The 45,390-nt window shown below is 43.6% G+C and carries 41 protein-coding genes (1 of these 41 cut by a window edge); 11 read left to right on the top strand and 30 right to left on the bottom strand.

The window, feature by feature from the left end:
* The 3 genes from ACTQ53_RS05600 to ACTQ53_RS05590 form a co-directional block, all read right to left on the bottom strand.
* Positions 1-603, bottom strand: a 603-nt coding sequence (locus ACTQ53_RS05600; RefSeq protein ID WP_441932376.1) for a helix-hairpin-helix domain-containing protein, incomplete at its 3' end; no start/stop codon positions are given.
* Positions 604-1,407: a YqiA/YcfP family alpha/beta fold hydrolase gene (locus ACTQ53_RS05595; protein WP_441932375.1), complete on the bottom strand. Its 804-nt coding sequence runs from the start codon at positions 1,405-1,407 to the stop codon at positions 604-606.
* Positions 1,408-1,429: 22 nt separating this feature from the next.
* Entirely contained in the window at positions 1,430-2,059 is a 630-nt protein-coding gene (locus ACTQ53_RS05590; RefSeq protein ID WP_117695437.1) for a recombinase family protein, read from the bottom strand.
* A gap of 546 nt (positions 2,060-2,605) precedes the next feature.
* On the opposite strand from ACTQ53_RS05590, the gene ACTQ53_RS05585 reads away from it, so the two are divergent.
* From ACTQ53_RS05585 to ACTQ53_RS05540, 10 genes are all read left to right on the top strand, one after another.
* Complete coding sequence (locus ACTQ53_RS05585) at positions 2,606-3,484, top strand: hypothetical protein (protein WP_441932374.1); 879 nt, start codon at positions 2,606-2,608, stop codon at positions 3,482-3,484.
* Positions 3,485-3,496: 12 nt separating this feature from the next.
* A complete protein-coding gene (locus ACTQ53_RS05580; protein ID WP_094880475.1) occupies positions 3,497-3,952 on the top strand; it encodes a hypothetical protein in 456 nt (151 codons plus the stop codon).
* Positions 3,953-4,315, top strand: a complete 363-nt coding sequence (locus ACTQ53_RS05575) for a hypothetical protein (protein ID WP_203040497.1) — start codon at positions 3,953-3,955, stop codon at positions 4,313-4,315. It abuts the gene before it with no gap.
* On the top strand, positions 4,305-4,715 hold the full coding sequence (locus tag ACTQ53_RS05570; protein WP_203040498.1) for a hypothetical protein: 411 nt from the start codon (positions 4,305-4,307) through the stop codon (positions 4,713-4,715). Before ACTQ53_RS05575 ends, ACTQ53_RS05570 begins: the two co-directional genes overlap by 11 nt.
* An 11-nt stretch (positions 4,716-4,726) precedes the next feature.
* Positions 4,727-5,224, top strand: a complete 498-nt coding sequence (locus ACTQ53_RS05565; protein ID WP_203040499.1) for a hypothetical protein — start codon at positions 4,727-4,729, stop codon at positions 5,222-5,224.
* A 58-nt stretch (positions 5,225-5,282) separates the two neighbouring features.
* Complete coding sequence (locus tag ACTQ53_RS05560) at positions 5,283-6,197, top strand: hypothetical protein (RefSeq protein ID WP_203040500.1); 915 nt, start codon at positions 5,283-5,285, stop codon at positions 6,195-6,197.
* 267 nt (positions 6,198-6,464) lie between these two features.
* A complete protein-coding gene (gene mobV, locus ACTQ53_RS05555; RefSeq protein ID WP_441932373.1) occupies positions 6,465-7,922 on the top strand; it encodes a MobV family relaxase in 1,458 nt (485 codons plus the stop codon).
* 49 nt (positions 7,923-7,971) lie between these two features.
* Complete coding sequence (locus ACTQ53_RS05550) at positions 7,972-9,312, top strand: OmpA family protein (RefSeq protein ID WP_441932372.1); 1,341 nt, start codon at positions 7,972-7,974, stop codon at positions 9,310-9,312.
* A 501-nt stretch (positions 9,313-9,813) separates the two neighbouring features.
* Positions 9,814-10,230, top strand: a complete 417-nt coding sequence (locus tag ACTQ53_RS05545; RefSeq protein ID WP_153113669.1) for a hypothetical protein — start codon at positions 9,814-9,816, stop codon at positions 10,228-10,230.
* A gap of 1 nt (position 10,231) precedes the next feature.
* Complete coding sequence (locus ACTQ53_RS05540) at positions 10,232-11,644, top strand: hypothetical protein (protein WP_441932371.1); 1,413 nt, start codon at positions 10,232-10,234, stop codon at positions 11,642-11,644.
* 240 nt (positions 11,645-11,884) lie between these two features.
* Here ACTQ53_RS05540 and ACTQ53_RS05535 read toward each other — a convergent pair whose 3' ends face one another.
* The 16 genes from ACTQ53_RS05535 to ACTQ53_RS05460 form a co-directional block, all read right to left on the bottom strand.
* Positions 11,885-13,393, bottom strand: a complete 1,509-nt coding sequence (locus ACTQ53_RS05535; protein WP_441932370.1) for a zincin-like metallopeptidase domain-containing protein — start codon at positions 13,391-13,393, stop codon at positions 11,885-11,887.
* A gap of 9 nt (positions 13,394-13,402) precedes the next feature.
* Positions 13,403-14,017, bottom strand: a complete 615-nt coding sequence (locus tag ACTQ53_RS05530; protein WP_441932369.1) for a hypothetical protein — start codon at positions 14,015-14,017, stop codon at positions 13,403-13,405.
* 28 nt (positions 14,018-14,045) lie between these two features.
* Positions 14,046-15,638 carry a glucosaminidase domain-containing protein gene (locus ACTQ53_RS05525; RefSeq protein ID WP_441932368.1) on the bottom strand — a complete coding sequence of 531 codons (1,593 nt, stop codon included), beginning with the start codon at positions 15,636-15,638 and terminating at the stop codon, positions 14,046-14,048.
* Between the two features lie 12 nt (positions 15,639-15,650).
* The gene (locus ACTQ53_RS05520; RefSeq protein WP_441932367.1) at positions 15,651-18,098 is read right to left on the bottom strand and encodes a zincin-like metallopeptidase domain-containing protein; all 2,448 of its coding nucleotides are present in this window, start codon (positions 18,096-18,098) and stop codon (positions 15,651-15,653) included.
* A 19-nt stretch (positions 18,099-18,117) separates the two neighbouring features.
* Positions 18,118-18,558, bottom strand: a complete 441-nt coding sequence (locus ACTQ53_RS05515; RefSeq protein WP_349201090.1) for a DUF4494 domain-containing protein — start codon at positions 18,556-18,558, stop codon at positions 18,118-18,120.
* 12 nt (positions 18,559-18,570) lie between these two features.
* The gene (locus ACTQ53_RS05510) at positions 18,571-19,911 is read right to left on the bottom strand and encodes a hypothetical protein (RefSeq protein WP_441932366.1); all 1,341 of its coding nucleotides are present in this window, start codon (positions 19,909-19,911) and stop codon (positions 18,571-18,573) included.
* A 61-nt stretch (positions 19,912-19,972) separates the two neighbouring features.
* Positions 19,973-20,254, bottom strand: coding sequence for a hypothetical protein (locus tag ACTQ53_RS05505; protein ID WP_094880505.1), 282 nt, complete (start codon positions 20,252-20,254; stop codon positions 19,973-19,975).
* Between the two features lie 23 nt (positions 20,255-20,277).
* Positions 20,278-21,108 carry a M23 family metallopeptidase gene (locus ACTQ53_RS05500; RefSeq protein ID WP_293513857.1) on the bottom strand — a complete coding sequence of 277 codons (831 nt, stop codon included), beginning with the start codon at positions 21,106-21,108 and terminating at the stop codon, positions 20,278-20,280.
* 26 nt (positions 21,109-21,134) lie between these two features.
* Positions 21,135-21,812, bottom strand: coding sequence for a hypothetical protein (locus tag ACTQ53_RS05495; RefSeq protein WP_441932365.1), 678 nt, complete (start codon positions 21,810-21,812; stop codon positions 21,135-21,137).
* A gap of 63 nt (positions 21,813-21,875) precedes the next feature.
* On the bottom strand, positions 21,876-22,574 hold the full coding sequence (locus ACTQ53_RS05490) for a hypothetical protein (RefSeq protein ID WP_441932364.1): 699 nt from the start codon (positions 22,572-22,574) through the stop codon (positions 21,876-21,878).
* 25 nt (positions 22,575-22,599) lie between these two features.
* Positions 22,600-23,313, bottom strand: coding sequence for a hypothetical protein (locus ACTQ53_RS05485; protein ID WP_264904347.1), 714 nt, complete (start codon positions 23,311-23,313; stop codon positions 22,600-22,602).
* Positions 23,294-23,785: a PH domain-containing protein gene (locus tag ACTQ53_RS05480; RefSeq protein ID WP_441932363.1), complete on the bottom strand. Its 492-nt coding sequence runs from the start codon at positions 23,783-23,785 to the stop codon at positions 23,294-23,296. Before ACTQ53_RS05480 ends, ACTQ53_RS05485 begins: the two co-directional genes overlap by 20 nt.
* Positions 23,786-23,790: 5 nt before the next feature.
* A complete protein-coding gene (locus ACTQ53_RS05475; protein WP_441932362.1) occupies positions 23,791-25,263 on the bottom strand; it encodes a toprim domain-containing protein in 1,473 nt (490 codons plus the stop codon).
* 21 nt (positions 25,264-25,284) lie between these two features.
* Positions 25,285-26,922 carry a hypothetical protein gene (locus ACTQ53_RS05470; RefSeq protein WP_441932361.1) on the bottom strand — a complete coding sequence of 546 codons (1,638 nt, stop codon included), beginning with the start codon at positions 26,920-26,922 and terminating at the stop codon, positions 25,285-25,287.
* A 35-nt stretch (positions 26,923-26,957) separates the two neighbouring features.
* Positions 26,958-27,167, bottom strand: coding sequence for a hypothetical protein (locus tag ACTQ53_RS05465; RefSeq protein WP_117695413.1), 210 nt, complete (start codon positions 27,165-27,167; stop codon positions 26,958-26,960).
* Positions 27,168-27,198: 31 nt separating this feature from the next.
* Positions 27,199-27,951 (bottom strand): DUF4099 domain-containing protein, encoded by a 753-nt coding sequence (locus ACTQ53_RS05460; protein WP_441932360.1) that lies wholly within the window; start codon positions 27,949-27,951, stop codon positions 27,199-27,201.
* 272 nt (positions 27,952-28,223) lie between these two features.
* Here ACTQ53_RS05460 and ACTQ53_RS05455 point away from each other — a divergent pair, with 272 nt between their 5' ends.
* Positions 28,224-28,835 carry a M23 family metallopeptidase gene (locus ACTQ53_RS05455; RefSeq protein WP_441932359.1) on the top strand — a complete coding sequence of 204 codons (612 nt, stop codon included), beginning with the start codon at positions 28,224-28,226 and terminating at the stop codon, positions 28,833-28,835.
* A 13-nt stretch (positions 28,836-28,848) separates the two neighbouring features.
* Here the strand turns inward: ACTQ53_RS05455 and ACTQ53_RS05450 are convergent, their stop codons facing one another.
* The 11 genes from ACTQ53_RS05450 to ACTQ53_RS05400 all read right to left on the bottom strand — a co-directional run.
* Complete coding sequence (locus tag ACTQ53_RS05450; protein ID WP_334668717.1) at positions 28,849-29,244, bottom strand: lipocalin-like domain-containing protein; 396 nt, start codon at positions 29,242-29,244, stop codon at positions 28,849-28,851.
* Positions 29,245-29,265: 21 nt separating this feature from the next.
* Positions 29,266-29,949 carry a DUF4468 domain-containing protein gene (locus ACTQ53_RS05445; protein ID WP_427879299.1) on the bottom strand — a complete coding sequence of 228 codons (684 nt, stop codon included), beginning with the start codon at positions 29,947-29,949 and terminating at the stop codon, positions 29,266-29,268.
* Positions 29,950-29,981: 32 nt separating this feature from the next.
* Entirely contained in the window at positions 29,982-30,557 is a 576-nt protein-coding gene (locus tag ACTQ53_RS05440; protein WP_427879300.1) for a hypothetical protein, read from the bottom strand.
* A gap of 45 nt (positions 30,558-30,602) precedes the next feature.
* Positions 30,603-30,848, bottom strand: coding sequence for a hypothetical protein (locus tag ACTQ53_RS05435; protein WP_441932356.1), 246 nt, complete (start codon positions 30,846-30,848; stop codon positions 30,603-30,605).
* Between the two features lie 146 nt (positions 30,849-30,994).
* The gene (locus ACTQ53_RS05430; RefSeq protein ID WP_153113648.1) at positions 30,995-32,323 is read right to left on the bottom strand and encodes an McrC family protein; all 1,329 of its coding nucleotides are present in this window, start codon (positions 32,321-32,323) and stop codon (positions 30,995-30,997) included.
* Positions 32,313-34,319: an McrB family protein gene (locus ACTQ53_RS05425; protein ID WP_441932354.1), complete on the bottom strand. Its 2,007-nt coding sequence runs from the start codon at positions 34,317-34,319 to the stop codon at positions 32,313-32,315. The genes ACTQ53_RS05430 and ACTQ53_RS05425 overlap by 11 nt, the downstream gene beginning before the upstream one ends.
* 115 nt (positions 34,320-34,434) lie before the next feature.
* Positions 34,435-36,513 (bottom strand): BREX system Lon protease-like protein BrxL, encoded by a 2,079-nt coding sequence (brxL, locus tag ACTQ53_RS05420; RefSeq protein WP_441932353.1) that lies wholly within the window; start codon positions 36,511-36,513, stop codon positions 34,435-34,437.
* A gap of 12 nt (positions 36,514-36,525) precedes the next feature.
* Positions 36,526-39,066 carry a BREX-1 system phosphatase PglZ type A gene (gene pglZ, locus ACTQ53_RS05415; protein WP_441932351.1) on the bottom strand — a complete coding sequence of 847 codons (2,541 nt, stop codon included), beginning with the start codon at positions 39,064-39,066 and terminating at the stop codon, positions 36,526-36,528.
* Between the two features lie 28 nt (positions 39,067-39,094).
* Complete coding sequence (locus tag ACTQ53_RS05410; RefSeq protein WP_441932349.1) at positions 39,095-40,993, bottom strand: DUF262 domain-containing protein; 1,899 nt, start codon at positions 40,991-40,993, stop codon at positions 39,095-39,097.
* A gap of 84 nt (positions 40,994-41,077) precedes the next feature.
* Positions 41,078-43,837 (bottom strand): DEAD/DEAH box helicase, encoded by a 2,760-nt coding sequence (locus tag ACTQ53_RS05405; RefSeq protein WP_441932347.1) that lies wholly within the window; start codon positions 43,835-43,837, stop codon positions 41,078-41,080.
* An 8-nt stretch (positions 43,838-43,845) separates the two neighbouring features.
* On the bottom strand, positions 43,846-45,390 hold the 3' portion of the coding sequence (locus ACTQ53_RS05400) for an EH signature domain-containing protein (protein ID WP_441932345.1). 396 nt of this gene lie beyond the right edge of the window; only the last 1,545 of its 1,941 coding nucleotides appear in the window; the start codon falls outside the window, past its right edge — the gene reads right to left on this strand; it ends in the stop codon at positions 43,846-43,848.

The raw sequence follows: 45,390 nt of genomic DNA, 5'->3' as shown, positions 1-45,390 counted from the left end.
CTTAGAGGCAATACCATCAGCGGTTTTAAATCCGATACCCCAAATATCATCTGCAAGGCGATAAGGATTCTCTTTCACGTTGTCGATGCTTTCCTTGCCGTACTGGCGATAAATTTTGGCGGCATAAGCGGTACTTACTCCGTATTGTTGCAGGAAGATCATTACATTCTTGATGTCCTTCTGTTTCTCCCAACTGTCTCGGATTTTCTCTACACGCTTCTTACCGATGCCAGCCACTTCATATAGTCGTTCGATGTCATCTTCAATTACCTCGATTGTATCAGTACCGAACCTCTCAACTATCAGATGAGCATACTTCGGACCAATGCCTTTCACCAGTCCGCTTCCCAAATATTTCTCTATGCCATATACAGTTGCAGGCATCACTTCTTCCCACGTCTCACATACGAATTGACGTCCGTATCGCTTATCGACTTTCCAGTCACCATTACACAATAGTACAGCACCCACTGGTACATCCAGCAGATTGCCCACCAAGGTAACAAGGTCTGAATAATCCTTGACCTTAACCCTCATCACGGAATATCCATTCTCCTGATTTTGGTAGGTAATGTGTTCTACTACGCAACGTATCTTTATCATTTATTTTATGTCTATCTCTGTGAAACGATTGAAAGTTCTGCCGTCCCTCGTAACTTTCCCGAAGAACATCTTTTCCGGTCTTACCCAATAGGCTTGGTCTCCATAGAGAGCCTGATAAACCACCATGCGCTCCTGAGTCTCGGAGTCGAAGGCAGAATGGATGAACTTGTATTTACCGCCTTTAAAGTGCTGGAAATATCTTTCTTCCTTTGCCGAAAACTCCATCAGCATTTTCTGGGCAAGGGGAGCGTACCAGGTCTTCACCTCCTGCTCAGTAGGCGTATGACCGCCAGGGAAATGGAAGGCTTGGTTGTAGTGCTTCAGGAAGAGAGGGGAGAAGTGAGCCAGGGTGTCCTGCTCACCAAAAAGTCCCCACACACGATCCTTATAATAGGGGTTGCAATGGTCGAACTGCACGGCTTCCAGTTCCGCAAACTCCCCAATCAGCGCCTCGTCAATCACAAGCCGCTGATTGCCGTCCCTTCTCGGTGCCTTGTATTCATGCTCGCCGATTCGTTCCTTCAGAAACTCCGTCATCATGAAATACGGATTGCCGAGCAGGGCAGGAATGCCCACCACCGGAGCCAGCATCTGGGCGAGGAAAGAGCCGCAGCTGTTGCCCAGAAGCAAGTCGGGCTGTTCCCGGTCGATGATGGAGCGAATCTCCTTCAGCGCCTCCTTTGGGTGCAAAGGCAGGTCGGGAGCCAGCACCACCGCCGTCCCCTCAAGCGCCTCTTTCAAGGCTCTCGCCATCGGACAGCTGCCCGTGGCGAAGAATCCGTGTAGGAATAATATCTTCTTCATGCTCAAATCTTCAATGTCTTGTTTACTTTGTGTCTCTTTTCTTGATTGGTCCGGAGTGGTTGCCTCTATTCAGCTTGATTCCGTTCTTGTTGAGAATGCGGAATACGGAACTTCTGCTTCTGAATCCGCTGGCTCTCCAGATTTCATCTATCGGATGACCGGCAACATAGAGGTTCACAACAGTCTTTTCTCTGTCGAGCTTCTGCATCTTGCTGGCAGAAACAGGAGGCAGGGACACAATCATCTTCTCCTGCAGTTTGATTACATGCTCTGCTGATTTCCTGAGAGCAAGTACTTCGTCGGGCAGGGAACCCATCATTACCAATACGTCAGATGGCTTGGTTTCCGGAAACAGGATGTTGCTGGAGTCAATCCGGTCGTGGATGCTGATGATGCGAATGACCTTGACCCGGCAGAATTCCAGGAATATTGCCAGTTCACGACTGCCACGCAAGGCGTTGGAAAATTTCGGAATCACCAGTTCATCGCCTCTTTGCAATGCTGCCATCAGTTGTTTCCACAGCGGTCTGTGGCGTTCGTTATCATCACTTTCTTCGATGATTCTTACACAACCGAACTCGTTCATCCATTTGCGGTCTTCTTCCAGTTTGTCATACTGGGATGTAGCCATGATGTAGCCTACTTTTGCCATATCAAAATGTTTTATTGACTGATAACTTGATAGTTATGCGCCTTTTGCGGCAGGATAACCCTGCATTAGGCACGATTCTTCTGCAAAGATACGAATTATATTCAGAAATGGATTCATACTGCCTGGTTTTGTTGGTTCAGCAGACTTGATTTAACCTAATTTATAAATTAGGAGCGCATCTTCAATAATCATACTGCAAAGAGTATGAAACATAAAATAACATAAAGTCTGATTGTAGTGTCGTTAATGTGGAATTTTATCTGTATCTTTGCACGCAAAATTTTCAATTACATGCCAATGGATAATAGGAATACAGTACAGTTGAACAGTTTTGTCGGTTGCCTCGGTAACTCTTCAGCAACAGGTCTCAAAAACCAAATGAAAGAAAGTAAAGCAAGTGAAAGAAAAACAACTCAGCAGAGTTTATTCTTTCACTTGCTTTTTTTATGTGCCTTACTCATGATTACCTCATGCAGTGGAAGTCGTCAATATGATTTCAAGTCTTCTGAAGATGCGTTGAAACAATACCAGGCTTTCTTTCAGACAATGAAAGGGCATTCAGACTCTGATGCAGAGCATCTTGCAGACTTCATCAACCAGTGGCACGAGTATGGAGACACCGTCTTGAACTACATCAGGAAGGATCCTTCGTTCAATGCGCACAGTGGGCTTTCCATGAAGTATAATCTGATTTCAGACTCCATCCGCACAGAACTGCTGGGGATGACTGGCAACTGTACTTTGAGCGATGTGGCTTATGTGAAGCTCCACACCTCTTTATATAAGGATAACAAGGAACTCGGCTCTCTGAAGGAAAATGCCATCAAGTTCTTCGCCACCTTGGATCAATCGCCTGCCTACGACTTGGAAGTTCACAGAGCCTTGGTCAACTATTCAAAGTTCCTGCTGAGCACTAAGTCGCATGGCATCAAGTCCAGAAAGGAACTCGTGGCGTTCCTGCATGAGGAAGACCGCCATTTCCGCACGTTCCTCGCTCATATCGACGAATGCTCATCCATCGGAATGACGGAAATCACCAACCAAACGGCAGACATCTGTTCTGCCATCTACAAATCCGCTTCCAGGAATAAGCTGCCTGCTTCTGAGACACTCGTCCTCATGTCGATGCGAACAGACCGCCGTCTGATTCTCAACGCCCAGGTTTGCCGTGACGTTTTGAAGCAAGGAAAAATCAAAGATGCCATGCAAGCCAACGCCTATCTCTGGATGATATTGCAGCCCTATCTCTCGATGGATGCGCTGGCCATTGCCATGCTCACCCCGGAACAGGCTCAGCTGATGACGGACATCGCCAAGGATTATCCTGCCATCATCACGAGACTTGAAGGCAAGCACCTTGTCAACAAGGAAGTGTCCAACAAGATTCCAGCCCAGCTGATGCGTCTTTACATATCAACCCTCTAATCTTTCATTATCATGTTACAGGAAGCTATCTACAAATTCAAGGCATCCGGCCCCATGCTGTTGCCAGAGCTGATTGACAATTATTGGATTGGCGAGATAAAGGCATACGAAGATTATGCCATTCTTCCCTACGAAGTGCATATCCCACAACCTATAGACAAGGTGATTGATATGTTCGAAATGAATGCAGACCTTGCCATTCTCTACCATCTGGAGCCATCAGTCCATACGGTGTTCGGACATGAATGCTGCGCCTACTGCTATCCGGTCACCGAAAGGATGTTCAAGATTAACTGCAAGACTTCCGCCGATGGACTCATCCACGAGTTGAATGTGACGATTTACAACTCCATCGAACTCATGTCGGCAGATCTTTTTGAAGACCTCCGTCTGCACGAGCGTCGCGGCACGTTCCGGGCTAAGCGAGAACACGTACAGATCATGAATGATTTCAACTGCGGTCTCTAGATGAACAAACAGACGTATTACCTGATTGCAGACATCATACAAAGATACAGAACATGGATAATAGTTAAAGATACGGAACAGCTGGTAGAGATGAGAATCCTGCAGGATGGGGTGTTGAAGCCCCTGTTTTACAAGGGACTTTCGCTCCAGAGTTACAGAGATCATTACGCTTTCAGAAAGAAGCGAACCTGGAAAATCAATGAATACGACTTGAACCAGGGTCTGGCAGCTCTTTGTAAAAAAGATCCAAGCGCCAAGGGTAGAGTAGAGAAGGGCACTCTCACCCGGCGTGATGTCGAATACATTATAGAGAAAGCATCCTTCGGAATCATCAAACTTGAATTAAGCGATTATGAGTACTAAACGAAAAGTATATACATTCTATATAATAGCCATCCTGATAATGGTGCTTGTTCTGATGCTCTTTGATTTAAACATCATGGCCAAGGCGATTGTCGGACTGATGATAGTCTTCTGCATCTTCGTGATGAGAAGCATACAGACGGCTTACCAACTGCCAGATGACATCGACCCTGATACGATGCTCCCGATAAAGCCTCATGGCAAATCGACTGCAGCCATGCCTACAGAGAAGTCAGACCACAATTCAAATGTGGATCTCTATCTCCGTCTTCTCATCGAAGCTGATGAAGAACTGGCGAAAGACCCTACCGTTGACCAGATGTCGCCCAGTTACAACTTCCAGTTAAACAACAAAATTGCCGAGCGACTCGAATCACTCGACAAAGGTAATAACAAGTAAAAAAGAAAATTATGATACAGATATTAACCCTCATCCGGTTTGCCTTTCCGTTCCTCCTGCTGACAGCGTTTTTCTGCCTTTACAGGAAAGAATATGGATTCATGAAGCGGTTTATGTGGAAGATGGCTATGTTTCAGAGCGCAAGAAATCTCTATGCTTACCTGGTTGTGCTGATGCTTATCTTCATCAACTGGTGTTGCCATGTCACGGCTCCCAATCTCTCTGTCGTAGTGTCAACACTCCTGACCCTGGTGCTTCTGAACAGGAAAATCGCAGAAAGCACCTTCCATCTTTTGCATGAGAGAAAAAGACTGTGGTTCGCCACCTTGCTGCTCTCGATGGTTTGCTTCGCCTTACCTTATATGAACAGCATGTACCTATTCCTTTTTACTGTCAGCGTGGCAGCTGTGTTCTATCCATCTGGAAAAGTGCTCAGCATGAAGAGCCATCCTGAGGCCATCAACAACCCGAAGGATCTGCTTGCGCTGATTATCAGAAATTACTATTAGTTGCCACCTGCAACTGGCACAGAATCATATCCACTTGCTCAACATTCCAATTTCAAAAATGACTCAAATGACTCATCACCCCAATCAACAAACACCCGAAGCAGACAGATGCAGAGGTGTTGACCGTTCGTTGCTGGAGTTTCTGAAGCCGAAAGCAGAGGAACGTTACAGCAAGCTGGAAGCCTACTGCGACCTGCTTTCGAAAGCATCCTCAGGAGCCTATCAGTCTCCGGGAACCGATGTAGCCCTACAGCTGTTGCCCGGTCAGTTTGTTGCCACCATTTCCGAACTTGCCCGTCAGTGGCAATGGCAGCGTGCCACGGTTCGCCAGTTTATCTCCGGACTCACCAAACTTGGTCAGCTTTCCGTAGAGCCATATTCCAAGAGCTTCATCTTCTCTGTCAACCTGGAGCAACGTCTGTCTCTTCTTATCGAGAGTCCGGACGACATCCTCGACTTCTGCGCCATGCAGTTCATCCGCTTCATCAAAGGCAGATCCACCGCCAAGGAAGTGGCCGAATCCTACAGCCGTTATTACGACTTGAAGATGAACATGGCCAAGCAGGAAGGATATGGCGGCATTCCTGCCAGACGTGTTGTCAATCAGCAAGCCCTGGTGTTCGATTCACTGGCAGTGTCCATCCTCCGTTATCTTAATCAGGAGAAAGAACTGCCTGAGGAACTTTCCGATTCCGTGAGCCTGCTCTTCGGAAAAGACTACGTATGGGACTGGCACAAAGTGATAGATTCTCTTGGCATTCTGGCTAAAGCCATCAGTGGCAACACCAAGCCGAGTTATATGGACGAAGTAGTCACCCGATATTCGAAAGCGGAGATAGTACTCCTGGATTGCATCTTCGAGCACTACATCTCCGACTACGCATCCCACTACTATGTGAATCCCCCTCGTCCTCTTACTGAGGCCAGGGAGCCATCCGAAAAGGTAGCACCTGCGGAATCTTCCGACGATTAAAAACAATAGTCATATCCCCCTTATTCCATGCGAGGCACGCTGATGGCGATCAGGACGCCCGTTAGCACATCGCTGAATGATTTCAAGCAACGTGAGGCAGCGTGCTTGCACCTGCCACTTTTTTTCAGTCTTGGGAAGCCTAATACCCCGACCTACAAAAGTAGTCGGGAGGGCTGACCAGATAAACAGCAAGCTGGGTCAGATTTCCTTGTGTTGCCAAGACCGAAAAAGGCTCCTGGAGTAAGGGCATTAGCAAAGAAATACGATATGGGAACATCATCAAAACAGGTCATGGACATCAAGGTCACCAAAGGTCTTGCTTCGGTAGGCAACGAAGAGTTGAGAGACTGGACGGAGAAGGGATGGAACCAGGCCATGCGTGAAGGCAACTACGACCGTAGCCGTGAGCATCTCAACTTCGAGATACGTCCAGGTGGCATTGTCGCCCCGATAGACAAGAGCCGTCCGCTTACCAGGCGCATGGCAGAAAATCTCGCCTCACGTGGCATCAAAGACCCCAACGAAGGACTGGCAGAGCCACGTTTCCGAACCGTGGTGAATTTCATCTTCGGCGGTTCAACGGAACGCATGCGAGAGCTTGCCTTTGGCAATCAGAAGGTGGATTTTGAAAGCAAGGGTGGTAACGAGCATATCCGTAGAATGCCAGAAATAGAGCAGTGGGCACAGGACATCTACCGCTTTGTGGCAGATAAATCTGGAGAGGAAAACATCGTCTCCTTCATCGTCCACTGCGATGAGAAGAATCCGCACGTCCACTGTGCGCTTTTGCCGATAGACAAGGATAAGAAGTTCGCCTTCAAGAAAATCTTCCATGGTCAGAACCGCATAGATTACAAGAACTATCTTCTTGCCCTGCACGACGAGCTTGCCAAGGTCAATGAGAAATGGGGACTCACGAGAGGGGTATCGATAGCAGAGACAGGAGCACGTCACCGTTCTACTGAAGAGTATCGACGATGGCTCGCCAACGAGTGCGTGACACTCGAAGCCCAGATGCTGAACACCCGGAAAGCCCTCGAAGATCTGAATGTGGAACTCTCCATCGCCCAGAAGAAGCAGAAATCCTTCACCTCCATGATAGAGAATCTGAAGGCTGAAATCGACCGTCTGGAAGCAGAACTCAAACCGCTGAGAGCCTTGCAAGCCAACAGCGACAGCATCAGTGCCGACATCGCCCGTAAGATTCAGAGCCTTGAACAGCAGAAGGCTTTGGTGGAAGATAAACTGGCAGACAAGGAGAAGAAACTTTCAGAAACCAACCAATTGCTTGACACCCTCCGCAAGGACAAGGAAGAGATTGAGAAGCAGGCCAGTGAACTGGAAGACAAAGCCAATCAGTCTGAACTTTCCTGGGCGCACAACATGAGCTATCATCTCAATGGCGTGATGCTCGACACCATGGCACATGAGTTTGCCATTCGCTTCCCGAATCTCCCTGACAGCGTGAAACTCGACTTCAACGGCACGCTTCTCTGCCAGTTGGCAGAAGACGGAAACCATGTTGTCAAGGTAGCCTTAAACCTCGTGTGCGGTTTCGTGGATGATGCAACGACCATCGCTCAGACGCATGGAGGTGGAGGCGGCAGCCCTGGCTCAGGATGGGGCAAACGACCGGATGAAGACGATAGGGAGTGGGCAAGAAGATGCCTGGCAATGGCACGAAAGATGTGCGCTCCGTCCGTCGGAAGAAGAAAGAAGATGTAACACCATGCTCATTTGTTTACGCAAGTAATCAATCATCAAAGACAACAACATGAGAAAGAAAATATTATCAATAGCAATGATGTGTCTGATTGCAATGACAGCTTCGGCACAAACTGCCAGACAGAGTTCTGACAGTCTTTATATCCAGAAATCATACAGTCAGGAGCAGATGCTCATGCCTGTAAATCCTACATATCTCAAGCATGTAAGCGAAGCAGCCAACTGGGGTAGAAATTGGTTTATAGAAGCAAAGGGCGGGGCTTCAGCTTTTCTTGGGACGCCCATTGGTTGCGGTGACGTGTTCGACCGTGTCACTCCTCTCTTGCAGATAGGAGTCGGCAAATGGTTCACGCCCGCAATCGGTGGACGAATAGGATTTCAGGGACTCAGCTTCAAGAATGCAGAGTTCCATACGATGAAGTATCAGTTTGTCCATGCAGACTTTCTGTACAACATCACGTCCGGAATCCGTCAGAACGAAAGCGGAATCCCTCTTTGGGATGTGATACCCTTCGTAGGTGTCGGCATGATTCATAATTCCGACTGGATCAACAGCTGTACCTGCCAGGGCGGTTCAAGTGGCAGTCATCCGTTTGCCTTCACCTATGGCGTGGAAGCCCGTTACCGCATCAGCGACCGAGTTCATCTCGTAGGAGAGGTGAGTGGAATGCTGACCGCCAGAAACTTTGACGGCATCGGAACTTCTACCAAGTTCGGCGACAACATGATTTCCGTTTCAGCCGGTCTGTCCTTCACAATAGGCAAGACGGGGTGGAAGAGAGTAGTGGATGCAACTCCTTACATCGAGCAGAATCTCGCCCTTCAGGACTACATAGCCTACATGAGGGATAGGAATGCTCATCTGGAAAAGCGACTTGCAGGAAATGATGATGGCAAGACCATCTATCCGAAAAACAGCTACAGCGGTCTCAACTCCCTCCGTGCCCGACTCTCGATGAATGGCAAAAGTAATCAGGGTGCAATGGGCAACGGTGATGGCAACATGGCAGGTCATGCTGATGGCTATTGCTCAGATTCCCTTTCATCTTCTGACCACTTGAAAGTAAGCATCGGTGTTCCGGTGTATTTCTTCTTCAAGCTCAACTCCGACAAACTGGTTGACAAGTCACAGCTCGTAAACCTCGACGACATTGCGAAGATGGTTAAGCAGGAAAACTTGAAGATTAAAATATCCGGTGCAGCCGATAGTGCTACTGGCACTCACTCCGGTAACCAGGATTTGGGTAAGCGCCGTGCCAAGTTTATAGCCAAAGCTCTCATCAAGCGAGGTGTAGATAAGAGCCAGATCAAAGCCTACAACTTAGGCGGTATAGACAAATATCCGGCGAATGAGGCAAATCGTTTCACAACCGTTGTCTTGCTGAAATAGGCTAAAGCGTGTATTCATGAATACGTGAATACATGAATACATGTACACATATATACATAATATATACTGAATGTAGCTTTTGAGTAAAAGCACTAAAATTCTTCTCTCATACACCATGGGGAGTTTGCTCGTGATGAGTAAACTCCCTAAATTATTTGCAGAAAGAAAAATGTGCTTATTAACAAAGAATTATCGATTGCTATATATTAGGTTAGTTTTGCAATACGGTTGGTATAAAATATTTACTTTATGTTTTTCCCTTCTAAATTTAGAGTAAAGATTGTAAAAGTCCATACAATATTATTAGTATGATTACGTTTCTAAAATATAATTGTGTAATACGCAAGTAGAATTTAGAAGTAGGTCTGAGTGGGTTAATTGTTTGTAACTACAACTCATTCCTAAGGAGATGTCGTAAAATGCAAAACTATTTTGTCGGATGTTTCCTATTCAATATTCTTTCAAAAAAGGTATAATTAATTCTTAAAAAGAAACATAAAAATGGCAGATTTTCAAGAACAAGTTAAAGATATTTGTAGATTAGCAGATGCGGTAATTCAGAATCCTATAACACCGATTACCTCTACTGCCAATTCTATTGGTGTATGCTCTACGGTTGCTGTCTTTGCTGCAGGAGGACAACTTATTCTCAGTCCTTTGTTGATGGGGCCAGTCGGTTTGGTCATTGCAGCTGGAAATTGGATATTTAAAAAAATAAAAGAAAAAGAAAAACAGCAACAAGAGAAAGAGAGAATGTTGCGTGAGGTTATTCGCAAACAACAAGCTGTAATTGAAAAACTTAACAAAGAACTTGCTAAGAGCAAAGAGCAGAATGCTAAGAATCACCAGGAGATTCTCAATCTCAAACAGATGCTCAGCATGCTTGAAGTAACAGAAGTTAAAATTAGTGCAGCATAAAATGGGTAAATATAAATATTCAACATCGGAGCAGGAAACTTTAAAAGTTCTCAAGATGCAAGAGGAACAACTTAAGCATCTTGAGAAAGATATTCATGAAGATTTCGTAAATGGAAATAAAGATGCCGGTGAATTAGCTGATATTCGCAGAAGAACAGAAGCGCTCTTAAAAAAGCGTGGGCTTACTCCACCAGACCCAAAGATGTTAGAACATATTGATACATCTATTAAGATTGATAAATCCGAAATACCAGATTGGAGCGAACTAGCTAATAAAGCAAACGATATCTATTCCGAAGAAGTTCCTTTTGAAGATTTGCTTTCAAAGGAAGAATTTCAGTTTTGTATTGATGAAGTTCAAAGAATAAACGATGAGTTTTCTGTCAAAACTGGTATCTTAAACAAAAAGGATATGGCGTTTCTTATGGTGGCAACAGCTTTACAGACTGCAAGATGGCTTATCATACAAGAATTGTGTGGTGATTTGGGACAAACTATTGACAAAGATAGTAGATTAGATCACAATGATAGATCAATAAAGGAATCCGTAAAAGAATCCAATAAGTCGTTTCAAGAACGTTTCAAAGATCATGGTCACAGAGAAAGTGAAAAAAAATACAAATCCTGGGAGCAAATCATCTTTAGTAGCGCTCCATATGATACTACCGTAGGATCGCCAAACTTTGGAGAGAATCTTGAAGGCAAATATCATAGGTATAAGACACTAGGTCATGATCCTGTATTAGGTTGGATATTTGGTACTGCTAATTTTGTTACAGATACATGCACGCTTTCTAACTTAAATTCCTATAGAATTTCAAGAAAAGGAACACCGCATTTCTCAGAACAAACAAATCTTGGTACGATTTTTTATGAAGTTTTTGACAGTACAAAGGAAGATTGGTTGCGACTGCCAGCAGGAGTATTTGCTGAATATATTCATCTCAAATCTGATGTTTTCACCAAGTTAGGACTTCCCGTCCCTATAATTGAGGTGTTTTCTGAGTCTCTTGCAGGCGATTTATATAAAAGTCAATACGACTCATTATGCTTGCTCAGAGATTTAAAAATTGTAGGCAAACAAGCTGGTTTTAGCATATTGATTAATATGATAATTGGTCTTGTTCATGGATTGCTTTATGATCCACAGAAAGATGGTGACAGAAAATTATATGAAGTGAGAACTAGAAAAATCTTAAGTATTTCAAACTCACTTGCTTCTGCAGGTAATATAGCTTATGCTATCGGAACTGAAGACTGGAGAAAATTAGATGTCGGAGGTATTTTAGTTACGCTATACCGTCTATTTACAGATGTCCGCTTTATTACAAAAGTAAAAAAAGATTTCATAGAGACGGAGATGGATAAATCTCTTGCAGATGAAATTAAAGAACTGGATTCATACTTTAAATAGCATTTCTATATATAGAATACTATTTCGAAAACCAACCTGCCAGATTTTAAAATCTTTTGGGGATCGATGAAGCAAAGCGGAAATGGTATAATGGCAGAAGCTACCAAAATATAGCACAAAATCCAGTGGCTTATTGTTATTCACAAATCGGGTAGGAGATAAAATACTGATAATTAGTATTTACCTCCTACCCGAAAAAGTGTAAGGTGATAGCGTCGCCCTATGCTGTAAAGGGATGAATTATCGTCCTCGATGGTAATGTTGCTCTTCTTCCTGAGCAACAACCTCTTCTTTTTCCATTTGCTTGGCAACTTCCTTCACGTCATCAGTTGCATCCTCTGGGAGACCGTAGCGGATGATGTTATCCTTGATTTCCTCTGCGCTTACCTTGCGCATCACATCGTATGTACCTCCAACAGTCGGATTATATACCACAGCATAATGCTCATCTTCAACAAGCAGGTCATCGCCACGGTATTTAGTTGGTGAGAGATTGATTTTGGAGAGGTCTGGAGCATCACCCTGGTCGTATTCCTTTGCCTCAGTGAGGAGTGCATTGTAGTCGCCGTCATTTTTGCACTTGTCGAAACGGTCAGTAGCATCGGTAGTCTGGAGATACGCCACTGATGCGTAATACATCGTTGGAGCTTTCTCTTGCTTCTGCTCAGCCTTTTGACTTTGCTCCTGCTCTATTTTCAGCTGCATAGCATCAATATGCTGGTTGATCATGTGCGAAGCCTTCTTCACATCGGTAAGCGTAGTCTTGATAAATTCAGGCGATTCCTTCAAACTGTCCAACCAGTTTTTCAGATAACTGGCACTGTCTTCCTTCAAGTGCTTGGTCATACCGAAACGCTGGGCTACCAGGGCGGCACTCAGTTCGGCAACCAGTTCCTCACGAGCGTATTCTGCGCTTCCGAAAGATGCAGGTTTCAATCTGCCCAAATGGTTCTCTGACCCCGTAGAGTGAGCCATCTCATGTCCGAGATTGGTGTAGAAGGACTCTCCATCCTTGAACTGGCGTTTCTCTGGAATGACAATCTCATTCTTCGAAATGCTGTAGTAGGCATTGTCCCCATAGACAGGCTTGATAGGACAGATCCATCCGTTTTCCTTGATCATCTTATCCATGGCAGGGAAAGAGAAGTCATCACCCTGATTCAAAGGTCGGTTTACTCCTGCAGCTGCCTCCAGCTTTTTGTAGAGTTCCGGACGAGCTTCCTGCAAGTTGGTCTGCGCCACATTAAACACATTGTAAACCTGCAATTTAGGATATACATTATACTCCTTGCGTCGCTCCTCGGACATCAGGCGGTAGTCATCGTATTTGATTTTCTCCCTTGTCTCTTTGTTCACAACGGTGAAAGTCGTGATGAAAACCGGGAAACTCTTCTCGCCTTTGAGGATTGTCACCTGAGGCAAAGCTTCACCATTGTTGTCCTTAACCTGCTGTCTTTTTCCTTGTTTGTCCTTATTGAAGTTCAGACCGGCAACTCTGTCGAAGGTGCAGAACACAGGCAACTTATATCCCTGTTTCTCACAGTGCATCATGAGCATCAGGGCATTCATGCCGTTATACTCACGCCCTGACAGGTTCTTAGGCCATGTCAGGGAACCTTCAGTGAACCAAGGCTTCTTCCAGTCGTTCTGCAAGGTGTTGATTTTCTCAATCATCATCTCGGCAAACTTGTCCAAAGCACGGTCTTCACTGCTACGGCCATCTGTATTATATTTCTTGTAATCAGCCATAATCATTCATTATTGGTTGGTGGATGCAGCTTTCTTCTCCCATGGAGTAAGCTCGGTGACACGGCAAGTGAGGTCGAGGCGGTCGTTGTAGGCTTCCACCTGCAAATCACCCTTGGCATTAATGCCAGCCTTAGCCTGTACCCAGTCTGCCTTTGTGGTGTCGAACTGGATGAAACGAATCCAGGTGTAGGCATAGTTGTCACCATCCTTCTCGCTGCTGTAGGCAGAGAATAGGGTATAAGGCTTGCCCTTCTTGTCGGTCTTCACCTCAACCTGCTTGCCGATGGTTCCTCTGAACTCGATGGTGCCGGTGATTGCGTCCTGGCTTCCTGCATTAAAGGTATTCACTCCCGAAGCCGAGAGATTGAGGTAAAGCGCATCGCCTTTCTTATGGAATTGGAGAACTCCTGCCACCTCGATACGGGAACCTACAGGATAGTTGACCAGTTCAGCCTGGTTGTCACCATCCTTGGCCACGCTGATTTCAACAGTCTTGTTGATACCGGTCTTGGCTTGAACCACTACGCTGATTCCAAACGAGAGAAACTGCTTACCTTCCTTGTTGGCACGCATCTGTGCCTGGCGACACACCGTGCCGCATACGGTTACATTACATTTAATCATAATAAACTTGGTCTATTGTTTTACTTCATTATTTGATTTGAACAGATTCCTGTCGGTCCTGCTGATTGTCAACGCCTTTCTGGTAGTTCTGTGACATCTGCTGAGATACGGTTGCAGCCTGTATGATAGAGGCAACACCTCTTCGCTTGTCTTCATCGCTCAGATTGGCATTGCCGAGCGTCTGCTGGAGCTTTGTCATTTCTGCCTGGGTCATTTCTCTTGTAAACTGGACGGTTCCGTTATCTACATGGAGATAAGGCTTGCCATCCTGAATGTTCACGGAACAGGCTTTATAGGAGGGAAGGAGCGAGGAGAGGTCGATGCTCTTGCTGACAACCGAGTCGGTCACTTTTTGCATTTTCTCTTCTTCGCTCTTGTTGTCTATCTGCAGGGCAAGTGCCATGAGAGAGGTGAACATGGTCATTGCCATCTCAATGACAGGGTCATCGCCTGGCATTTTCACTCCGCTGTCCTCTGATGACAGAAGCTTCTTCATCCAGTCTTCAGGACTTTGTGCTGTGTCAGTCACTTCGCCTTGTGAGGCTGGATTGCTAACCTTGTACTGAGCGGTGATGTCCTTGCCGTTGTGGAGAGTCTGCAACTGGATGTTTCCCTTTTGAGAGATTTCAGCAAGATACGCAGCAGGGTCTATATCCCGTGCCTTGCCATCCGCAGAGATGCTTTTCACCCCAAAATGCAGATGCTCACCAGTGGTTCTGGTTCCCGTATTGCCAGTCACGCCCAATCGCTGACCGGCATTTACAGTGTCGCCTGTCTTGACGGCAATGCTGCTCAGGTGCATGTAGGTACATTGATACTTGCTGCCGTCATTTCTGTTGTATTCTACAGTTACAGACAGTCCACCTGCAGTATTCGGATTGTTGTTGACCTGAGTGACCTTGCCCTTGTCTTCCGTTGCCAGTACATTGTCATGCTTGGCTTGAATGTCGATGCCCTTGTGCATTTGCGTGTTGGCAGGATTGAGCGGATCTTTTCTCATACCGAAAGGTGAGGTGACGAGCATAAACTCGTTTCTCTTCAAGGGATAGGAATACTTTTCGTTCTCCGCAGGCTTTGAAGAACTCGTCTTCTGGCTGGTTTGTTCTCCTTGCTGACGAGGATTGGCTTCGGTACCGAAGGATTTTCCTTGCGATTTCATCTCCTTCATGACCATCTGGTCATACTTCTGCAGGTTGTTCTTCTCGATGATGCTTTGAAGACTTGAAGCGTACTTCTTGTTGGAGGCATAACCGGAGTTCTGCAGTCCGTTTGTCCATCCCTTGTAGTCATCGGGGGATAGCTTGAAGAGCGAGCTGTATCTCTTGTTTCCTTTCAGAAACTGGGAATGATGCTCGTATGAGTCGCCAACAGAAGCGTATTGACAGAACTTCTCGTTAGGACGGTCATCGGTATATATGAGGTACTTGCCACCGTTCTGAACCCAACCGGAAGTAGCCTTGATACCGAAATGATTGTTTCCCTTTCGGGATAACTCGCTCTGTCCGCTTGCACTCTCGCAGATGCCTTGTGCAAGGGTGACAGAAGCAGGTATGCCATATCGGCGCATCTGCTCCATGGCATACTCTGCATATTGTTCTACATATTCTTGATTCCTTGACATGATGATTACATGTTATCTGTGTATTCCTGATGAATTATTCTGTTCCTGTTGAGGGTTCTCTACCTTGGAGGGGGAAATTTCCTCAGTGGTACGTTTTGGGGCTTCCAACTGGTCGCAGATGGCAACCCGTTCTCCTGCACGGATGAGCTTTGGCAGATAGGTGTCGAGAGCGTGGTATGGGAACCCAGCCATGGTCAGAGACTTGCCGTCTGCATCCTTGGTATGGGAACTCTTGGTAAGCGTGATGCCCAGGATTTTTGAAGCTTTCTCGGCATCTTGACAATAGGTCTCGTAGAAATCTCCACAACGGAAAAGTAACACAGCATCAGGATGTTTACCTTTTAGCTCGTAGAATTGCTTTAACATCGGAGTCATTGCTACAACGGCAGCCTTTGTCTCAGCCTTTGTCTTCTCTTCCTTTGCCTTTTCTTCCTTCTGCTTCTGCTCTTTCTTTTCTGGAGTTTCCTCTTTCTGTTCCTCCGTAGCCTTGTCTTCCTCTTGTTGAGCGGTGTTCTGCTTTACCTCATTGCTCTGGGCTTCCTGCTCCGATTTTTCAGTGCCTACAGCTACCGCATCGGTCCGGTCTTTGCGCAGTACATCGGCAAAAAGACTGGCAGCAAGATGTTTCTTGTAGTCCTGCATGTTCTCGGCGAGCCACATACGTTGCCACTGGGATGGTGAGATTTCACGAGGTTTGAGCTTTTCTCCATTCACAGTAGGCATACAGAGGATGACACTCGGCTTATTGTCCGTCTCTTTGGTCTTGAAGATGTTGACACGTTGGATTTTGTCCACCTCTTCGGCAGGAACGTTGCTCTTGAAGAGGTCAACCTTCATTTCTGGCTTATTGGAAGCTTCCATGTAGTATTTCTGTGCCATGTCCTGACGCATAGTGTCTGAAAGCTCCTCGTCTCCTTGCTTTACTGTGGTGAAGAACAGGTTGACATCGGCCTTGTCTGGATATACGCTGAAAGCCTTTTCATTCTCAGGTTTCAGATAGAGTGCCCACTTTCCTTCATCGTCACGCAGCATCAGAATCTTGTCGAAGTCCACGGCTCCAGAGCGTTTCACTGCATCTGAGACATCAAGCAGGGTGATGGTCTCCAGGCTCCAGTTGTTCAGTCTGGCAACTGAGACAGCCTTGCCGTCAAAGAAACTGTCGTCAGGACGGTAACCCATGGAACCATCAACATTGTAGAAGGTGACGGTTTCATAGCCTTCCTTCTGCAGTGCATGTTCGATACGACCTTTCTTCATACCAGGAATGTCGCTATCCATACCCAGCGATGCACCTTCTGGAAGGACAACATCTGCCATCTTTCCCTCTGCATCCTTTACGAGGACAAACTCCTTGGTGGACTTGTTGGGAAGGGTCTTGATTTCGTCAGCCACATAGTAGTGCTTTGGAAGGATGCTCTTGATGGCATCTGCCTGATTTCTGACAGTCTTGCTGTTCAATTCAACCTTTTCGCCACGTTCTGCCTTGTGGAGCATATCTACGGCATTGTTGACATCCCTCTCCAGTATATCAATGAGACAAGGATTCTCTTTCAGTTCTCTTGCCCAATAGTCGGTCATCGCCATACTTTCTGGGGAGAGCTTGGCTGAGATTCCCAATTCCTGGAGTTTTACGGCGGTAGCAACCTCTGTGACCAGACGCTCCTGCTTCATGGAATCCTCTACTGAGACCTTTCCGTTCTTCGTTACCATACCTTCACGAGCCAGTCGCTGCCCATGGCCAGTGGCTGTGACAAGCAGAGAAACTGCATCACGGGCATAATCCTCATAGTGTTCGTAGGAAGATGCTTTTGGCAGGAAGACAATGTCTTTCTTGCTGTCGTAATGTGCTACACCGGTAGAGTCACTGCGGATTTCGACCATGTTCTCACGTGCTTTTTCCAGAAGCTTTTCTACACCTTGGCGAATAGCGGTGGAGGCTGACTCTACATCCTTTCGGTCATTCAACCTGCCATATTCCTGGACTGTTGCTTCAAAGGAGGTCTTGTCAACCATGGGTAGGGTAGTCTGCTCGATATTGAACAAGGCTCTTACTTCACGGCTTCTGATACCTTTATAGTCTGCTTGCTTGTCTGAAGGGAGAGTCTGGTAGTCTGCACGGCTGATTTTGTCCTCAGGGTTGTGCTTGTTGACATACTCGTTCCAGTTGTACCAGAGGAACGGTACTCCTTTCTCTTTTGATTGAACAGACTCGCCACGTTTCTTTGCTTCCGAAAAAAGCGTATATTGGTTGGTTTTGTAGCCGTTTTGATCGGCGTGCATTCCTAAGATGATGGCATTGAAGGCTGATACCTGCAAATGCTTCTGGTAGAGTCCAGGAGCCTTGCGACCGTTGTTGTCCAGCCAAATGCCATTATCTTCCTTGGCTTTCCCGAACGCCTTAGTGAACAGTTCCACCTGACGTTCTGCAGCCATTTTTTCTTGCTGATTCTTTTCTGTCATGGATATGATGTTTTTGTGATCATTGCTTATAGCCAAGAACTCCAAGTACCTTGGTCTCGGCTATGGATTTGATTTCCCACTCTGTCACACTGCTGCTCATGTGCTGACGTAGCATGCGGTCTGCTTCCTTTGTCGAAGGAGCATTGACGTAGATGGTCTGTGGTGAGAACTTCTTTACGCCTGTGTCTTCATCCTCAGTGACAAGGGAGACGACGGTCTTGTACCAGTGGTTGCCTTCATTCTCGTCTTCTTTCAGAATCTCAGTGATAGGTTCACGTGAGATGGCTGTGATGTCGAAGTCTCTGGTACCGATAAGCTCTGTAGCAGCTTTGGTGGCACGTTTCTCTGTCTCGGTGAAGCTTTCGGCATCTACCAGGTATTCTTCACTGACTTTCTTATTCTTTCCTGTGTCAAAGGCTTTACCGTATTTGACACGGAACTTATACCAGTATCTTTTCATCTTTGTTCTATGTTATCTTTGAGCAAGTGGTCTCTCGATGACTGTCTTTCGTTCGCCAGCCTCGTACTTTTCGGATGCTATCTGTCGCATTTGGTCGTTCTTGGCCAGCACCGCATTGGCAAGGGTGTTGAGAGGTAGCGCTCCTTGACGGTAGGCATCTACAACTCTTTCTGGAAGGGCTATGGTGCAGGGCACTCTGTCAATGGTTGCGATCAGGCAGTTGGCTCTTATCTCCGGATTCTGGATGCGTGCATTCAGAGGCTCTTCGGGATAGATGCGATAGTTGACTCTGCCACCAGCCTTTTGCGGATGATCCTGTGCCTTGAAGTTGTCCAAGGCTTCATGTCCAGCTTTATTGAGAAGATTCATGCCTCCCATTCCTATGAGCACCATTTTGAGAATCGGGTTTTTGACAAACATACCTGCAACAATGCTTGCAATAGGCATCATGTTGTCCTTGATATTGATGGACTTGGTCTTACCGGTGAACATGCCGACGAGCATATCAGGAAGCATGGCCAATACATAGCCAAGATTATGGCCTATGTCACTGATACCGTTGAGGCCGAATGATGTGAGAAGCCCTTGCCAACCGTTCATGTTAGTCTGTTCGGGCTGCGTGTTATTGGCTTCACCTTCAGATTGGTTCACTCCTTCTGTTGGTTCTGCCTGCTGTGCTCCTTCCTCAGATTGTGGCTTGTTCTGCGGTTTCTGCTCCGCTTGTTTCTTCTTTTCCTGCTGCGTTCGTCTGTATTCATCCTCCTTTCCCGGTGCAATGATCATGGGAACATCGGAACGGTCATTGAGTTTATCACCAACATGGGTGACGAGCATGTCGCTTCCTATCCAGGTGGCGGCAGTCTTTAAGCCACCTCCCAATCCTCCCATACAGGCAAGGTCGGTTACAGAGCCAAGGGCTATACCAGCGTTCTTTTCCCAGACCGATGGCTTATACCGCTTCTCTGCCTCCGAGTCTATCTTTTGCTCCAATGGCGATTTTGCGACTTCCTGCGGTAGGTAGAAGATGGTACTGGTGGCAGCCTTTCGCATGATGTAGTCGATGGATGATTTCGGTATTTTGTCCTTTATCATCTTGTCGATCATCTTCTGTTCCATGGAAGCATTGACAGTGATATGCTGTCGCTTCAACTCTTTCTTGACCATCGCAATATAGTCTTCGGTGGTCTTGGATGTCCATTTGCCGGTGTATTTGAGGGTGTCATTCTGCGCCTGCATGGATGCCATACCACCGTCAGGTCCAGCTGCTGCTGCCATCAGACCTGCAAACGAATTGGAGTTTGACCGCAACTCGTCTGCAAGCTTGTTCTGTAGGTCATTCCGAACTTTATTCATAATCGGTATAACCTTAGTATTGAATATTTTATCCTGTTTTGACTCTACCATAGCTTTATGTTTACAAGTTTAATTGGTTGAGGATTTGTTCCCTGGTCTGTTCGATGGCGTTGTGATAGACTTCCATCTGTTTCGGGAAATATTCCTCCAGCCATTCGTCCTTCTCGATGTTGTCGTTGATGAACTTGATGGCCAGATTTCTTTCTATCTCAATGGCTGCTTCGCCTTTCTCGCTGTTGTTGAACCAAGCCTTAGTCCACCATCTGATTCCCGACTTGTCGGGATAGACGCTCACCAGGCGTGGAATGTCAAAGCTTTGCACATCGATGTCCAGTTCTGCCAGTGGGTCAACGATTCCGCTTGTCGCTATTGCCCGGTCTTGTGCTTTTTTTTTTCGATGGCGCTCATGCTCGACAGAAAGATCTGATGGCGCAAGGCGAGATAGTTGAGGAAATCTCCAATGAGGAGGTTCTGTACTCGCTCGGCTATTGGAATGCTTCTTGCGCCCATGCCCAATGGGTTTGCCATGGATGGCAGAGTCTCATAGAAGTAGTTCTTCATGGCCGACATGGTGAAGATGTTGCGAAGTGCAAGTTCCGTATGCTCTGGAAGGGCATAGATGCCTTGGCTCATGTCGCTCATGTAGTCGGGGAAGAAGCGCATCATGAGGTCTTCAATCTCCTTCTGGTCTTTGTCATACATGGTATGAACATCCATGTCAAGAGTGACGAACTGAGGTGCTGCGCCTGGCTTGCCGTTCTGTTCCATCACTTTCAGATTGCTATAGATCATGGTGAGGAACTCCAGTGGATTGAGTTCTTCGCCCTTGTATTTGACTTCTACATGGAGGGAGTCGGCACTGACGGCGATGACTTGCCCTGCCTTTACCTCTTTGCCGTAGTTGGCAAACACGTTGCTCAGATGGGCATAGGTCACTTCATAGTCACCGTATCGGGTAATCTGGTAGATGCCGTGAATAGCATCGTTGCCCAGACCTGTCACCTTGCCGGTAGCTACTGCAGACAGCAGATAGTTCTTGACCTTGAAGTCAACTCCATGATGGAAAAATGACTCTCCGGTGTGCGGATGCTTCTGTTTGCCGTAGCCCAGGGACATGGTCACTTCTCCGTTTCTTTCCTCGAATGGCATGCAATAGCCACTGTCGGAATGTAGTATCATTTCTTGTGTATAGTGCATTGTGTAATACTATGTTATAGTGTTTGTTATCTCCTTCTGCTTACAGTATTGGTTTGCTCTACTTCTTGCTGCTTTTCTTCTTCCTTGTGGTTGCTTGCCTTGCGGTCACTGTTGCCACCAAGTAGGCTGCTTAGATTGGCATTATTGCCTATCATCATCATTCCAAGTACGGCTCCAGCTATCTTGCCTAACCATCCGAAGCGACCGAAGACGAGGAGGGCAGAGACTACAAGTCCTATAAGGCTGAGACCAGAAACGTTACCTTTGCCTATGTTGCTGAAGAAGTTTCCGAACATGTCACCGCCATGACCAGAGAACATGGCTCTAAGGAAGCCAGACATACCGCTCCACTTGGAATCCACGCTGCTGATAGCACCGTTTACGTTGTCCGAGAGTCCTGTAACGGAATCTTTTAAGTCCTTCACGCCATTGCCAATCCCTGATACGGTGTCGCCAATCTTCTTGGTGTTGTCTTCTCCTATGACGGCATCGCTGACTATGCCAACAACGCTTTTGTCCGTGGTGAGCTTCTCCCAACCGATGTAACCGAGACTTCCTCCAACCACTGCGCTTTTTGTGGCAGTACCTACGCCTTTCAAGGTCTGTTGAGGATGAAGCACAGCACTGCCCACTGTGTGTGCAGTTGCACTGGTCATCCTTCCTCCCAATCGGAGAGTTGATTTTAAAAATGAACCCCAACCCATAATGTTATGTATTTCTAAATTATTGTACTGTTATTTGTTATCTGATTATATTGAATCTTTACTTCAATGTCTTGCATTCCTTCGCCATCGTTCTTTACATCGCTGTACAATGGTAGGCTTGTCCACTTCACTCCTGGCTCCATAGTCTATTTCTGCCCATACGTCTGACAGTCTGGTATATTTCACTGCCCGTATCAACCGTTTGAGTTTCTGGTTCATCTGTTTGAGTTTCGGTCGTATGCCAAAGACTATCTCCAGTCGCTGCTTCTCTGTCATCTTGGTATTCGCAAGACATACTTGCCTAACGTCATTGACAATCTCTACACTGCTCATGATAAGTTCCCGATAGAGTTTGTTGCGATTGGAGGACAGTGCCACGGCAAGAGCATTGGTCGTCTGATGGCTAAGCTGGTGGCTGTAGGTTCCGAGTTGTGCCACGAGACGGTCTATTTCGTAATAGAAACCATAGATCTGAGCTGCATAGCTGATGATGCTGTTGAAACGGTCAAGATAGTTATTGAACTCCTTCTGTAGGTTGGTTGTACCTTCTACCTCTTCCTTGATCCATATATGACCTGTAGATACAAGTTGCATCATCTGTTCCTGTTGCTTCAACTCTTTCTTGGCTTTGTCGGTATATTGGAATATCATACCTGCCAAGACAGGGTCATTGCCCTGGGCACGGAGAAAACTCCCATCCTGCCCATCAAAGGGAAGGATGAGAGAAAAGAGAAGTAATATGAGAGCATAGAGACGTTTCATAAATGTTATCCTCAAATAATCTTTCTTATGGTGTTACAACTCTGGCGCATCTGCGCCATCTGCCAAGGGCTTGACTGGCTATTTCGGCATTGCTCCGGTCGAGCATTCCTGCCGTGACATTGTTCCAGACATCGGCCATGGTGTAGTATCTGATGCTTAGACATAGCCTTGACAGCTTCTTGTTGAACTGTGCCAGACGGTCGTTCAGTTCCCAGAGGGTTTTGCTTCGTTCTGCACCAGTGAGCATATTCTCATTGCCACCTTTGGCTATGGCATCCTTTAAAGTGGTATATACCGTGACGAGCTCTGTGGCCGTCTCGATATAGAGATTGTTCATGCTCGCTGTCGCCACAATGCCCTGTGGGTTGCTTGCTATGGCCTTCTTCAGATTGCACAAGTTGATGAAGATCCTCACACCGTCGTCATAGAGCGAGGTGCAGGCTTTCAACGTGGAAGCATAACCCGATGCCGTTTTCAGATAGCTGTTGTACTTCTTTTCCCATTTGTGAATCTGCGAGAACTCGGCTGCGATGGTGTTTTGAAGGAATGCAGTCTTCTGCTGGTCTTCTATCTGGTTCTTGATCTGACCGTTGATAAGTTCGTTTCCCTCAGCCAAGGCAACATACTCCAATGGATTGCTGGAGGCAACCTGAGCATGAGCTATAGTAGGCAGCAGCATTAACGCCAAGGTAATGGCTGCAACAACCTTGCTTCTTCTGTTATCTGTTGGTAATTTCATATATGCCTTTTCTCTTTTTGTTGTATTCTACACGTTCACGGATGATTCTCACCACGTCCAACCTTTCCTTCACACCGTAGATGTCCAGTTTGGGATTGGAGCGGTCGCCGCTGAATATCCATACTGTCTTCAATCCGAACAACTGTTCTAGAATGTCACGGTTCTCGCTGAAATCCACCACTCGGTACAGCTCTATGTAGTCACTGGTTCTGGTCAGTACTCCATGCTGGATGATGAGCTGTTCAGAGGTGATGATATATCTTAGTTTGTAGAGATATAAGCATCTATAGAGCATGATGCAGGTCATCACACCTCCAAGTACCACGAAAGGCATCTTGTAGGTAATGCTGTCGTGACCGGCAATAAGGAACAGGGCACAGCTGATGATGAACGACATCCCTTGCGAGATGATATACTGCGCCCAGTGAGGGCGTAGGGTGATGATGTTGTATCGTCTGATTGGGTCTGCCATATTCATTATCGTTTAAATCCATGATGTTTGGTTTCCTCGTTCTCTTCTTGCCGTTCAAAAGTCAAGTCCACACCGTTCTCGTCAAATGCGGTCTCTACTACGTCCGTCATGGAGAACTGTTTCTTATCCAAAAGTTCGTCATTGAAGTCCTTGTAGCCTTCCGATGGCTCTTCCCGAATAATCTTCACGGGAGCGAGGTCTTGGTCTTCGTGCAGGTTGAGCTTCTGTAGCAGTGCATCCTTGAAGTCCTTGAATGCTTTGTTCATCTTGTCAGCAGCTTCCTGCTTGTCTTCTTTACACAAGAAGGGAGAGTAGTGATACTCAAATGCCTCTTCTTTTGCAGAATCGTAAATTAGGTAGAGCTGTTTGAGTTCTTGGGGTAGTAAGCTGTAGTTCTCATCATTAAAACTTAGCAGTTCCTTGATGGTTCTCGGCTGTTTGTCGAAGCTTTCCATGAACTCCCTCATTTCAGCAGGTACATTTCCTGGAGCTACAGGACTCTGTTTGCTTGCTATATCCTCGAAGTTTGCCACAAACTGCTTTCCTGCCACATCCTTGTCAAAGCCAAGGTGGAAGGTGGCTTGGGGTGCAGCTTTCAACAATCCCTGTATCTGCCCATAGCTTGGGTTACCTCCAGTAGAGACATAGACTCCGGCTTTCAGATCCTGCCGTCCACGCTGGTCTAATCCTGATTCCTTGCGCATCTGCAGCTGGTAAAATGCCATGGCATCGTATGCGCTTTCAAAGACAAGTACGATACGGGCATTCTGGAGTGCCGTTTTCTTGGGACTTGCCATCCATAATCCTTCACTGGCATTGGTGCCGGTAGCCATGCCTTTTCGGGCAGAACCATCCTTGCGAGGATAGCCTCTTTCCTCTAACCCTACACATTTGTCTGGTTGCCCGGGAATGTGCATAGGGAAAGAGAGATTCTTATAGATGCAGCCATCCTTGGCGGTTTTCGATGCGAGGAAGAAGCTGTGATGGAAGGCACAACGGGTGGCGAAATCAATTCCTCTTGACTTGAAGAAGGCGTAGAACGGCTTCTGTGACTCGAAGTCTTTGGGATTGAAACGGTCAATCTTGTAGTCATTGATGTCAAATGGTTTGCTGTTGACCGTTGGATTATGTACTTCCAGACTCCGATGTTCTACCGGAATGTTTAGCAGGCGTTGGCAGACCTTATGGACAAGGGCTGATTTCTTCATGCCATTCTTGTACTCCTTGAAAAGGTCAGGATGCTCCCAGATGAAGGAGGTAACAGAGTAGAGTTTGATGGTTGGCGGCTGGAAACAGCAGTTCTTGTTGGGCATGATAATGTACTTGTCTCCACTGATTCTTTTTCCGTCGCTGCCCAGGCGTACATACGCAGGATAGCGCAAGCCATCACGTTTGTAAAACGTGTAGCCTGCGTCCTCCAATACGTCCTTGATGTTAAGACGGCTTCTGTAGTCTGCAAATGTCTGTTCGTCTGTCATCTCTTGAATGTGAATTGTTGTTTATCTGCCATGACCTAAGCCTACACCGTGTTCTCCTGCATTGAGTCCTGCATCGAAGGCTCGTGAAGCAAGGTCTTGCGGTGAATCCACGCTGCCCTTGAAATAGACATGTGGCCCATGGGCATGGTCATGATGGTGTTCTACGAATACTGCCGGAGCTGGACGGTCTCTGCCCAGTTCGCTCATCACGGCAAGTCCTGCAAGGAGAGCTCCTCCAATCTGAGCCCCGATGTTCTTGCCTTCTCCAGGGATGGTTTTCATATCCACCTCCTTGAAGATGTGGGAGAAGAGTTTCATGCGGTGGTAGTCATCGATAGCCATGAACTTATCATACTGCTTTTGGGTAATCTCATGGCTGATGCTCTCTCCATTGATGACGGCGGTCATGCGAAACTTGGCGTTGCCTTTCTCGTCTTTCTGGATTTCCCCCTGCTCATTACGCACTGGCTCAACCTTGATGTCATCAACCTGAACCTCTCTGCCATGCTTGCCTTCACGGAACCATCCCTTGCTTTCGTTCTGCTCATACAGGCTGTTGCCATCTACATGAGCAACACTGCGGTCTTCTGGCTCGATAGTAATCTGGTCGCCATTAGCTGGGAGTGACTGGTCAATCACCATCTGCTGGCGGTTGTTGAGTTCTGCCTCTATCTCTGGTCTGAGCTTCAAGCTGATCTGCTCTTTGGAATTGAGCATATCCATCGTCAGTTTGTCCTGGAAATCGTTTCTGATGGCATTGTTGATGATGTCGATGCGGTTCTGGACTGGTACTTGCTTGATGGAATTGTTGGTCAGTTTCTTCACTTCATCCTCAGTGAGGTCATAGACAAAGTCCTGCTTGGTGGCTGTGGACTGGATGGTGAGTGTTTTATTGGCTGCATCTACGATGATGCCGTGAGACGAAAGACACTCCTGCCATTTGTCATTGCTGAAATAGACCTTGGAGGTGATGAGTTCTTTGTATGGCTTGGCAGGTTCCTGGGGACGTGGACGAACCACTACAGGGGTAATGACTGATTGCAGGTCTGCCAACACATCCTGCGAAGGTTGCTGTACCATGTTTTGCTGACCACCTTTATAATAGAAGCCATAACCGCCATTCAGCAATTCGCCCGGCTTCATTCTGCCGTCAGGACGTTCTGGTACGATTGGAGCACCCTGCATGAACATGGCTCCTCCAACTCTGCGCATGTGGAATCCTTCCTGGCATCGTGGAGTCCAACCGAGGAATCTTCCGTGATATGGATCCATCATCATGTGGGCATGTCGTTTGTTCCAGGGAAGTCTGCCGTATTCGCCAACGCCTATGCGGTAGCCGTGGAGTCCCATGGCAACACGGCCATTGGCATTTCTGGCATGAACGAAGTCACGTGGCATGTAGAAATCATTCTTCACGAGTTCTGCCACGGTGTTGTAGGCTTGCTTGTTGGCTGAGTTTGCTCCCCAGTCAACCAAGGCTCTGTGCTGTTGTGCGGTGATGGCGTAGGTCAGCAGAGGGGAATCGTGACCTTGAACGGCCAACTGATAACCTTCTCCTTGTCTGATGATATGTGCTTGCATACCATTCTTTCTGAGAATCTCCTGAAGCTCTGGTGCCAGGTCTCTGCCTACTGGTAATGCATTTGATCTGATTGACATATTCTAATGCTGTTTATTGATTCTGTACTGTGTGATTATTCGCCAGCTTCAATCTGCTCGCCCTTCCAATCGACAAATTCCTCTGCCGATTCCTCATTGACAATGAGATCCTTCTCTTTGCAGAAGGCAGTGTATTCCTCCTGCCATTCAGGGGAGTGGTGGTTGATGTAGTCAAGCCAGCCATATTCTCCGCTCTGGACTTTCTCCACGAGCACGTCTTCTGGATAGTACTTTACATTTGCCATGAAATCTTGTTTTATGGGTTAATACTTTGGGTTATCGCTGCATCATGCGCATACCCAGTTTCTTCTGTTCATTCCACATCTCTTCTGTATAGTTCTCTTCTGGGATGTAGTCGAGATTGCCGTCTTCATCCATAGTCCAACAGCCGAAGATGCCGAAGTTGAACTTATCCCAGTCACGCTTGGCTTCTCTCTTCCAGACAAGTTCGTTGCCTGCTGCGAAACGGATGCCGGTGTTGGAGTTGAGGTCGATACCGATGGATTGTTCCTCGTCATCCTCTACGATGGTAAGGATGTCACCATTCTGCAACTTCTGCATCTCTGCGCCAGTAAGGTGGTAGCGGTCTGCTACATACTGGATGTTTCTGCCGATGACTGGGGTTGGAACACTGAGCACCTGCTTGCTTTCTGGATCAAGCTGGAAGAAACACTTACTGCCGAGTTCCTTGCCAACCTCGTTGCTCTCCAAATGGCCGACGATAGGCTTTCCTGCAACAAGGTTCTTCTCCTGCTGCTCGTTGAAGAGTTTCAAGTCCAACTCATCGAGCTGTGGATAGAAGAGCATGTCAACGCCACCTTCGGCTGTTCTTACCAGGCTGAATCTGGTTCGTGCCTTGACTTCCTCACCATCATCGGCTGTGATATGAACTGGCAGGACTGGCGATTTGCGGCCATTGTAGATGTTTTGGAGGACATCGGTGGGCAAGTCGTCAATCATTGCCTGGGTGAGTCCGAAACGTTCAAGGATGCCATAAGGCATCTCGTTCTCATCGAAATTGTAATTCATTTGCTTCTGTTTTATTCGTTTTTTTATTTGGTGGCTGACCTATGACAGGGCTTATTCAGACTGCGCTTAAAGCCAAACCGACAACAAAGTTACATTGTAGATATAGAAGAAGTTAAACATGTACGTTAGTATCATCAAAGTTTTATAGATAGTTATGAAAATAGTATGATTATTCTTCAATTATCATACTATAAACATAAATAAAGTTAGATATAATAGGGAAGAGGTAACTTCTTTCGTGTTGTTGAACTGAGTCTGATTACCTTTGCAACATGAAAGCAATAAAGATACTGATGTTGATACTGACAATGGTGTCCGCAAAGACTCCTTCACATGCCCAATTCAATACGATTGGGTATGTGAAGAAGCATAGTATATCTAAAAAGAAGAGTCCACAAGAAACAACTCATGTTGCCTCTGTGGACTCTGTAGTGAAGGCTGATACTCTGCCTCCAGATTCTTCCCAAGATGTTCTTCCTTATCTCAGGGCTTCGTTTCCGTTGAAAAGCATTCAGATCAATTCAAGGTTTGGAATGCGTAATCACCCGGTGAAGCACAAGACCATCATGCACAACGGCGTGGATTTGGCAGCTCATTACGAGAAAGTGTTTTCCATGTTTCCTGGGGAAGTGACTGGTGTTGGCCACGACTATCGCTCAGGTAAGTATGTCACAGTCAAAACAGCTGGCTATACCATCAGCTATTGCCATCTTTCTGCATTCTGGGTTACAAAGGGGATGTTTGTCAATGCAGGAGACGTGCTTGGAGTTTCTGGAAGTTCCGGCATGTCAACTGGTCCTCATCTGCACCTGACAACAAAAAAGGATGGCAAGGTGTTTGACCCTGTCATCCTTCTGAAGTATGTTCAATGCATTACAAAGTAATGCTTGATTAGCATCATTGTTTCTTGCATTTAACCCAAATAGCTTCGTCACCAATAGACATTTTCATTTCTGATACTGTAGAAGTCGCAGAAATGATGGTGTAAGAAGCAAATAGTTCACCTTCAACATATGTATTCAGTGTGTTTCCTTTCAAAGACCATGTTCCTCGACCTGTTCCGAAATATCCAGAGCCGTAATATGAACCGTCTGCATTGAATGTGGCGTAAGTCTTTCTGAAAGGCCAGTCAACATAAGTGCCAGACTCAGATGTCTTTACTGCAGTCATCTCCCAGGTTCCTACAATCATAGACTTGTCATAGTCTCCATTGTCATCATCGTCACTGCTGCATGATATGAATGCAAAAGATGCTACCACGAGGGTAAGAAGGAAAAATAAATACTTTTTCATAATGTTCTTGTTATTTTGAATTTACCAATTGTCGTTTTCATTACCAGATAAGCCATTCTTGATGCACTCCTCAATCTTATCCATTACAACATTAGAGTAGGCATGAGCCATGACAAGTGCTTTGCAGGAAGTCTTCTTGTGAGAGTCCTTCTTGGCAAAAGGATAACATTTATCCAGTGTCCAATTCTGATCAGAACGGGTAGGGATAGTGCCTCCCATTGCACCCATCCAACCGCCACCAACGGCAACATTGACAGAATAGAATGGTACAGTGTAGGTAACACGAACCTTATTGTCCTTTATATCACATTTGATAACAGGGCGTAAATTAACGTTGTAAGAGTTAGTACCACCTGCATGTTGTGCAATACTTTCTACAAAACCCTGTGCGATGATGGTCCCCAACTCTTTGTCATTCAATTTGATGACGGAGTTTGCATCATTGAATGTTGCAGTAAACCAATAGTTAAGCAGCACATAAAGCTGGTCCTTGGTCTTACCTTCTGCAGGGATTACCTGGGTGTAAGTGATGGCATTGTTTTTATCCAATGTCAACTGAGTACCGAGATTGGTTGCTGCATCAACCCATTTCTCTCCATACTTTTCTTTTGCATACTTTTCCAACTCGTCTGCTCGCAAAATTTGAGCATCGACAGCACTGCATACAAACAATGCAGCAAGTGCAACTAAAATAAACTTTTTCATTTTTCTATATTGTTTTGATAGACATTATTCTTTTAAAAATCAAATCCAAGTTTGACGCTAACTGACTCTGTATCATATGTAGCAGGCTTGCGAGTATAACTCATATCATATCTGCCATTGAAACGTTCAAATGTTTCAAATTCAAGTTTCTCAGCAGCATATCCTACAGACAAGCTAAGTCCCTGTTTGTTATTCAATGCATATCTAACACCCAATGATGCCACCACGTAAAGACCACCATTATTGGTAACAAACGTTCCTCCTTTGATGTCAAAGAAAGGCGAAATCTTGCCTTTCGTGAAATTGCTGCGGAAGTTTGCGAAAACCGGAATATCTACTTTGCTATCTCTTACATCAAGTGGTATTTCCATATCACCAGTTTTGTAAGATGACATAAAATGCAAGCCTGTACCAGCACCAAGGAATATATAAGGATTCACTTGATATCCATGTGTTGTGTTGACCTCAAAACGACCAAAGTCATAGTCACCAATACCAACAGAATAACCTGCTTCAACATGGCCTTTATAGCCTGATTGCATACTTTGTGCATTGCTATTGATGGCGAAAGCCATTGTAGCTGCTAAAAGAATTGCTATTTTCTTCATAACCTTATAATATAATAATGTGAAAAATCTATTTTCAGAAGGTGACTACCAGCCGCAATTACCGTCATAGCACTCTTCATTCTCAATGCCTTCATACTCATCACGATCGCAATAACCACTATTGTGATAGTCTTCATAAGAACAATCATGGTCGCAGCAACAGTCATCATAACCATCTTCATAGCCACGAGCATAATTTTCATGGTCTGAGGTATTATTACCAGCGTTGCGATGCGCTTTCTTTTGGCTGTTTGAAACGCCGCTTGAAAATAAGAAATCGAATAGTCCCATACCTTTTCCTATTAATGTTTAACTTCTGCTGCAAAGGTATGAATTGATTGTGCAGTCTATCTGCACAATCAAAAGAATGTGCAAGAATGATAGAAAAAAAAGCAGAAAGAACTGTTTCTTCCTGCTTTAATATGTTATTTGACCTATTATAATTGTCTTAATGTATCTACAAAGAATGCTTCTTTGGCTTTCATCGTTTCGCAAAAGTCCGCATAAGATGTGGATATTTTGCAAATTTCAATACCCAAAATATATAGAGCAGCAGATGAGTCATTCAACAGTGATTTCGGAATATTCTGCTGTCTTTCAGACAACGGAGCGATAAATACTCCTTTTGAGGCCTTTAAAATAGTAATATATGTAATTAACTGATGAATGTCATCACGTTTTACATTGGAGACTTTTTCATAACTTTCAAGCTTCTTGTATTTTGCATCGAGAACAATATCATCTTTATAGAAATCTGGATAACGGATTCCACTATGATTTTCAAACAAATAGATGCCACCTTTATGTTTCTTGTTTTCTGGATGCTTGAATCCCTCTTTTTGTAGAATCGTATTCAGATACTCTTCCCAAAGCCAAGCTCCATCAAACAGAATACCGCAAATCTCCTCATCAGTTTCTCCGTACTTTACTTCTTCCATTCTTAGAATTTGTAAGCAAAGGCATTGCAGGGGCTGGTATTCCGTATAGTAAGGATGACTCTTATGTCTTAGGTTCTTACCAATAATTGCACTTCGCTCATTTTTGTTATATGAAGGAGTTAGTGAAATTATAGATTTTACATTATCTATAGTTTCCTGATCTAAACCTAATACGGATTGACCATATCTCTTTGACTTCATAAACTCAATTGTATGACGGATTAACTCCGTCATGTCATTGTCATAGGTATATTCACGAGTGGAGTATGCCACATTTCCTGCAAACGGAATGTTTTGGGCAATATGGCGACCCCAGTCAATAGTACCTTTTAATTTTGCGTCATTATGTTTGAAGTTCTGATACTCTCTGTATATGCCCTGACGCATTGCGTTCTTTAGCAAGTGAGGGAACATAAACATAATAAAGTCAAATACATCCTCTTTTTCGTTGTTGTGATTAAGGTCAAAGAGATTGAATGAAAAGACCTTTTGAAGCATGTAATGTAAGAGATAGTCATCGCGTCCTTCGTCAAAACGGGATTTAATTTTAATCTGCAGGTTTCCTACACCGATAAAACCCATCACATTTCCTGTGGTAATACGTACCTTTTCAGGGTCACTTGTATTTAGAATGGTCATAACTGAAGCTTCACCGACTTTATCGTCAAAATCCTCTATACTATAGGGAAATATTAGCAGATTCTCATTTTCATGACATAATTGAGCTATTGTCTTGTCGGCAATAGGGAATAAAGCTGAGACATCTTTACGAAGAAATGTCCCAGCTTCCACCTGTCCAATATTATTATCTGTTAAGTTAATTCTCATCGACTAATTCATTATCATTAATATTTGAGTTGCTTTCTTTGGTATCGAAGTAAGCATTTCTCAACTTCTCCATGATTTCGTCTGATTTGCGGAAACCACGGATATATTCTCTAAGCAATGGTTCGATATTCATATTCCATAGCTTTTCAAAGTTTCCACCATTATCACCCAACTTTAAGAAGTATGATGGTCCAACTTGGTAGGCTGGGCCAAGTCCTTCAATCTTGGATATTTCATTATTCAATCTTACCATAACGCTCTTTGCCTTAGTGGCACATTCGAGTTTGTCGAGCATAGATTGTGTATCTTCTGGCTTTATTTCCTTCCAAGTGAATCTGCGACGCATAGCAAAGTCCATGCTCTCGATACTACGGTCTATATCATTCATTGTACCAAGAATGAATACGTTTTCAGGAATATAAAATCCTTCTGCAAATGCATCTGTTTCAGAGACAAGGTTCTGATATTGAGTCTTTACTCGAATATCTTTCTTGCCTCTATAACCAGGGTCAATGGCATAGAATAGTTCACCAAATATTTTTGAAGCCTCTCCACGATTGATTTCATCAATGATGAAAACAAAATCTTTTTTGACTACGTTACTTGCTGTTAATGTTGAAATGTTCTTTTGTTTGTACACTTCTTTAAGTACAGCCCAGTAAGCTGAAGCATGACAACCTCCAATAGCATCCCTTACTGCATCGCTAATGTTTGAAATATTGTTCAAAGACTCTGTTGTAGTAAATACTTTTGCAAGTTTTGCCAATCTGTCAAAAGAAACGGTATAAGTACGATTACTACTAGTTCCAGGAGTTTTCAGTTCTATGTTATTAAAGTCTGTAACCTTAACCACTTCCATGGATTTTCCGTTTGTTTTGAGCTTAAATTCATTCAAATCACCATTGTTAATTTTATCAATCACTGCATTATATTTATAATCCAGAGATTTTTCTTCTGATAACTCTGTGAGAGTTTTTTTGCTGTCCTCCAAATTCTTGATAGCTTTTTTGCAAAACTCCTTAAATAGTCCATCTTTACGCTCAAATCCCATCTGTCCATCAGACATCATGATAGGTCGCAGACCTTCTACAAAATCAGTATAGTCATAAGAGGGATGAAACTGCACAAAGCACATTTCGTCCTTACTACATCCCATTTCTCTTGCTATGGCCTGTGCCATAAAAGTTTTACCGGTACCAGGAGCACCAGTAAGAACTAAGTTCTTGCTCTCTTTAAGCAAGTCAATATATTTTTGATACTTCATTGCGTTGTCTATTTTTGTTTCAACAAGATCATTTTCATTATCTTCCTTGTCAGTATCTGTTTTTTTTAATAATGTCCTATTATAGTACCACAATACCGTTTGGGCTGTAAGTGGCATACTTTGAATACATCCATTATTCTTTATTTCGTCATTGATGGACAAAATCAATTCATTCTCTTTCTCAATCTCTGGAATAACGTATTGATCCAGTAATTCGTAAAAATGAACAAGCTTTAGACCTGCCTTTCGTGGCTTAACCTCTAAAAGTTTACATAAATTCTTATATACGTCATTTTTATAAAAAGTATATTTCTGAGGATTATGGAATGCTAAGAAACAACTGATAAGTCGCTCATCACACATTGCACTCGTATGATTGGTAAACTTTTCTTTGATCTTATCATCCCATAATGTTTTGCAACTTTCAGTAAAATTTTCTACTCTTTCTTGCAGAAGGATGTTTTTATCAAACAGTGCTCTAAAGAGTTTTCTATACTCTTCAGGTTCATATTTCGCAAAATTTCTAATTGCGGTAATCTGTGAACTAAAACATAGATTCTTAAATTCCAGTGAATTAATCTCTTTAGAAAAATCTACAGCATTAGGGTCTGGGTGTCCATTTTGTCTGGACACCAATTCCCATTTATATAATTCTTCCAAATTAGAATCACCATTTAGTCCATATTGGATTTGGTGATTCTTGAATAATGTAACTATATCTTTTAAACTCATATTTGTTCTTTCTGATTAAAATTCCTCCAGAGAACTCTACATTATCAGTTCTATAAATTACAATTAGGGCAGCCTTTTGGTATTCATTGAATACCGTGGCTGCTCTGATTTTGTGTTATGCATTTTTGGTCTTCATGAATGTCGCAGTAAACTCCTTACACTTGCGCATGTCCTGTTTTGATGATGCAATAGAGTAGGGACTATACTTTTCAAACATGTCAAGACCACGTCCAAGTGTAATTGTCCATCCTGTATCTGTTTTGATACATCTGTCATGGAAGTCTCTGAACTTGTATGTAAACTCAATGCCATAAGAAGCAAGGTCATCCTTGATGTCATCAAGCTTGTCAATCAAGTCTGGTATCTTGTCTTCCTCTTCATTAGTGAAAAGGTTCAGTTTCAAGTCATCCACAGGACGTGTATTGATAAGCATCAGAGCAAACTCCATGAAGTTCTTGATTTGCCATGAAGCACGTATATATGGATCTTCAACGGTTATTTCCTTTGCTTCTCTCATATAAGGTGCAAATAACTTCTCATAACTTACGCCTGTTTGTCCCATTCTGAATGACATACTCTTTTCTTGTAGAATAGGAATGCGTGGACGTTTGGTCGGGTGCTGATTCGAACCGCCCTCTGCATTAGTAACTTCTGTAGAAGCCTCGTTATTTTCTGTGGAAGTTTCAGTTTCTTCTGTATTATCTTCAATCGTAGTATGTTCTACTACCTGATTGCTTACTTGTTCCAATGTCTCTATGCTCACTTCGAAACCAGTTTTCAAGTTGATGTACTTGAACTTTGCCGGCTCTGCCATAAAAGTTTCGTCAATCACATAGAGCTGATCCTTCACACGTTTACGACCTTCTGCAGCAAAGTCAACCAACTCATAGGCCTCTTGGTCAGTCATCTTACCATCAGGATAGATAAGTTTCATCATGCCTGAGAAAGTCTTGCGGATAGCAAGGTGGTCACGCTCTGAGAGTGAGCCGTCAAACTTCGCATAGTCATTCAGTACTGCAGTTCTGTCATCATTGCGCATTTCGTGAAGCACGGCTGCAATGTAGTCTGTTATAAGACCATATCCCTTGGAGAAACTGTTCTTCTTCAACATCTTGATTTCCCAACCTGGATTATAGAGATGGATTCGGTCGAGGAACGCACCCTTGATGAATGAAGTAGGAATGCTCTCAAACAGATGGCTGTTATTCAACATATATGGCACAGTATGTTTGGTATTACCTACGAAAGACATGGATGCACTTGCCTCGTGAGTTCCCTTACCACGGTTGAACGACTTGTTGGCAAGATAGTTCTGCATCGTATCGATGAGCACTGCATCCACATTACGGCCTTTCTGCTGCTCAAACTCATCCCATGCCACAACATCCCAATAGCCAACCAATCCGAGAATCTCCTTGTTGCCCTGGATTTTCACGAAAAGTCGGGCAGAGGTTACGTCACCACCACTGACAAGCACGCCATAAGGAGACAGTTCCTGGAATACATGCGACTTACCTGTTCCCTTTGGACCCAATTCCATGAAATTGAAGTTGTTCTCCACATGAGGGAGAAGACGAGCCAGCGTGATGAACTTCTCACGGCGGTTCATTGCCTCAGGGTTCAGACCCACTGTGTGCATCAGGAAGTCAATCCACTCCTCTGTAGTGAAGTTTTTACGTTGGTCGATATATTCCTGCAGGTCGATATTTGAAATCTGGATAGGCTTCAATGTCTGGATTTCCCATCTCACCTTGACGCTTTCACCACTGATATAGCCAATGGTAACAATGCACCAAACGCCATTGCCACTCAGCAATTTTGGGTTCTTACGCACGTAGTCTGTACCGATAGGTACTCCAGTCAATCCCAGGTTGGCAAATGTAGCCTGATACTCATCGTTCTTCTCGTTGAGCACAACGGTTACCTTATCGATGATACGATGTTTGCCATTCTCACGTATGATACCTTTTACCGATTCTGCTTCAGCACGGTGAACATAGTTGTTTTGGATAACTTGCTTCACCTTTTCCAAACCTTCGTTGATGATTTCTTCATCATCACTGGCGCAATACTGCCCCAGCAGGTATTCCAACACGTATGTAGGAACAGGCAGGCCGCCCTTCACGAGGAAAGCCAAATCCTTTCTTACCACTTTACCTATGAAGGCATTCATTACTTTCTGTTGTAAATCCATATGCAGTATTCCTTAAAAATCTTGTTCTATCATTGTATTGTTCTTCACTGTCTCACGTACAAGTGGGTTCAGTTTGTCATCCACATCGTAGATTCTAAGCTGTAACATACTTGCATTGACAGATTTATTCAGATTGAGTGTCACTTCAAACACGCGATTGTTCAAGTTCGTTGCATCAGTGCTATTCAGTGTCACTTCCTTCTCCTGGGTTACAGGATCGTCACCATTATAAATACAGCAAACCACCTTGCGTTCCATCACGGTCATGCTTACTGCTTCCGACTGTATCATCTGGAACTTCAAGCGGCTACTCACCATATTCAGGTTGTGGCTCATCAGAGCTACGCCCACCTTTTCAGTCTTGTTCGTTTTCTTACGCACGCTCTTAATAATTGGAATAATCATTTCCTGGAGTGAAGCGCCACCATGAGCAAAGTTGTAGCCACCTGGTGCAGCCAGGCGATTAGTTCCGATAGGTACTGCAACCTGCAAAGGCGTGGTACTCTTGATAGAAGATACCTTGTCAAGAGGGAATTTTACAATATCCTCAAAAGTATCGTTGCTATCTGTAAGATAATATCTTGTCTTTTTCTCTATAGCAGAGTCTGTAATGCTATGTTTGTCTTTATCTTCAAACTTCATGTCATTATAGAGGAAGCCATGATCTGCTGTAAGAAGTACATTTGTTACATTCCATGTTGCATGCAGACGTTTTACCAGTACAGTCAGTTGCTCAATGGCTTTTCTGCAAGCACTGATTACCTCGAACGGACTTTGTGAATGACCGGCTTCATCTATTGTATCATAGAATATATACACCAATGAACGTTTGAAGAGTTCACGCATGGATTGTGCGTCGCCATTCATCACGTCTTCATAGCGTGTACAGATGGCTCCTTCACGATATTTGCCCAGATGGGCTGTTCGCTGTTCTGTAGTTGTCAGCAGTGTTCCATCCACCATCATGTCAGTGCCAATCAGCTCCAGCGAGTGATGAGGGAGGAGGGCAGGCTTGCAATACTTGGTTTCCGTAGGAAGCATTGCCTGGTATGCATCTATTGTAGCAATATGCTTCTCTTTGGCCAGTTCCTGCATCAGTTCCTTTGCTACCTCATATCTAAGCGCATCACATACGATGACAACCTGCTTCACACTGGTATCTGACTCGTTCTTGTAGAAATCCTCCTGATGCTTTAATCCGGTTTCAGTAAACCAGGCACCCTTTTCCCCGACGCATGTCAGCCATTCGAGGTTTAGTACATTAGTAATCTTGGCATATTCCAAATCCAACTGATGCTTGGCATCACTTAATGTCTGTTCGATAGGATTCTCCTTTGTGATGAGTTCGTGGTATGCTTCAAGTGTACGACGATAGTAGAGATCTACAAGATAGAACTCTTCTGTATATTTCTCAACATACTCCTTGGTACTATTGAGTTTCAGCGTTCCAAGACCTCTTACCTGAGCATAATATAAAGCCGTCTGCTCTATGAATCGGATAGCAATCTGGATGTCACTATCTACAGGAAGCTTTAACGACAACTCACGCATGCGGTCGTTCACCTGTTCCGGGTCTGCCATCAGCTTTTCTTCTACAATCTCTTTCAATATTGGCCAGCAGAGTGACTCTGTGAGATAGTAGTAGTTAGCATCAATACCATAGATATTGATGATTTCCTCTTCCTTGATGTCTGCAGCCAAAATTGTCATGGCTTGGGCAAACTTCTCTGAGAGTTGGCGGTCGTGTGTTCCCAACTCATAGATTTTGTTCACCTGGTCAAGCACTACAGAATTGCTGATCTTGTACTGCTTATAGGTATCTCCTAGAACAGCATCCAATAGTTGGGTGATGCTATTATACTTCAAGCTCTCTGCCACGTTTTTCATCTTGATGGCTGCATTGAAGTTGGGTGTTAAGCCAAAGAGTTTATCTAACTTTTCCGACAAAGCCTTTTGTGCATTAAAATTCTTGCTGAGCTTATACCAGAAGTCTGTACGCTTCTTCTCTTCTGCTATTCCATCCAGAATAATCATCTTGATAATGAGCTGTTCCCATTCCTGTAGTTTCTTCTCGCCAAGATAATTGGAAATGAAGGCACGGCAAACCATGTCCTCGCTGAATGATGTACTGTCAATATGTCCATTAAGGATGTTGCTTACCTTAGACGACATGATTTCGCCAATGTTCTTCTTCACGAAACTACGGAATTTCTCAGGAAGATTATACTGCTGCATGAAGCTGGCGTAGTCTTCTTCCTTATATTCCATGTTAGCTTTCAGCATATCGAGTAGGGGGAAACTAAGCTGCTGTTCCTCTGTATGAGGATATACCTGTTCAGGGAAGAGCAGAACTACATGTTTGTCCTTCCAATCGTTCTCGATGGCATACTTGGCATTGAACCACGCTCCATCAAACACCTTATATATATAATCGTCATTCCATAGCTTCATCTCATCCAGTTCGTTTTGGATGATGTTCATCTTGTCAAAGATGAAGAGCACATGAAGTTGTGGATTGCGCTCAAAGTAGTTGTATATTCTATCTTGCACCATATTTTTGAATGCTTTATAAATACGGATGTTACTTGTCTAAATCTATTCCCAGTAATTTCAACAATCTGGCTTTAATGGCACCACTATTTCTAAGAAATATGTTCGTTAGTTCGTTAACAGATTTTCCTTCTTTATATAGTGTCACCAGTTTTGTGTCGTCATTTTCAGTCCAAGGCTCATAAGCGTTGGGATAGACTGCCTTCTGTTGTTCCATATACGATGGATGATCTGTGTTTGAACAGGAATCCTTTATACCAAATATCTCCATCAAATCCTTTATGACTCTTTCCTGGTTTTCCTTAACAGTGTCAGGAGTCCATGCATTCGGATATGTTTTGTATATTTTTTGAGAACTTGCAAAAGAACCTATATTCTTCTCGAAATATCTCTTTAGTTTCTCCTGATAATCCAGATTGCCTAAAGAAGAATTCTTTCGACGTCCAATCAGGCATAAATTTCCGATCCTATGCGTATAATAGCTTCTCTGTTCTTCATTAAAATCCTTTACCCACTGGCTGGTTGCTTTAGGATTCTGTGGAAGGATATGCTCAATTGATGTCGTTCCGAAATCTTTCCATTCAGACTTATCCTTGTATTTGTATTCAAGCAGCATCAGAAGTGCATAAGTATATCGTCTGCCGTATATCTCAGATTGAATATTAGCCATGAAAACTTGTTCATTAAATGAATAATAATCATGAGCTTCAAGCACATCAGAAGTATTGCCTGCTTCTTCTATCAAATTAATGATATTATTCAAGTTGTCAATACGATACGATGGGGTTTTACCACATACTGCATCTGCAATGTTTTTGCATGCTACCTTCTGTGTAAATTCAAGAAGTCCATTGTTTCCAAATTTTCTTCCATATGCCAAAATAACAGGAACCCAATCTGTTGAAGGCATACACTCATTGAGTGTTCTTATCAACGTACAATACTCTGAATCTTCATTGTCAGCCAAGTTTATCAGTTTGTTATAATCTTCGTATGCTTTAAAAACATAGTTGAAGAATTCTTTTCCCTGTTTAATTTTCCCTGCTTTGAAAACTTGTTTGTCATATTCATCGAGCAGATTCATTTTTTGTCGCTTTTTGAGCAACATGGTTCGTACATATGCAAGGAAACGGTCAAAATCATTACCTAGATCTTCCTGCATATTTTCCCATTCACGTGCATACTCATTCATTTCACCATCATCCTCAATTTTTTCAAGATTAGATGATTTCAATATGTCTGCATTACTCAATTTTTGACCACGGTCATTCATGACAGAAAATAGGCGAAATGCATCCTCTAATGAATCTGCTGATATATATATCATAACTACATTGTTGAGAATGAAAGATAGAAAAGCATCTAAATCTATTTCTTTATGGGTTGTAAAATATTCATCATAGCAAACCAATGCATTACACATTCTTTGAATAGAAGTACTTTCTTTCTTATCATTGGCCTTCTTTACAATTTCATCCCAATGTTGCGTAATACTGCCAGGTGTCATTAAGTATTCCTCAATGAACTTCTTCACATTACCACGTATTTCATATGAAAGACGTATTCTCTCCGGAATCTGCTTAATCTTATTTGCCTTTTGGAATATCAAATCAACACAGTTTTCCTTGACATCGCAAGAAGAATCGGCATAGTCACGCAAAAACGCAAACAAGAGGAACAGAGTAGTGATACGCTGCTGACCATCAAGTAGATCATTGTTATTATCTTTACTTTGAATGATGTATGATCCTAAAAAGTATTCTTCTTTGGCATGCTCTATATAATTAGACGCAAAATCGTCCAACATATCATTCACATTATCGCTCTCCCAAACGTAATGTCTCTGATATGAAGGAACAGTGTACCATTCCTCGAAGACCTGAGCAATAGTTTGCTTTCCAAATCCTATTTCTTTATTTCCAGATTTCATAATTCAATATGATTTTATTTTTAAACACTCATTCGCTTGTGGAGTACATGAGGTATATGTTCTATAATGTATTGTTTCTTTCATTTAAACCCCAAACAACATTTGACCAAGTTCCTCTTGTTTGACTTCCACTCTTTCTGTTGGAAAGATTGTTGAAGTAGCTAGAGATGTCTTGCGAGACAACAAATCATCTAATGTTTCATCAAAAGATTTGATGTCAGATCTTACAGCCATTGGATAGTAAACGAATACATCCTTGGTCTGTCCAATACGATATGCACGGTCAGTTGCCTGATTTTCTTTTGCAGGATTCCAATGTCTGCTATAATGGATGACATGATTAGCCGCTGTCACATTGAGTCCCATACCTGCTGCTACAGGGGACATGATAATCACGTTAAAACCATCAACAGCTTGAAATTCGTCTATACTTGATTGCCTTGACTGCTTGTTTGGCATATTTCTCTTAACAATAGATGGTGTATCACCATTAATGATTTTAGTAATAATGCCATATCTTTTCAGGCAAAGTTTCTGAAGCATTTTTTGAGTCTCCTTGCGTTCCACGAAGATTATAACCTTCTCTTCTTTTTTCTTTATTTCGTCAAGGAACTTGATGGTAGCTTGCAATCTTGCACTGGTATCAACGATTTCATCTGTTTCGTGATTGAGTAGAGTAGAATCATAAAGATACGGATGCTCTGAAACCTCGCGTAGGTGCATGATTGTAACGAGCATATTGGGCTGTATGCCACTCGTATAGTCATTCACAACAGAGGCATAGGCTTCCTTTTGTACTGGTGGCATAAGCACTTTTTCTTTTAATTCTATCTTGTCTGGCAAATCCTTTGCGGCATCTTTTTTCAGTCGTCGCATGAAGTACACACCAAGTTTGTCATGAACTTCGTTGCCAAGAGCTACAATGTCAGTATCTTCCTTCTTTAGTGGATTCTGATATTGAGCAGCAAATGCCTTAGCATTACCTAGAAGACCTGGTACACAGAAGTCCATAATACACCACAAATCCAGCAGAGAGTTCTCTACAGGAGTACCTGTCATGGCTATTTTGAAGTTACATTTTAATGCCTTAGCAGCATTGGTGACAAGTGTACCTGGCGATTTTATTTTCTGTGCTTCATCCAAAGCAACCACGTCAAATTCTACAGCACAAAAGTTCAATTGAGAGATGCGCAGAGATTCATAATTCGTAAGAATGATATCCATCTTTTGCATCTTATCTACTATGCTCTTATCGAACTTTCTTGTTACATCTTTCGATGTCAGCATGTTGATTTTCATGCGAGGTTGCATGAAAAATCTTTCATACTCATTCTTCCAGTTTTCTAATAGAGATATTGGTGCAACAATAAGATACGGTTTATGATTGGCATACTTACGTGAATGCCAGTCAATAAAATATAGTATCTGTAGAGTCTTGCCAAGTCCCATGTCATCAGCCATTAGGCATCCACTGGCTTTACTCTTATACAGGTGTTGCAACCATGCCACACCCTCTTTTTGATGGTCTTTAAGAGAGAACCCTTCTTGAAGGAACGGATCTGTGAAAAGCGTGTATTTATCACCTTTTTCTATAATTCTTTCCTTTACCGCAAATCCCAACTCTTCGGCATTTTCTTCAATAATGAGTACATTTCTCGCTTCATTGCCATTCTCACTTTCAACTTTTGCTGGCTGTGAAGGATCCTTCAACTGCTTTTCTGCAGTTTGAGCTAGAAATATTGCATCTTCGATATCAAGTTGAGTCTTGTTGTATTCGACAATGCCTTTTTTGTTTTCTTTTGCTGATTGGATTTCTCTCTTCAGCTTTTCCAATTCTTCTTCACTATTAATGGTGACTTTTGTTGTGCCATTTTGAGGAGTTTCAACAGTTGCACCAGCAATCCAGCAAGATTTATATGGACAAATGAAAGGATAGAACTTTGGCTTATATACACCAATTTCAATCACTCTATCACTATACAGTTCTGATAAATCAAAAGCATTAGGGTCAAAGTATTCAGTTGGTTGTTCTATCATCTTCTGAATTTCTTCTCTGTTCTTGTGCTTTCCGCACTGTTCTTTCAGATAGTGCAGATTTTCTTTCTGTTCCTTATTGAGCACAATACGAACACGGTCACCGTTTTCACGCTGAACTGGATATTGAGCTTGTACTTTACGCATTTTGTCGAAATACGTTTGGAATTTGTCATTTTCTTCAATATCAACAGCTGGTTCTACAGTAAATCCTTCATCATCTCGTCCGATTTCAATCTTAATACGCTCTGGCGCATATACATTTTCGTTTTCAAGATAACTGTCCAATTGACAACCAGCCTGTTCTGCAAGCGCTTTAATCTCTGCAAAACAGCGAAGATTATAATCTGTTGTTTTATCTTCTTCAGGTGTAGAATTGAAAGCATCAACTCTGTTGAGTAAAGCATACTGAGCTTCATTGAGTAAGTATTTGTCACGTCCTTTGACCAAGATATTACCACCTCTCTCACATACTATCAATTCTCCATCAGGAACATAGGTGAGAAACTCTACTTTATATTCAAAGTCAGATAAGTTGAGCATACTTGTACCAACGAGACGCATAGCTTTATCATATGGCTGCGGTACTCCAAGAAGTATTCTTTCATCCTCATCCAAAAGATATATATTCTCGTAAGGTAACAAGCATCCTTCCTTAGAAGCATAAGCATAGCCATTATCTACCAATGTTGCAAGAGGCAAATAGTAGATACAATCATCCGTGGCCTTCCATTCTTGGAAATGGAGGTCGTGACCATTGTAATTGACAATGAACATGATGCCTTTACTGTTTATAATCTGACTTAACATAATTGTTTCTAAATTTTTACTCTAATAAAATCATTTTTGTTATATTCTTGTTTATACACGAGGCCGCCACCAGCTTCTTTTATGTAGCCGATAGGAAATTCACTGCCACTTGTTGAATGAACGATTTGTTGCCATCCATTTGTGTTCGGTCTTTTTATCCATATGCTACCTGTAGGTTTGGCTCCACCAACAAGAGGGCGTATATGAACATATTGTTGTCCTCTTGAAATGTTTATATAGAAACCTTTATTGTTGCATACAATTCTACATTTGTCATGTGCTATCCATTTACTGGAAATTGACCATGAGATTCTGGTTTCATAAACAACCTGCTTGTTTTTTGAAGGTAGTGGAGTAGTGGGCTTTGCCTCATTCTTGACATTCGTCTCTTTCTTCTCTACTCTTGCCGTTGGTCTCAAATACTCAGGGACATCATCAAACAATGTTTTTTCAACAGGTTTGGTCTTTGGCTGATATTTTTCTTTTGGAATAGGCTTTGCCTTGAACAAATCATTGTCCTTTGATTCCAAGAAAGATACGCTCGTGTTACTTGAAGATAATACCATTTCTTGCATCCAACCATTCAAACGATCTTGCCAGTAACCTTGATGGGTCATACGTCCCTCCTTGTAGTGAGTCTTATAGCCCCAATCACTAATTTCGATAAGATTATTCATTGAAGGAATCTTCAAATCGGCTGTACTGTTAATCAGTCTTCTTTTATTAGTGACCAGTTTAACCTTTTCATGATTATGATTGTAAACATACAAAGCACCTGTATCAGAAAACTCAACTATCATTTTATCCTTCATGAACAATACAAGAGCTGAAGTCTGAGATGTGCGAGACTCAGTCTCTATATAAAATGGTAGGAATATACCGCTTACACGGCTATCTCCTTGTAACAAGCGTTTTGTTGCAGTCGAACCTACAATTCTAAAGGCTGTAACCCTTTCGACATACCGAAGCCAGAAGACCTTACGGTCTCTGTCTTGAACACATACCTCAAAGAAAGTCTCTATAATCTTTTGATTGAACCAAAGATTTACAAGTTGCTTGGCCTTTTTGAGTTTCTGAGCTTCTCTTTCTGTTGCACCAATAAAAGGTGCCCATGTTGAAGACAACGTAATATCACCAAGTATTCTGTTGGCAAATTTGCATAGTCTTGTGCGCTTCAATTCGTTACCACTTTCGTTAACACGTGAAACTAAATCTGCAAATACCAGTTTCTTGGTGCGATCATTATCGTGAAGTTCAATGACAGACTCAACATAGTCGAGATCTGTAATTTTGTTAGCTTCCAAGAAGTTAACAATCACATCAGAATAGTAAGATTGACTAATAGAAGCAGATCTGTTACAGAAGTATGATGGTGCATCTTTTAAATCCTGTTTCTTTTGAGTCAACAAAGCACATAAGCGTCGTGGACCTGCTTCATCAAAGAGATTAGCATGATTCTTCATCGCCATATACTTTTTATTATTGTCCTTGTAAGCTTGTAACTTTTTTCTGAGAAGCTCACATGTCTGCGCACGAAATTCTGGATCTATCAT

The organism is Prevotella sp. Sow4_E9_plate (genome assembly GCF_052116205.1).
Taxonomy (GTDB): domain Bacteria; phylum Bacteroidota; class Bacteroidia; order Bacteroidales; family Bacteroidaceae; genus Prevotella.
Note: the sequence above shows the minus strand (reverse complement) of the source record. Positions and strands in the feature narration are given on the sequence as shown.

What these genes read in the sequence shown, in the direction of transcription:
- ACTQ53_RS05580 (WP_094880475.1), top strand. Translation starts at nt 3,497, where the DNA reads ATGTTACAGGAAGCTATCTACAAATTCAAGGCATCCGGCCCCATGCTG.
- ACTQ53_RS05490 (WP_441932364.1), bottom strand. Translation starts at nt 22,574, where the DNA reads ATGAAACGTCTCTATGCTCTCATATTACTTCTCTTTTCTCTCATCCTT.
- ACTQ53_RS05570 (WP_203040498.1), top strand. Translation starts at nt 4,305, where the DNA reads ATGAGTACTAAACGAAAAGTATATACATTCTATATAATAGCCATCCTG.
- ACTQ53_RS05540 (WP_441932371.1), top strand. Translation starts at nt 10,232, where the DNA reads ATGGGTAAATATAAATATTCAACATCGGAGCAGGAAACTTTAAAAGTT.
- ACTQ53_RS05455 (WP_441932359.1), top strand. Translation starts at nt 28,224, where the DNA reads ATGAAAGCAATAAAGATACTGATGTTGATACTGACAATGGTGTCCGCA.
- ACTQ53_RS05500 (WP_293513857.1), bottom strand. Translation starts at nt 21,108, where the DNA reads ATGCACTATACACAAGAAATGATACTACATTCCGACAGTGGCTATTGC.
- ACTQ53_RS05530 (WP_441932369.1), bottom strand. Translation starts at nt 14,017, where the DNA reads ATGATTAAATGTAATGTAACCGTATGCGGCACGGTGTGTCGCCAGGCA.
- brxL (WP_441932353.1), bottom strand. Translation starts at nt 36,513, where the DNA reads ATGGATTTACAACAGAAAGTAATGAATGCCTTCATAGGTAAAGTGGTA.
- ACTQ53_RS05445 (WP_427879299.1), bottom strand. Translation starts at nt 29,949, where the DNA reads ATGAAAAAGTTTATTTTAGTTGCACTTGCTGCATTGTTTGTATGCAGT.
- ACTQ53_RS05480 (WP_441932363.1), bottom strand. Translation starts at nt 23,785, where the DNA reads ATGGCAGACCCAATCAGACGATACAACATCATCACCCTACGCCCTCAC.
- ACTQ53_RS05585 (WP_441932374.1), top strand. Translation starts at nt 2,606, where the DNA reads ATGAAAGGGCATTCAGACTCTGATGCAGAGCATCTTGCAGACTTCATC.
- ACTQ53_RS05520 (WP_441932367.1), bottom strand. Translation starts at nt 18,098, where the DNA reads ATGACAGAAAAGAATCAGCAAGAAAAAATGGCTGCAGAACGTCAGGTG.
- ACTQ53_RS05410 (WP_441932349.1), bottom strand. Translation starts at nt 40,993, where the DNA reads ATGAAATCTGGAAATAAAGAAATAGGATTTGGAAAGCAAACTATTGCT.
- ACTQ53_RS05425 (WP_441932354.1), bottom strand. Translation starts at nt 34,319, where the DNA reads ATGAGTTTAAAAGATATAGTTACATTATTCAAGAATCACCAAATCCAA.
- ACTQ53_RS05475 (WP_441932362.1), bottom strand. Translation starts at nt 25,263, where the DNA reads ATGACAGACGAACAGACATTTGCAGACTACAGAAGCCGTCTTAACATC.
- ACTQ53_RS05560 (WP_203040500.1), top strand. Translation starts at nt 5,283, where the DNA reads ATGACTCAAATGACTCATCACCCCAATCAACAAACACCCGAAGCAGAC.
- ACTQ53_RS05430 (WP_153113648.1), bottom strand. Translation starts at nt 32,323, where the DNA reads ATGAGAATTAACTTAACAGATAATAATATTGGACAGGTGGAAGCTGGG.
- ACTQ53_RS05565 (WP_203040499.1), top strand. Translation starts at nt 4,727, where the DNA reads ATGATACAGATATTAACCCTCATCCGGTTTGCCTTTCCGTTCCTCCTG.
- ACTQ53_RS05525 (WP_441932368.1), bottom strand. Translation starts at nt 15,638, where the DNA reads ATGTCAAGGAATCAAGAATATGTAGAACAATATGCAGAGTATGCCATG.
- ACTQ53_RS05535 (WP_441932370.1), bottom strand. Translation starts at nt 13,393, where the DNA reads ATGGCTGATTACAAGAAATATAATACAGATGGCCGTAGCAGTGAAGAC.
- ACTQ53_RS05485 (WP_264904347.1), bottom strand. Translation starts at nt 23,313, where the DNA reads ATGAAATTACCAACAGATAACAGAAGAAGCAAGGTTGTTGCAGCCATT.
- ACTQ53_RS05460 (WP_441932360.1), bottom strand. Translation starts at nt 27,951, where the DNA reads ATGAATTACAATTTCGATGAGAACGAGATGCCTTATGGCATCCTTGAA.
- ACTQ53_RS05450 (WP_334668717.1), bottom strand. Translation starts at nt 29,244, where the DNA reads ATGAAAAAGTATTTATTTTTCCTTCTTACCCTCGTGGTAGCATCTTTT.
- ACTQ53_RS05575 (WP_203040497.1), top strand. Translation starts at nt 3,953, where the DNA reads ATGAACAAACAGACGTATTACCTGATTGCAGACATCATACAAAGATAC.
- ACTQ53_RS05435 (WP_441932356.1), bottom strand. Translation starts at nt 30,848, where the DNA reads ATGGGACTATTCGATTTCTTATTTTCAAGCGGCGTTTCAAACAGCCAA.
- pglZ (WP_441932351.1), bottom strand. Translation starts at nt 39,066, where the DNA reads ATGGTGCAAGATAGAATATACAACTACTTTGAGCGCAATCCACAACTT.
- ACTQ53_RS05405 (WP_441932347.1), bottom strand. Translation starts at nt 43,837, where the DNA reads ATGTTAAGTCAGATTATAAACAGTAAAGGCATCATGTTCATTGTCAAT.
- ACTQ53_RS05495 (WP_441932365.1), bottom strand. Translation starts at nt 21,812, where the DNA reads ATGGGTTGGGGTTCATTTTTAAAATCAACTCTCCGATTGGGAGGAAGG.
- mobV (WP_441932373.1), top strand. Translation starts at nt 6,465, where the DNA reads ATGGGAACATCATCAAAACAGGTCATGGACATCAAGGTCACCAAAGGT.
- ACTQ53_RS05470 (WP_441932361.1), bottom strand. Translation starts at nt 26,922, where the DNA reads ATGTCAATCAGATCAAATGCATTACCAGTAGGCAGAGACCTGGCACCA.
- ACTQ53_RS05510 (WP_441932366.1), bottom strand. Translation starts at nt 19,911, where the DNA reads ATGAATAAAGTTCGGAATGACCTACAGAACAAGCTTGCAGACGAGTTG.
- ACTQ53_RS05550 (WP_441932372.1), top strand. Translation starts at nt 7,972, where the DNA reads ATGAGAAAGAAAATATTATCAATAGCAATGATGTGTCTGATTGCAATG.
- ACTQ53_RS05590 (WP_117695437.1), bottom strand. Translation starts at nt 2,059, where the DNA reads ATGGCAAAAGTAGGCTACATCATGGCTACATCCCAGTATGACAAACTG.
- ACTQ53_RS05595 (WP_441932375.1), bottom strand. Translation starts at nt 1,407, where the DNA reads ATGAAGAAGATATTATTCCTACACGGATTCTTCGCCACGGGCAGCTGT.
- ACTQ53_RS05545 (WP_153113669.1), top strand. Translation starts at nt 9,814, where the DNA reads ATGGCAGATTTTCAAGAACAAGTTAAAGATATTTGTAGATTAGCAGAT.
- ACTQ53_RS05465 (WP_117695413.1), bottom strand. Translation starts at nt 27,167, where the DNA reads ATGGCAAATGTAAAGTACTATCCAGAAGACGTGCTCGTGGAGAAAGTC.
- ACTQ53_RS05440 (WP_427879300.1), bottom strand. Translation starts at nt 30,557, where the DNA reads ATGAAGAAAATAGCAATTCTTTTAGCAGCTACAATGGCTTTCGCCATC.
- ACTQ53_RS05515 (WP_349201090.1), bottom strand. Translation starts at nt 18,558, where the DNA reads ATGAAAAGATACTGGTATAAGTTCCGTGTCAAATACGGTAAAGCCTTT.